General features: G+C 72.0%; 57 protein-coding genes (2 of these 57 running past the window's edge). 22 read left to right on the forward strand and 35 right to left on the reverse strand.

Annotated elements, in window-relative coordinates; all coding sequences use genetic code 11:
* The 3 genes from GE115_RS04515 to GE115_RS04525 form a co-directional block, all read right to left on the reverse strand.
* On the reverse strand, positions 1–87 hold the 5' portion of the coding sequence (locus GE115_RS04515; RefSeq protein ID WP_312854896.1) for a threonine aldolase family protein. It extends 990 nt beyond the left edge of the window; the window shows 87 of its 1,077 coding nt (coding positions 1–87); the start codon lies at positions 85–87; its stop codon lies off the left edge, out of view.
* A 71-nt stretch (positions 88–158) separates the two neighbouring features.
* Positions 159–1,313: an ABC transporter permease gene (locus GE115_RS04520; protein WP_312854897.1), complete on the reverse strand. Its 1,155-nt coding sequence runs from the start codon at positions 1,311–1,313 to the stop codon at positions 159–161.
* Positions 1,310–2,194 (reverse strand): ABC transporter ATP-binding protein, encoded by an 885-nt coding sequence (locus tag GE115_RS04525; RefSeq protein ID WP_153683596.1) that lies wholly within the window; start codon positions 2,192–2,194, stop codon positions 1,310–1,312. Before GE115_RS04525 ends, GE115_RS04520 begins: the two co-directional genes overlap by 4 nt.
* Positions 2,195–2,429: 235 nt before the next feature.
* Here GE115_RS04525 and GE115_RS04530 point away from each other — a divergent pair, with 235 nt between their 5' ends.
* Complete coding sequence (locus GE115_RS04530) at positions 2,430–3,875, forward strand: MFS transporter (protein WP_153683908.1); 1,446 nt, start codon at positions 2,430–2,432, stop codon at positions 3,873–3,875.
* An 8-nt stretch (positions 3,876–3,883) separates the two neighbouring features.
* On the opposite strand, the gene GE115_RS04535 is transcribed toward GE115_RS04530, so the two are convergent.
* The 5 genes from GE115_RS04535 to GE115_RS04555 form a co-directional block, all read right to left on the reverse strand.
* A complete protein-coding gene (locus GE115_RS04535; protein ID WP_153683597.1) occupies positions 3,884–4,663 on the reverse strand; it encodes a response regulator in 780 nt (259 codons plus the stop codon).
* On the reverse strand, positions 4,660–6,072 hold the full coding sequence (locus tag GE115_RS04540) for a sensor histidine kinase (RefSeq protein WP_153683598.1): 1,413 nt from the start codon (positions 6,070–6,072) through the stop codon (positions 4,660–4,662). The genes GE115_RS04535 and GE115_RS04540 overlap by 4 nt, the downstream gene beginning before the upstream one ends.
* 140 nt (positions 6,073–6,212) lie before the next feature.
* Positions 6,213–6,779, reverse strand: coding sequence for a dihydrofolate reductase family protein (locus GE115_RS04545; RefSeq protein ID WP_153683599.1), 567 nt, complete (start codon positions 6,777–6,779; stop codon positions 6,213–6,215).
* On the reverse strand, positions 6,779–7,273 hold the full coding sequence (locus GE115_RS04550; protein ID WP_246190540.1) for an SRPBCC family protein: 495 nt from the start codon (positions 7,271–7,273) through the stop codon (positions 6,779–6,781). Before GE115_RS04550 ends, GE115_RS04545 begins: the two co-directional genes overlap by 1 nt.
* Positions 7,270–7,656 (reverse strand): ArsR/SmtB family transcription factor, encoded by a 387-nt coding sequence (locus GE115_RS04555; protein WP_153683600.1) that lies wholly within the window; start codon positions 7,654–7,656, stop codon positions 7,270–7,272. Before GE115_RS04555 ends, GE115_RS04550 begins: the two co-directional genes overlap by 4 nt.
* Positions 7,657–7,942: 286 nt before the next feature.
* Between GE115_RS04555 and GE115_RS04560 the strand changes: the two genes are divergently transcribed.
* Both GE115_RS04560 and GE115_RS04565 read left to right on the forward strand, forming a co-directional pair.
* On the forward strand, positions 7,943–9,403 hold the full coding sequence (locus tag GE115_RS04560; RefSeq protein ID WP_153683601.1) for an FAD-binding oxidoreductase: 1,461 nt from the start codon (positions 7,943–7,945) through the stop codon (positions 9,401–9,403).
* Positions 9,404–9,528: 125 nt separating this feature from the next.
* Positions 9,529–10,116: a dihydrofolate reductase family protein gene (locus tag GE115_RS04565; RefSeq protein WP_153683602.1), complete on the forward strand. Its 588-nt coding sequence runs from the start codon at positions 9,529–9,531 to the stop codon at positions 10,114–10,116.
* Here GE115_RS04565 and GE115_RS18735 read toward each other — a convergent pair.
* The 5 genes from GE115_RS18735 to GE115_RS04585 all read right to left on the reverse strand — a co-directional run bounded on the left by GE115_RS18735 (position 10,082) and on the right by GE115_RS04585 (position 13,026).
* Entirely contained in the window at positions 10,082–10,381 is a 300-nt protein-coding gene (locus GE115_RS18735) for an alpha/beta fold hydrolase (RefSeq protein WP_246190541.1), read from the reverse strand. The two genes, GE115_RS04565 and GE115_RS18735, sit on opposite strands and share 35 nt — an antisense overlap.
* 51 nt (positions 10,382–10,432) lie before the next feature.
* Positions 10,433–10,891, reverse strand: coding sequence for an alpha/beta fold hydrolase (locus GE115_RS18740; RefSeq protein WP_246190542.1), 459 nt, complete (start codon positions 10,889–10,891; stop codon positions 10,433–10,435).
* A gap of 4 nt (positions 10,892–10,895) precedes the next feature.
* Positions 10,896–11,597: a hypothetical protein gene (locus GE115_RS04575; protein WP_246190543.1), complete on the reverse strand. Its 702-nt coding sequence runs from the start codon at positions 11,595–11,597 to the stop codon at positions 10,896–10,898.
* A gap of 74 nt (positions 11,598–11,671) precedes the next feature.
* Positions 11,672–12,517, reverse strand: a complete 846-nt coding sequence (locus GE115_RS04580) for a PIG-L deacetylase family protein (RefSeq protein ID WP_172979697.1) — start codon at positions 12,515–12,517, stop codon at positions 11,672–11,674.
* Between the two features lie 122 nt (positions 12,518–12,639).
* On the reverse strand, positions 12,640–13,026 hold the full coding sequence (locus GE115_RS04585; protein ID WP_153683604.1) for a phage holin family protein: 387 nt from the start codon (positions 13,024–13,026) through the stop codon (positions 12,640–12,642).
* Positions 13,027–13,147: 121 nt separating this feature from the next.
* On the opposite strand from GE115_RS04585, the gene GE115_RS04590 reads away from it, so the two are divergent.
* The 3 genes from GE115_RS04590 to GE115_RS04600 all read left to right on the forward strand — a co-directional run bounded on the left by GE115_RS04590 (position 13,148) and on the right by GE115_RS04600 (position 16,424).
* Positions 13,148–14,437 carry an MFS transporter gene (locus tag GE115_RS04590; protein WP_312854947.1) on the forward strand — a complete coding sequence of 430 codons (1,290 nt, stop codon included), beginning with the start codon at positions 13,148–13,150 and terminating at the stop codon, positions 14,435–14,437.
* A 110-nt stretch (positions 14,438–14,547) separates the two neighbouring features.
* Positions 14,548–15,567: a hypothetical protein gene (locus GE115_RS04595; RefSeq protein ID WP_153683606.1), complete on the forward strand. Its 1,020-nt coding sequence runs from the start codon at positions 14,548–14,550 to the stop codon at positions 15,565–15,567.
* A gap of 95 nt (positions 15,568–15,662) precedes the next feature.
* Positions 15,663–16,424: a DUF4232 domain-containing protein gene (locus GE115_RS04600; RefSeq protein WP_172979698.1), complete on the forward strand. Its 762-nt coding sequence runs from the start codon at positions 15,663–15,665 to the stop codon at positions 16,422–16,424.
* A gap of 42 nt (positions 16,425–16,466) precedes the next feature.
* On the opposite strand, the gene GE115_RS04605 is transcribed toward GE115_RS04600, so the two are convergent.
* Both GE115_RS04605 and GE115_RS04610 read right to left on the reverse strand, forming a co-directional pair.
* The gene (locus tag GE115_RS04605; RefSeq protein ID WP_153683608.1) at positions 16,467–17,132 is read right to left on the reverse strand and encodes an SDR family NAD(P)-dependent oxidoreductase; all 666 of its coding nucleotides are present in this window, start codon (positions 17,130–17,132) and stop codon (positions 16,467–16,469) included.
* 70 nt (positions 17,133–17,202) lie between these two features.
* Positions 17,203–18,627, reverse strand: coding sequence for a DUF6421 family protein (locus GE115_RS04610; protein ID WP_153683609.1), 1,425 nt, complete (start codon positions 18,625–18,627; stop codon positions 17,203–17,205).
* 300 nt (positions 18,628–18,927) lie between these two features.
* Between GE115_RS04610 and GE115_RS18490 the strand changes: the two genes are divergently transcribed.
* A complete protein-coding gene (locus GE115_RS18490) occupies positions 18,928–19,464 on the forward strand; it encodes a hypothetical protein (RefSeq protein WP_216648750.1) in 537 nt (178 codons plus the stop codon).
* Positions 19,465–19,596: 132 nt separating this feature from the next.
* Here the strand turns inward: GE115_RS18490 and acs are convergent, their stop codons facing one another.
* From acs to GE115_RS04665, 10 genes are all read right to left on the reverse strand, one after another.
* The gene (acs, locus tag GE115_RS04620) at positions 19,597–21,645 is read right to left on the reverse strand and encodes an acetate--CoA ligase (RefSeq protein WP_153683610.1); all 2,049 of its coding nucleotides are present in this window, start codon (positions 21,643–21,645) and stop codon (positions 19,597–19,599) included.
* A 204-nt stretch (positions 21,646–21,849) separates the two neighbouring features.
* Entirely contained in the window at positions 21,850–22,590 is a 741-nt protein-coding gene (locus GE115_RS04625; RefSeq protein ID WP_153683911.1) for an ABC transporter permease, read from the reverse strand.
* Between the two features lie 74 nt (positions 22,591–22,664).
* The gene (locus GE115_RS04630; RefSeq protein WP_153683611.1) at positions 22,665–23,489 is read right to left on the reverse strand and encodes an ABC transporter ATP-binding protein; all 825 of its coding nucleotides are present in this window, start codon (positions 23,487–23,489) and stop codon (positions 22,665–22,667) included.
* A 40-nt stretch (positions 23,490–23,529) separates the two neighbouring features.
* A complete protein-coding gene (locus GE115_RS04635) occupies positions 23,530–23,895 on the reverse strand; it encodes a DUF1048 domain-containing protein (protein WP_153683612.1) in 366 nt (121 codons plus the stop codon).
* Positions 23,896–23,897: 2 nt separating this feature from the next.
* Positions 23,898–24,266, reverse strand: a complete 369-nt coding sequence (locus GE115_RS04640) for a PadR family transcriptional regulator (protein ID WP_153683613.1) — start codon at positions 24,264–24,266, stop codon at positions 23,898–23,900.
* Positions 24,267–24,546: 280 nt separating this feature from the next.
* Positions 24,547–25,017, reverse strand: a complete 471-nt coding sequence (locus GE115_RS04645) for a VOC family protein (RefSeq protein ID WP_153683614.1) — start codon at positions 25,015–25,017, stop codon at positions 24,547–24,549.
* Positions 25,010–25,741, reverse strand: coding sequence for a helix-turn-helix domain-containing protein (locus GE115_RS19205; protein ID WP_216648752.1), 732 nt, complete (start codon positions 25,739–25,741; stop codon positions 25,010–25,012). The genes GE115_RS04645 and GE115_RS19205 overlap by 8 nt, the downstream gene beginning before the upstream one ends.
* Before the next feature lie 92 nt (positions 25,742–25,833).
* Positions 25,834–26,670, reverse strand: a complete 837-nt coding sequence (locus GE115_RS04655) for an ABC transporter permease (protein WP_153683913.1) — start codon at positions 26,668–26,670, stop codon at positions 25,834–25,836.
* Positions 26,671–26,760: 90 nt separating this feature from the next.
* Positions 26,761–27,798 (reverse strand): aliphatic sulfonate ABC transporter substrate-binding protein, encoded by a 1,038-nt coding sequence (locus tag GE115_RS04660; protein WP_153683615.1) that lies wholly within the window; start codon positions 27,796–27,798, stop codon positions 26,761–26,763.
* A gap of 32 nt (positions 27,799–27,830) precedes the next feature.
* A complete protein-coding gene (locus GE115_RS04665) occupies positions 27,831–28,730 on the reverse strand; it encodes an ABC transporter ATP-binding protein (RefSeq protein ID WP_153683616.1) in 900 nt (299 codons plus the stop codon).
* Between the two features lie 206 nt (positions 28,731–28,936).
* On the opposite strand from GE115_RS04665, the gene GE115_RS04670 reads away from it, so the two are divergent.
* The 6 genes from GE115_RS04670 to GE115_RS04695 all read left to right on the forward strand — a co-directional run bounded on the left by GE115_RS04670 (position 28,937) and on the right by GE115_RS04695 (position 36,419).
* A complete protein-coding gene (locus GE115_RS04670) occupies positions 28,937–30,001 on the forward strand; it encodes a LacI family DNA-binding transcriptional regulator (RefSeq protein WP_153683617.1) in 1,065 nt (354 codons plus the stop codon).
* A 38-nt stretch (positions 30,002–30,039) separates the two neighbouring features.
* On the forward strand, positions 30,040–31,317 hold the full coding sequence (locus tag GE115_RS04675) for an extracellular solute-binding protein (protein WP_153683618.1): 1,278 nt from the start codon (positions 30,040–30,042) through the stop codon (positions 31,315–31,317).
* A 10-nt stretch (positions 31,318–31,327) separates the two neighbouring features.
* On the forward strand, positions 31,328–32,281 hold the full coding sequence (locus GE115_RS04680; protein WP_153683619.1) for a carbohydrate ABC transporter permease: 954 nt from the start codon (positions 31,328–31,330) through the stop codon (positions 32,279–32,281).
* Between the two features lie 182 nt (positions 32,282–32,463).
* Entirely contained in the window at positions 32,464–33,219 is a 756-nt protein-coding gene (locus tag GE115_RS04685; protein ID WP_153683914.1) for a carbohydrate ABC transporter permease, read from the forward strand.
* A gap of 2 nt (positions 33,220–33,221) precedes the next feature.
* Entirely contained in the window at positions 33,222–34,301 is a 1,080-nt protein-coding gene (locus tag GE115_RS04690; RefSeq protein WP_153683620.1) for a glycoside hydrolase family 130 protein, read from the forward strand.
* A gap of 57 nt (positions 34,302–34,358) precedes the next feature.
* Positions 34,359–36,419 (forward strand): hypothetical protein, encoded by a 2,061-nt coding sequence (locus GE115_RS04695; RefSeq protein ID WP_153683621.1) that lies wholly within the window; start codon positions 34,359–34,361, stop codon positions 36,417–36,419.
* A gap of 7 nt (positions 36,420–36,426) precedes the next feature.
* Here the strand turns inward: GE115_RS04695 and GE115_RS04700 are convergent, their stop codons facing one another.
* Positions 36,427–36,912: a GNAT family N-acetyltransferase gene (locus tag GE115_RS04700; protein ID WP_172979700.1), complete on the reverse strand. Its 486-nt coding sequence runs from the start codon at positions 36,910–36,912 to the stop codon at positions 36,427–36,429.
* Between the two features lie 49 nt (positions 36,913–36,961).
* Between GE115_RS04700 and GE115_RS04705 the strand changes: the two genes are divergently transcribed.
* Complete coding sequence (locus GE115_RS04705) at positions 36,962–38,143, forward strand: fumarylacetoacetate hydrolase family protein (protein ID WP_312854898.1); 1,182 nt, start codon at positions 36,962–36,964, stop codon at positions 38,141–38,143.
* Positions 38,144–38,175: 32 nt separating this feature from the next.
* Positions 38,176–39,015 (forward strand): SDR family NAD(P)-dependent oxidoreductase, encoded by an 840-nt coding sequence (locus GE115_RS04710; protein ID WP_153683623.1) that lies wholly within the window; start codon positions 38,176–38,178, stop codon positions 39,013–39,015.
* A gap of 69 nt (positions 39,016–39,084) precedes the next feature.
* Here GE115_RS04710 and GE115_RS04715 read toward each other — a convergent pair whose 3' ends face one another.
* From GE115_RS04715 to GE115_RS04735, 5 genes are all read right to left on the reverse strand, one after another.
* Positions 39,085–39,591, reverse strand: a complete 507-nt coding sequence (locus GE115_RS04715) for a hypothetical protein (protein ID WP_153683624.1) — start codon at positions 39,589–39,591, stop codon at positions 39,085–39,087.
* Positions 39,588–40,841 (reverse strand): serine/threonine-protein kinase, encoded by a 1,254-nt coding sequence (locus GE115_RS04720; protein ID WP_153683625.1) that lies wholly within the window; start codon positions 40,839–40,841, stop codon positions 39,588–39,590. The genes GE115_RS04715 and GE115_RS04720 overlap by 4 nt, the downstream gene beginning before the upstream one ends.
* Positions 40,842–40,931: 90 nt before the next feature.
* Positions 40,932–41,807 (reverse strand): Vgb family protein, encoded by an 876-nt coding sequence (locus tag GE115_RS04725; protein WP_153683626.1) that lies wholly within the window; start codon positions 41,805–41,807, stop codon positions 40,932–40,934.
* 66 nt (positions 41,808–41,873) lie between these two features.
* Positions 41,874–42,719, reverse strand: a complete 846-nt coding sequence (locus tag GE115_RS04730) for an exodeoxyribonuclease III (protein WP_153683627.1) — start codon at positions 42,717–42,719, stop codon at positions 41,874–41,876.
* 38 nt (positions 42,720–42,757) lie between these two features.
* Positions 42,758–43,285, reverse strand: coding sequence for a DUF6328 family protein (locus GE115_RS04735; protein WP_153683628.1), 528 nt, complete (start codon positions 43,283–43,285; stop codon positions 42,758–42,760).
* A 112-nt stretch (positions 43,286–43,397) separates the two neighbouring features.
* Here GE115_RS04735 and cofE point away from each other — a divergent pair, with 112 nt between their 5' ends.
* The 4 genes from cofE to fgd all read left to right on the forward strand — a co-directional run bounded on the left by cofE (position 43,398) and on the right by fgd (position 47,065).
* On the forward strand, positions 43,398–44,174 hold the full coding sequence (gene cofE / locus GE115_RS04740; RefSeq protein WP_172979702.1) for a coenzyme F420-0:L-glutamate ligase: 777 nt from the start codon (positions 43,398–43,400) through the stop codon (positions 44,172–44,174).
* Between the two features lie 35 nt (positions 44,175–44,209).
* Positions 44,210–45,238, forward strand: a complete 1,029-nt coding sequence (locus GE115_RS04745) for a TIGR03557 family F420-dependent LLM class oxidoreductase (protein ID WP_153683630.1) — start codon at positions 44,210–44,212, stop codon at positions 45,236–45,238.
* A complete protein-coding gene (gene cofC / locus GE115_RS04750) occupies positions 45,235–45,870 on the forward strand; it encodes a 2-phospho-L-lactate guanylyltransferase (RefSeq protein ID WP_312854899.1) in 636 nt (211 codons plus the stop codon). The genes GE115_RS04745 and cofC overlap by 4 nt, the downstream gene beginning before the upstream one ends.
* Before the next feature lie 166 nt (positions 45,871–46,036).
* Positions 46,037–47,065 carry a glucose-6-phosphate dehydrogenase (coenzyme-F420) gene (gene fgd / locus GE115_RS04755; protein WP_153683631.1) on the forward strand — a complete coding sequence of 343 codons (1,029 nt, stop codon included), beginning with the start codon at positions 46,037–46,039 and terminating at the stop codon, positions 47,063–47,065.
* Positions 47,066–47,076: 11 nt separating this feature from the next.
* On the opposite strand, the gene ggt is transcribed toward fgd, so the two are convergent.
* Entirely contained in the window at positions 47,077–48,966 is a 1,890-nt protein-coding gene (gene ggt / locus GE115_RS04760) for a gamma-glutamyltransferase (protein WP_153683632.1), read from the reverse strand.
* 124 nt (positions 48,967–49,090) lie between these two features.
* On the reverse strand, positions 49,091–49,570 hold the full coding sequence (locus GE115_RS04765) for a hypothetical protein (protein ID WP_153683633.1): 480 nt from the start codon (positions 49,568–49,570) through the stop codon (positions 49,091–49,093).
* 103 nt (positions 49,571–49,673) lie between these two features.
* Here GE115_RS04765 and GE115_RS04770 point away from each other — a divergent pair, with 103 nt between their 5' ends.
* From GE115_RS04770 to GE115_RS04780, 3 genes are read left to right on the forward strand one after another with little or no spacing between them, the layout of a single operon-like run.
* On the forward strand, positions 49,674–50,924 hold the full coding sequence (locus tag GE115_RS04770; protein ID WP_153683634.1) for a LolA family protein: 1,251 nt from the start codon (positions 49,674–49,676) through the stop codon (positions 50,922–50,924).
* Between the two features lie 12 nt (positions 50,925–50,936).
* Positions 50,937–51,938 (forward strand): ABC transporter ATP-binding protein, encoded by a 1,002-nt coding sequence (locus GE115_RS04775; protein WP_312854900.1) that lies wholly within the window; start codon positions 50,937–50,939, stop codon positions 51,936–51,938.
* On the forward strand, positions 51,925–52,845 hold the full coding sequence (locus GE115_RS04780; RefSeq protein WP_153683635.1) for an ABC transporter permease: 921 nt from the start codon (positions 51,925–51,927) through the stop codon (positions 52,843–52,845). The genes GE115_RS04775 and GE115_RS04780 overlap by 14 nt, the downstream gene beginning before the upstream one ends.
* A gap of 22 nt (positions 52,846–52,867) precedes the next feature.
* On the opposite strand, the gene GE115_RS04785 is transcribed toward GE115_RS04780, so the two are convergent.
* Both GE115_RS04785 and GE115_RS04790 read right to left on the reverse strand, forming a co-directional pair.
* A complete protein-coding gene (locus GE115_RS04785) occupies positions 52,868–53,743 on the reverse strand; it encodes an ABC transporter ATP-binding protein (protein WP_153683636.1) in 876 nt (291 codons plus the stop codon).
* Positions 53,740–54,516: the 3' portion of a putative F420-0 ABC transporter permease subunit gene (locus tag GE115_RS04790; protein WP_153683637.1), read on the reverse strand. 303 nt of this gene lie beyond the right edge of the window; the window shows 777 of its 1,080 coding nt (coding positions 304–1,080); its start codon lies off the right edge, out of view; it ends in the stop codon at positions 53,740–53,742. Before GE115_RS04790 ends, GE115_RS04785 begins: the two co-directional genes overlap by 4 nt.

Consider the following 54,516-nt stretch of genomic DNA (forward strand, 5'->3'; position numbering starts at 1 on the left):
GATCGCCTCGAGCACCTCGGGGTGCACGCCGGAGTAGTTGTCGGAGGCGAAGCCGCGGAACGTCGTGTCGTGGAGCTGGTCGGTCACCGGACCATCCTCCCATCCGCCGACTGGGAGCTCACGCGAGTCGCGCGAGCTCCCGGCGTCCGGCGATCGGGTCACCGCCCGCGCAGCGCCTCCATGAAGGGAACGCGGGCGCCCATGCGCAGCAGCGAATTGCGGTAGATGCGGTCGCCGATCAGCAGCGCGACGGCCGTCGTGCCGATGAGGATCGCGAGCGACAGCAGCGGCTCCCACCAGGCGGCCTGCTCCAGGAAGATGCGCATCGGCATGCCGACCGGTGCTGAGAACGGCACGTAGCTCATGACCGCGAGCACCGTCGGATTGTCGTTGAAGAAGATGATCAGGAAGTAGGGGATCATCACGAGCATCATCACCGGCATCGTCACCGAGCCGACGTCCTCGACGCGGGAGACGGTGGCCGCCGTCGCCGCGAACAGCGCCGACAGCAGCAGGAAGCCGAACGCGAAGAACACGATGAACCAGGCGACCGAGATGCCGAGTCCGCCGAGCAGGATCTGCTGCCCGGTGACGGCGAGGCCGAGGATCGCGATGACCGCGATGGCGACGACCTGGCCGAGGGCGAGCGCGGCGTTGCCGAGCACCTTGCCCGTGAGCAGGGCGCGGGCCGAGACGGTCGAGAGCAGGATCTCGACGATGCGGGTCTGCTTCTCCTCGACGACCGCCTGCGCGATCGTGGAGCCGAATGTGAGCGCGGCGAAGAAGAACACGATGCCGAAGCCGAACGCGACGAGGTAGGCCAGGCCGGCGTCGACCGGAGCCGGGTCGAGCACGGCGGCCGAGGGGTACGCCGCGAGCGCGCCCATGACGCCCTGCGGCTGCTGGTCGAGCCCGATGACGGTGAGGTCGGCGAGTTCGGAGGCCTCCGCCGGTGCGGTGGTCTCGATGCCCGCCGCGGCGACGGTCTCGCTCGGTGCGACGACGGCGTCGACGTCGCCATCGCGCAGGAGCTGCTCGGCGGCATCGAGATCGTCGGCCGGCACCCCCTCGAGCGTCGGTGCGGCCGCGACGACCTCGGATGCCGCGCCGACGACGGCGACCTTCGTCGGACCCTCCTGGCCGCCGAACAGCGAGCTCAGCACGACGCTCACGAGCACACCGGCCATGAGCACGAGCGTGGAGATGACGAACGCCTTGCTGCGCAGTTTGGTCGAGATCTCGCGCCCGGCGACGAGCCCGACGGAGTGGGCGAAGCGCGGCTCGCGCCGCTCGGTCTGCGTCTGCGTGCTCACTGCACGACCTCCTTGAAGATCTGGGCGAGCGTGGTCTGCTCGCGGGTGAAGCTGACGACGTCGCCGCGCGACACCGCCTCGGCGAGCACGGCCCGGCGGGAGGCATCCGAATCGGCTTCGAAGAGCGCCCAGCCGCCGTCGAACCCGACGACGTCGATGCCCGGGATGCCTCGGATCCAGCCCGCATCGCCGGAGGTCAGCAGTTCCCAGCGCTGCGAGCCGTGCTGCTCGCGCAGCTCGTCGCGCGAACCGGTCGCGCGGATGCGCCCGGCGGCGATGATCACGAGGTCGTCGCAGAGGCGTTCGACCACGTCGAGCTGATGCGACGAGAAGATCACGGGCGCGCCGGTGGCCGCGACATCGGCGAGTACGGCCTGCACGGTCTCGACGGCCATCGGGTCGAGGCCCGAGAACGGCTCGTCGAGCACGAGCACCTCGGGCCGGTGCACGAGGGCCGCCGCGATCTGCGCGCGCTGCTGGTTGCCCAGTGAGAGCGACTCGACCGTGTCGTTGAGCCGCTCGCCGAGGCCGAGGCGCTCGAGCAGCTCGGTCGCGTTGCGGCGCGCGGCCGCGGGAGTCCAGCCGTGCAGCCGCGCGAGATAGACCGTCTGCTCGAGGAGCTTCATCTTCGGGTAGAGCCCGCGCTCCTCGGGCATGTAGCCGAAGCGGCGGCGGTCGGCCGCGTCGACGGGCCGGCCGTCGATCGCGACGGTGCCGGCATCGGATGCCAGGACGCCGAGCGCGATGCGCATGGTCGTGGTCTTGCCGGCGCCGTTGCCGCCGACGAATCCGGTGAGGCGGCCGTCGCCGACCGCGAAGGTGACGTCGTCGAGCGCGAGGCGGTCGCCGTAGCGCTTGGTGATCCCGGTGAGTTCGAGCATGCCTTCACGGTACGGATGCCTCGGGCGCGAGGCATCCGTCGCCGGGCGGGTTTCCCGTCGCAGCGCCACGCCCGGCTCCGCCGTGCGGGGGATGGGGATGGCGGAGGCAGGATGACGACGCCGTCCGTCCGCTTCCGGGGTACCGGATGTCGGAGGCGCTGATTACCCTGACCGGGTGAGTGAAACCGAGGCTTCCGCACCTTCGCCGGGGTCGGTGGTGCCGCCCCCGAACGGCATGCGCACCTTCCTGCAGGTGCTCGTCAACACCGCGCTCGCGAACGTCACGACGAGCTTCCTGTGGTTCGCGTTGACCTTCTGGGTGTACCTCGAGACCCGGTCCGTGCTCGCCACCGGCATCATCGGCGGCGCATACATGCTGCTCATCGCGTTCTTCGCGATGCTGTTCGGGTCGATCGTCGACCGGCACCGCAAGCTCCAGGTGATGATCTTCTCGAGCCTCGTCACGCTCGGGTCGTTCATCATCGCCGGGGTGCTCTACCTGCTGCAGCCCGAGTCCGCCCTCGTCGACCTCGGCGGCCCGTGGTTCTGGGCGTTCTCCGGCATCATCCTGTTCGGCTCGGTCGTCGAGCACATGCGCAACATCGCCCTGTCGACCACGGTCACGCTGCTCGTGCCCGAAGAGCGCCACGCGAACGCCAACGGCATGGTCGGCACCGTGCAGGGCATCGCCTTCATCGTGACGAGCGTGTTCTCGGGCCTCGCGATCGGGCTGCTCGGCATGGGGTGGACCCTCGTCATCGCGATCGCCCTGACGCTGGTGGCGCTCGTGCACCTCTTCTTCCTGAAGGTGCCCGAGGAGCAGCCGGTGCCCGCCGAAGGCGAGCGCGCCTCGAACCTCGACTTCCGCGGCAGCGTGCGCGCCGTGCGCGCGGCGCCCGGCCTGTTCGCGCTCATCATCTTCTCGACGTTCAACAACCTCATCGGCGGCGTCTACATGGCGCTCATGGATCCCTACGGCCTGACTCTCTTCCCGGTCGAGGCCTGGGGGGTCGTGCTGGGCGTCACCGCGACGGGCTTCATCATCGGCGGACTCGTGATCGCGAAGTTCGGGCTGGGTGCGAACCCGATCCGCACGATGCTGCTCGTGGTGATCGCCATGGGTGCGCTGGGCGCGCTGTTCACGATCCGCGAGTGGTGGTGGCTGTACGCGCTCGGCATCTGGGCGTACATGTGCCTCATCCCCGCGGTCGAGGCCTCCGAGCAGACGGTCATCCAGAAGGTCGTGCCGTTCCGCCGGCAGGGCCGCGTGTTCGGCCTGGCGGCCGCGGTCGAGTCGGCGGCGGCCCCGGTCACGGCGTTCCTGATCGCGCCGATCGCCGAGTTCTGGATCATCCCCTACCTCGACACCGATGCCGGCCGGCAGGCCTGGGGCTGGGTGCTCGGCGAGGGAGAGGCGCGCGGCATCGCGCTGGTCTTCCTGTTCTCCGGCATCGCGATGATCGTGCTCGCGCTGCTCGCCTTCACGACGCGGTCGTACCGGGTGCTCTCGGCCGAGTACGCGGGCAACGAGGAGTCGGTGCCGCCGACCGGGGAGGACGCGACGGAGCGTGGCGCGGGCAGCGGCGAGGTGGACGTCACGTCCGCGGGTGACACTCCCGGCGAGGCCGATGCGTCAGCGGACGCCGCCTCCGGCGAGCCCGCCGGGCGGCCCGGCCGCTGACTCGCGGGCTACGAGCCCGCGCGCACCACGCCGTGCTCGTACGCGTAGACGACGGCGTGCACGCGGTCGCGCAGGCCGAGCTTCTGGAGCACCTTCGACACGTGCGTCTTGACCGTCGCCTCGCCGACCCAGAGCCGCTCGGCGATCGCGGCGTTCGAGATGCCCTGGGCGAGCAGTTCGAGCACCTCGCGCTCGCGATCGGTGAGGGTCGCGAGCTCGCTCGGGGCCGGCGTCGGCGCCGGCGCCGACGCATCCGACCGGCCGCTCCCGCCCCCGGCGGATCGACGGTCCAGTTCGGGTGGCTCCGTCGCGCCCGTTCCCGCCACAACTGGACGATCGATGGGCGCGACCGCCGCCCGACCGCGGGTCGCGGCTGCCGCGATGACCGCACGGGTCACGTCGGGCGACAGCAGCGCGTCGCCGCGGGCGACGACCTGTACAGCGTCGATGAGCTGCTCGGGGCTCGAGTTCTTCAGGAGGAACCCGCTCGCGCCGGCCTCGAGCGCCTGGAACAGGTAGTCCTCGCGGTTGAACGTCGTGAGCACCAGGACGCCGGGGCGTTCGGCCCGCTCGGCGACGATGCGGCGTGTGGCCTCGAGGCCGTCCATGCCCGGCATCTGCACGTCCATGCAGACCACGTCGGGGTCGAGCTCGGCGACGGCGTCGATCGCGGCCGCGCCGTCGGCGGCCTCGCCCACGACCTCGATGCCGGGCTCCGAGTCGAGGATCGTGCGGAACCCGCCGCGCACGAGCGCCTGGTCGTCGACGACGAGCACCCGGATGCTCATGCCGCCTCGTCACCGCGGCGCAGCGGCAGGGTCGCCCGCACGAGGTAACCCCCGCGATGCCGCGGCCCCGCCTCCAATGATCCGCCGACGGCGGCGACCCGCTCGCGCATGCCCACGAGCCCCAGCCCCCCCGAGCCGCTGCGTCCGGCCGCGCCCGCGCGGCCCGAGGCACCGGCCCCAGCGGCCGCACCGGCCCCAGCGGCCGCACCGGCCGCGTCGGCCGCGCCTGCGGCGCTCGCCCCGCCGGTCGAGCCGATGCCCGTGTCGGCCACCTCGACCTCGACGGTGCCCTCGTTCCAGCGCACGCGCACCTCAGCGGTCGCGGCGGCGCCGGCGTGCTTGCGCACGTTCGTCAGGGCCTCCTGCACGATGCGATACGCCGTCACCCCGACGGTGCCGCTGGTCTCCGTCGGCTCGCCGATCACGGCGAGGGTCGTGGCGAGGCCGCTCGCGGTCGATTCGTCGACGAGCGCCGCCAGCTGGTCGAAGGAACGCGCGGCCGGTTCGATCGGAGCGCGCTCGGCCGGGGCATTCGCCGCTGCCTCGACGGAGCCGTCGCGCAGGGTGCCGAGCAGTCCGTGCAGCTCGACGACGGCCTCACGGGCGCTCGCCTCGATCGCCGTGAGCGACTCGGCAGCCTGTTCGGGGTCGCGGGCGAGCACGCGCCGCGCCGCGCCGGCCTGCACACCGATGACCGAGACGTGGTGGGCGACGACATCGTGCAGCTCGCGAGCGATGCGCAGCCGTTCGATGGCGACGGCCTGCGCGCGGTTGCGCTCGCGTTCGGCGGCGAGTTCGGCGGTGCGCTGCTCGAGCGCGGCGCGCGAACGCGCCGAGCGGTAGGCGCTGTCGCCGAAGTACCAGGCCCCGCCGAAGTAGAGCACGTTGGTGATGAGGTTGATGAGGGCGTAGGCGACGTAGGGCGAGATCAGCCCGCCCTCGCGCGAGAGGTCGGGTAGGCGGTCGGGGATGTTCGACGAGACGATGAGGTCCCAGAACAGCCAGCCGATCATGCCGACGACGATCGCGCCGCGCACCACCTGGCTGACGCGACGGTGCCTGCTCCATGCGCCGACCGCGTAGATCGCCATGAACAGGTTGATGTTGCTGAACAGCAGGTCGCCCGACATGGTGAGCGCGCCGACGACGAACGTCACGCTGAGCACCACCGCGACGATCTCGGGCGCGACGCGGCGAGCGGCCAGCGGCAGCGACATGAGCGGGGCCCAGACGAGGCTCGTCCAGAACGGCTCGTCTTCGGCCCAGCCCGTCGCCCGGTACAGCGCGCAGCTCGCGATCGTGCCGGCCAGCAGCGCGACGGCGAGGATCGCATCGCCGCGCAGGCCGCGTCGGTCCGGCCTCGGCCGGACCCATTCGACGCCGTCGACGACGGGAGGTGCGCTGGTCACCACATCACGCTAGCCGGATGCCGCGGGCGGGGCATCCGCCGTGCGACGGATGCCCTGGCGACGGAGGCGACGGATGCCCCGGCGACGGAGGCGACGGATGCCCCGGCGACGGAGGCGACGGACGTCTCGCCCGCCCCCGCTCACCGCAACCGGTAGTGCAGCCCCACGTGCCCGCCCGGATGCGTCACCGCGTGGTCGAGCTCGAGCCGGCGCTCGCCGAGGTCGGGCGGCGTGAACGATCGTCCGGCTCCGATCAGCACGGGCACGATGCGCAGCCGCAGTTCGTCGACCGCGCCCGCGCGCAGCAGGTCGTCGGCGAGCGTGAGGCTGCCCCACACGATGAGGCCGCCGTCGATGCGGTCGGCGATCGCGCGTGCGGCGGCGACCCCGTCGCCCCGATGCACCTCGGCGTGTGCGTGCTCGCCCCACGGGGCATCCGTCAGCGTGTTGCTGACCACGTGCTTGTCGAGGCGCGCGATCGGCGTCGCGACCGGCTCGACCGCCGGATCGGCGGTCGGCCAGTACGCCGCGAACATCTCGTAGGTCACGCGGCCGAGCAGCATCGCGTCGACGTGCTCGAGCAGCTCGAGCTGGTCGGCGTCGGTCGCGTCGAACTCCTCGACGGACTCGAAGAACGCGATGCCGCCGTCGGGGTCGCTCGCGTAGCCGTCGGCGGTGACGATCTGCTCGACGATGATGCGCGCCATCAGGATGCGCCCTCGGGTGCGGTGCCCGACAGGTGCTCGCCGAGCAGGTCGAACGCCGAGCTCCAGCCGTCGTAGGCGTCGTCATCACCCGGCTGCGCGTCGACGCCGAGCACGTGGAAGAGCATCTCGGTGCGCTCGCCGTCGAGCTCGCGCAGCGTCACGGTGATGAGCGGGGCTGCGTCGGCGGGCTCGCCGGGCGATCCCCAGGTGAACACGAGCCGCTCGGGAGGCGTCACCTCGCGGTACTCGCCGGCCGTCGGGTACTCGCGCCCCTCGGGATCGACCATCGTGTAGGCGTAGCTGCCGCCCGGCCGCGCGTCGAGCGCGACGCTGCCCGGCTTGATCGTGATGTCGCGCGGATGCCACCACTCGGCGGCATCGGCCTGCTCGGTCCAGGCGCGCCAGACGAGCTCGCGCGGGGCGTCGAAGACGCGGGTGATGGTGAACTGGGCGGTCGCGGTGCGCTCGCTCATGGTGGTACCCCCTTCGGTCATGGTGTTTCCTTCGGTCGGCCGGGTGCGCCGCCCTGCGGTGCGGCCCGCTCGGCCGAGCGCTTCACTCGACGCAGGTGCTCGTCGAGCAGGTCGAACCGCTCGTTCCACTCGCCGCGGTGGCGGTCGACCCATTCGGATGCCTCGTCGAGCGGTTCGGTGCGCAGGGTGCAGGTGCGCCACTGCGCGTGGGCGGTGCGTTCGATGAGCCCGGCGCGCTCGAGCACCTTGAGGTGCTGCGAGATCGCGGGGCGGCTCATCGCGAACGGCTCGGCCAGTTCTCCGACGGTCGCCGGCCCGGCCGCGAGGCGGGAGAGCATCGCGCGCCGGGTCGGGTCGGCGAGCGCCTGGAAGACCAGGCTGAGGTCGTCGACGGCACCGCCCATGTAAGCAACTCCTTATGTAACGATTCGCTTACGCTACGCCGACGCGCGGGCGAAGTCAACGGCTGCGCCGAGAAAACGGGGAGGCGCCGAGAAAACGGGGTGTCGCCGAGAAAACAGGGGCGCGCCGAGAAAACAGGGGCGCGCCGAGAAAACGGGGTGTCGCCGAGAAAACGGGGTGTCGCCGAGAAAACAGGATGAGACGCATCGCAGGGCCGAATACGGACCTCCGGCACGTCTCATCCTGCGAATTCGAGCGCTCCGCGCGCAGGACTACGCTCGATGCATCATGGATGCGCGATCTTCGGATGCCCCGCCTGCGCCGGATGCCCCCATCCGCCTCGAGCCGACCGAGCCCGAATCGATCGATCTCGGCGCCGCGCGGTCGGCACTCGCCGTGCTGCTGCCCGCCGACCGGGTGAGCCTCGACCCCGCGGTGCTGGCCGAGTACGCGCACGACGACGCCGAGTGGGCCGATTTCGCCGAGTCCGTGGCCGTGGTGTTCGCCGAGTCGGTCGACGACGTGGTCGCCGTCGTGCGTTTCGCCGCGGCATCCGGTCTCTCGGTGGTACCGCGCGGCGCGGGCACCGGCCTCTCGGGCGGTGCGAACGCGTCGGCCGGCGCGATCGTGCTCTCCCTCGAGCGGATGACCCGCATCGTCGAGGTGAACCCGGCCGAGCGGTACGCGGTCGCCGAGGCCGGCGTGATCAACGACGACCTGCGACAGGCGGTCGCCGCCGTGGGGCTCTGGTATCCGCCCGACCCGGCGAGCTACCGCATCTCGACGATCGGCGGCAACGCCGCGACGAACGCGGGCGGCATCTGCTGCGTGAAGTACGGCGTGACGCGCGACTACGTGCTCGGCATGCGCGTCGTGCTCGCCGACGGCTCGGTCGTCGACCTCGGCCGGCGCACGGCGAAGGGCGTGACGGGCTACGACCTCACCGCGCTCATGATCGGCAGCGAGGGCACGCTCGGCATCATCGTCGAACTGATCCTGAAGCTGCTGCCGCTCGCGGGTCGCGAGGAGCGCGCCGTGGTCGGATCGTTCGGCTCGCTCGAGGACGCGGGCCGCGCCGTCGCGGCGATCACCTCGGCCGGCGTCGTTCCCTCGGCACTCGAGCTCATCGACCGGACGTGCATCGAGGCGGTCGACGCGTGGCAGCACCTCGGCCTGCCGCACGGCGCTGACACGATGCTGCTCGCGACCGTCGACGAGCCCGGTGCCGTCGGCGCCGAGCGGGCCGACGCGGTCGCCGCGCTCATGCGCGACGCGGGAGCCCTCGGCGTCGAGCGCGGCGCGTCGCCCGAGGAGGTCGACCGACTCTTCCTCGCCCGGCGGCTCGCGTACCCATCGCTCGAGCGCCTGGGCCCGGTGCTCACCGAGGACATCTGCGTGCCGCGTTCGGCGGTGCCCGAGATGCTCGCCCGCATCCAGCGGGCCGCCGCCGATCACGACGTCGTGATCGCGAACATCGCCCACGCGGGCGATGGCAACCTGCATCCGCTGATCATCGCGCCCGAGGGCGACGACGCGGCGAAGGCCCGGGCGAAGCTCGCCTTCGACCGCATCGTCGACGACTGCCGTGCGCTCGGCGGCACGGTCACGGGCGAGCACGGGGTCGGGCTGTTGAAGCTGCCGGGAGCGCGCGAGGAACTCGGCGAGCGGGTGCTCGGGATGCACCGTGCGATCAAGGACGCCCTCGATCCGCGAGGCGTGCTGAACCCGGGCAAGGCGTTCCCGGAATAGGGCGCCCGCTTGCGCGTCGGTCCCGCGCGTTACAGTGTGTGCGACCGGGCGCCGATGGCGGCGCCGGCCGTCGTCAGGGCGCGTTCGCGGCGCTCGCGGCGGCCCGCATCGAAGGGGGCACCGCGATGAGAACACTCCGATACTCGATCAACGTCACGCTCGACGGCTGCTGCCATCACGAGGCGGGGCTGCCGCCCGACGAGGAGTCGATGCGCTACTGGACCGCCGAGATGGAGCGGGCCGACGCCCTGCTCTTCGGCCGGGTGACCTACGAGATGATGGAGGCCGCCTGGCGCAGACCGGCCACGGGAACCTGGCCGGACTGGATGGAGGAGTGGGAGATCCCGTTCGCCGAGGCCATCGACCGGGCCGAGAAGCACGTCGTCTCGGGCACGCTCGACCGCGTCGATTGGAATGCCGAGCTGGTCCGGGGCGACCTGGCGGAGGCCGTCCGGCGGCTCAAGGAGCAGCCGGGCGAGACCCTGTGGGTCGGTGGCGTGACGCTGCCCGTCGCGTTGGCCGACCTGGGGCTGATCGACGAGTACGAGTTCCTCGTGCAGCCGGTCCTCGCCGGGCACGGGCCGACGCTGCTCGGCGGCATGCACGAGCGCATCAAGCTCGAACTCGTGGACCGCAGGGAGTTCCGGTCGGGCGTCGTCGCCCAGCGATACCGGCCCGTCAGCGCGCCAGCCACTCCAGCAGCCCGCGGTTGAACGCGGCGGGCTGCTCCATGTTGGTCGCGTGACCCGCGCGCTCGATCACGGCCGAGTGCGCGAGCGGATTGAGCGCGGCCGAGGCCGCCGCGTGCGTGGCCGGCCACAGCTCGCTCTCGGCGCCGGCGACGAAGAGGGCGGGCACGTCGGCCGCGGCGACGACCTCGCGCCAGTCGCGCTTCGCATGGTCGTTCAACAGCTCGAGCTCGGCCGCGGTGAACTCGCGGTCGGCCGCCGACGGCCGCATCGCGAGCAGCAGCCGCACGATGCGCGCGACCCCCTTCGACCGCAGCGTGTACCGGCCGGGGTCGGGGATCTAGGTCGCGAAGAAGGTGTCGGCGTTCGAGTCGTCGTAGTCGTAGAACCCGTGCGGCCAGTCGGGCGCGTTACGCATCCTCGGCGTCTGGTCGACGATCACGACGTCGCGCACGCGCGCCGAGCCCGTCGCGGCGAGCATCGCCCAGATCGCGTTGCCGCCCATCGACCCGCCGACGAGTGTGGCGTCGTGCAGGTCGAGGGTCTCGAGCAGGTCGCGGAGGTCCTTTCCGTGCCGGGTCATCGTGTGGCTTCCTGCGGGGCCGACGTCGGATGCCCCGTGCCCGCGCCGGTCGAAGGCGATCACCCGGTACCCGGCCTTCGCGAGCGGCTTCACCTGCGATCGCCAGGTCGTTGCCGCGGCCTTGAACCCGGCGATGAGCACGACCGGCCGACCGGCGGGATCGCCGAAGGCTTCGAAGTGCAGGCGAGTGCCGTCGGAGGCGGTGAGGTCGGGCATGGGCTCAGATCTTCACGGGGTAGGTGAGCAGGATGACGACTCCCGCGATCGCGACGACGATCGCGAGCCCGAGCAGGGTCCGGGTGACCCACGGCTGCAGGTCGCGTTGCGACATGGCGGTGAGGAACAGCACGAGCGCGAACAGCACGGTCAGGATCGAATAGTTGTCGCCGCGCTGGTTGTTCTCGAGCGCGGTCTGGAACCGCTCGTCGGCGCGTGCGTTGAGGTCGGCCGCCTCCTCAGTGCCGGGCGGCACGTACTCCTCGAGCACGAACGGTCCCCGGGCTTCCCGGCCACCCGCGTCCCACGCGTCGAACGCGACGCGGAACTCGGGCGTGAACCGCTCCTCGATGTACTCGATCAACGCGGTGTCGCCGCGCTGGTTCGCGAGCACCCACTCGACCCAGATCGCCTGGTCGTTCGCTCGCGCGTCGCGCGCCTGACTCGAATAGTCGGCCGCTTGCACGCGGGCACTCGAGGCCTGGCTGAAGGCGATCGACATCTCGCCGCCCCACTTCGACGACTGGAATCCGCACCACGCCGTCAGCACGGCGACCGTCGAGAGCAGGAACACCGCGACCGCGTCGATGATCCGCTGGCGGATCACGTCGCCGCGATCGGGTGCGCCGGCAGGCGCCGCACCGTTCGTGGATGCCTCGTCGTGAGCGGATGCCTCGGCGGCGGCGCTGGCGGATTCCCCGGTCATGCTCCGATCATGGCCGATCCCGGGCGCGTCGGCGCGAGGCATCCATCGCATGTCGCGCATGACCCGTCGCGCGATCAGCGGATCGGGTCCTCGGAGAGGTCGCGCACGGAGTAGAACTCCTGGTCCCAGAGCAGGTACGTCAGCCAGTTCGGCAGCAGGTACGACTCCTGCATGAAGTTCGCCTGCGAGGCGTGGATGCTCCAGCCCTCGTGCTTCTTCTGCGGCTCGGCGCTCATCGCGAGGTCGGGCTTCGGCTGGTGCTCGACCACGAAGGCGCCCGTCTCGCCGCCGAACATCGAGAGCGCGGTCGAGGGGCTGATCGTGTAGACGAGGTGCGTCGGGCCGGAGTAGGCGCCGTCGGATGCCGCGAGCTCGGCGATCGCCCGTTCGGTGATCTCGCCCATGCGCATGTGGTCGGCGTGGCCGGTCGCGCCGGACTCCGGCCAGAAGCCGACGACGACGTCGGGCTTCACGCGCTCCATCTCGGCGACGACGCGGTCGACGAGCTCCTGCTCGTCGACGTCGGGCACGCCGCCGTCGGGGTAGTCCCAGACGACATGGCGGTCGACGCCGAGGTTCCAGCTGTTCTTCAGCGCCTCAGCCGTCCGGATTTCGGCGAGGTCGGACTGGCGGCCGACCTGCGGCGACTGCTCGCCGGCCTCGCCGGGGGTCGCCGTGATCATCGCGGTGTACGCGCCGTCGTCGCGCTTGGCGCGCCAGAACAGGCCGTTGACGGTCTGCTCGTCGTCGGGGTGCGCGAAGACGCCGAGGACGCGGGTGCCGCCGAGCTCGCCGATGACGGAGTCGACGCCGCGGGCGGTCGGTTCGTGGAAGAGGTGGCGGCCTGCCCAGTAGACCCCGCCGACGAGGGCGGCGAGCAGGGCTGCGGCGACGATGAGCGCGACGGTGCGCTTGCGCATGGGGGGATGCTCCGGTTCGGGTTCGGCGGCCTCGGGGCTGGCCGCGCAGAGCATGCTAACCCGTCCTGGAACCGATGCCGAATCCTGCTCGGTTTCGCGCGGCCGCCGAGGGCCGCGGCGACTCAGCGCGCGCGATTGGCCTCGGGCCTGGGCACGAGGTACTTCGCGGCGAGCCAGCCGATGATGGCGGTCACCACCCACACGACCACCGCGGCCAGGATCCACGCGCCGACGCCGTCGAAGCTGAGCCCGTCGGAGAGGAGCGTCGCCAGCCACAGTGCGAGGAACGTCGACAGCAGCCCGGCGATGCCGGCGATGGTCGGCGCCGAGCGCTGGAACAGGCGGTCGACCAGCCAGGCGATGAGCGCCTGCGCGACGGCGAACACGATGATCGCGAACAGGAATCCGGCCAGGTGCACGTGGAAGCCGGGGATCAGGAGCGAGGCGATGAACAGGCCGAGCGCCGCGGAACCCAGGAACACCGCGAGCCGGATCAGGAGGCGCATCATGCCCGGAGACTACTGCGGAAGCGGGGCATCCGTTGCCGTGGCATGCCGGAGGGAGGAACATGGCCCCGGGGGTGGCAGGGTGCCCGAGAACGCAGACGCAGCAACCGGCGCCGGCGCCGGCGTGAACCGCGGGGCGCGCCGCGTGCAGGCGGTGTACTTCACGCTGCTGACCGGCAACACGCTCGCGGCATCCTTCATCTGGGGCGTGAACACGCTGTTCCTGCTCGACGCGGGGCTCTCGAATCTCGAGGCGTTCGCGGCGAACGCGTTCTTCTCGCTCGGCATGCTCATCTTCGAGGTGCCGACCGGCGTCGTCGCCGACACGCTCGGCCGCCGGGTGTCGTACCTGCTCGGCACGGTCACCCTCGCGGCGACCACCGTGCTCTACTACCTCCTCTGGGTGGTCGAGGGGCCGTTCTGGGCGTGGGCGGTCGTGTCGGTGCTGCTCGGGCTCGGCTTCACGTTCTTCTCGGGTGCGGTCGAGGCGTGGCTCGTCGATGCCCTGACCGCGACGGGGTACCGCGGCGACCTCGAGCGCGTGTTCGGGCGCGGACTCGCGGTGTCGGGCGCCGCGATGTTCGTGGGCTCGCTCGCCGGCGGCGCGCTGGCGCAGCTCACGAACCTGGGCGTGCCGTTCCTCGTGCGCGCCGGCATCCTGGTCGTGATGTTCGTCGTGGCGGCGCTCGTCATGCGAGACCTCGGCTTCACGCCCGAGGGACGCGCGCATCCGATCCGCGCAACGAAGGAGGTCGTCCGTGCGTCGCTGAAGTACGGCCTCGGCGTGAGGTCGGTACGGTACGTGATGTTCGCGTCCTTCTTCACGAGCGGTGTCGGCTTCTACGTCTTCTACGCGCTGCAGCCCTACCTCGTCGAGCTCTGGGGCGACGCGGGCGCGTACTCGATCGCGGGCCTCGCGGCGGCCATCCTGTCGGGGTCGCAGGTCATCGGCGGCTGGATGGCGCCCTGGGTCCGCAACCGCTTCCGCAAGCGCACGACGACCATCATCCTGAGCCTCGTCGTCAGCACGGGGGTGCTCGTCGCACTGGGACTCACCCGCAGCTTCTGGGTCGCGCTCGTGCTGCTCGTCGTCTGGGGTCTCGTCGATGCGGCGGCCGGCCCCGTGCAGCAGGCGTACCTCAACGACATGATCCCGTCGCGCCAGCGCGCGACGGTGCTCTCCTTCGACTCGCTGCTCGGGTCGTCGGGCGGTGCGGTGATCCAGCCGGTGCTCGGCCGCTCTGCCGACCTCTGGGGATACCCCGGCTCGCTCGTGCTGAGCGGGGCGTTCCAGGTGCTCGCCGTGCCGTTCCTCTGGCTGAGCCGGCGGCAGCAGGCGCCGGCGGACGTCTCGGCCGGCGGTGCACTCGACGCGCCGACGGATGCCGCCGTGCCCGACGGGCCGTTGCCGTAGGCGGGCATCCGTCGACCCTCGCCGGTGGCCCGCGAACCTCGCATAGACCGGGCGTCACCGTTCCGGCTACCCCCCTTGCGGGGGACAACGAGTCCGCCTAGGGTTGCCGGATGTCCGAGCCCATGCACCGGCGTCGCCCCGTCCCCGGGCGGCACCGGCAGTGGACCCGGGTTCTCCGCGAACGGGCCGCCCTCATCGGCGGCGGGTTCGCGGTCGTCGCCCTCTGCGCCGCGGGCGTCGGGCTCGGAGCGTACGCCGCGATCGGCGAGGGTGCCAGGCCAACCACGGTCGACGGCACGACCGGCATCGCCGCGCCGCCGAGCCCGACGTCGGGCGAGGGCGAGGGGGCCGGCGCCGAAGACGGCTCGCTCGAGACGACGCCGCTGCCCGAGGCATCCGGGCCGCCCGCATCGGCGCAGCCGTCGCCGAAGCCGTCGCCCGGGCCCACCCCACCGCCGACGCAGGGCAAGCCGCAGCAGCCGTCGCCGAACCCCGACCCGACCGACCCCAGGTCGGCGAAGTACAACCCGTACGTCACGCCGGGGGATCCGGCCTTTGTCACCGATGACGCGAAGCGCGCATGGCTCGGCCGCCAGGCGGTCATCCGCGAGTGCATGGCCGCCGCCGGGTTCTCCTACCTCGAATGGCAGTGGTGGTTCGGCGGAAGCCCCATGCCACCCAACCTCGATACCGACGCCCAGAACTCGTGGATGAGCGCCCTCCGCGGCGAGGCCCTCGCCGACCCCGAGGTCGGCTGGGACCGGGCCGGGTGCGAGGGGCAGGCCCAGCACGCCGCCGACGAGGCCGAGGCGGCCGGAACGCCGTTGACCGCCGAACTGCTGCCGATGCCCGACGGGCCGACGCCGCGCGAACGCTGGCTCGAGTTCCAGGACGCCGTGCGCACGTGCATGGCCGACGCGGGCCACGAGTACCGGTACTGGGAATTCTGGAACCCCGAGTACGCCGGCGACGGCGGCCCGGCTGCGATGCCTCCGGGGCTCGACGACGCGGCGCGCGCGGCCTGGAACACGGCCGCCTTCGGATCCCCCGACGGGGGCGACGGGTCCCTCGACACCGGCGGATGCTGGACGATCGGCGCCGACCGGACCGCCTACAGCGAGTGGAGCTGACCGGGCCGCATCAGGGCTGCCCCTCTTCCCCCGGTGCTGTGGGCATCACTACCATGGGGCCACCGTGCCGCCGCTGGCCGGGGGAAGAGGCACGGATGCCACGCACGAACGGTCTCGTCATCGGCCTGCTCGCCGCCGTACTCCTGGCGGGATGCGCTGCGGCGCCCGGCGGGGACGCACACGACGCCGACGGCGCCGGCCACGCGCCGGTCGCCTCGGCCGTCGCCGTCGGCTCGATCGACTCATCGGTGACGTTCCGCGATCGGTGGGTTCGCCCGCTCCCGCCCGTCCTGCCGGCAGCCGCGGAGGCGCCGGCCGGCCCAGCGGTCGGCGCGACGTCGGCGGACGCCGACGCCCCCGCCGGCGCGGCCGTCTCCGACGATGCGGCGTCGCGGTCCGACGCGCCGGATGCGGTGTCCGGGGCATCCGGCGGGGAGGTGCCGCACTGCCTCGACGAGAACCTGCGCGGCGAGTACGTCGCCCGGCCGCACGACTCGGGCGCCGGTCAGTTCTTCGGCGACCTCGTGTTCTCCAACCTCTCGCCTGAGACCTGCTGGCTCCGCGGCTGGCCGGGTCTCGTCGCGGAAGACGCGGACGGCAACCGGCTCGGCTGGCCGGCAGGGGCCGAGGGCACCGACTGGGAGTACCTCGAGCTGGCGCCGCACGGCGGCCGCGCGGTCGCGCTGCTGCACGGCTCGCAGCCGGGCGCGTACGGGTGCCCCGAGACGACGTCCACGCGTCTGCGCGCGTTCATCACGTCTGATGGTGCCGGTGCAGGGATCCCGATCGACGTCGCGCTCCCGGTCTGCGCTGACAGCACCTCCACGCTCGGCGTCGGCCCGCTGCTCGCGGGCTGACCGGCTGACCGGCGCGTCGGCCGCCGACCGCGCGCCGCCGCCTCAGCCGCCGAGCACCGCGACGGTGCCGTTGAGCTCGGCGGCAGGGGCATCCCACATGGCGACGACGGATGCCGCGAGCCGGTCTTCGAGGCCGCCGAGCGAGCCGACGCGGAAGACGACCGACGCCGCCCGCCCGTCGGACTGCGCGAACGCGTGCGCGAGCGAGCGCATCCACGACTCGCTCGCCGCCTTCACCGCCGTGTAGTTCGCGCTCGCGGCGCTCGGGTGCTCGACGGTCGTCGATGACACGATCGTGATGCGCCCGGCCTCCGAGCGCACGAGGTCGTCGAAGAAGGCCCGGCTCACGTGCCGCAGCGCCGTGAACGAGCGCTCGAGGAAGCGGTAGTCCTCGTCGGTCTGGCCGAGGATGCCGCCGCCGCCGCGCCACCCGCCGACGAGGTGCACGACCCCGTCGAGGTCGCCGACCCGCGCGTGCACGCGCATCGCGAGCTCGAGCACCTGGTCGCCGTCGGCGAGGTCGGCGACCTCGCCGACGACGCCGGGCACCTCGCGCTCGAGCGCCTCGATGCGACCCGCATCGCTCCCGACGACGACGACGCGCGCACCCGCATCGACGAGGGCGCGCGCGACCGCGTGGCCCGCGACGCTCGTCGCGCCGGCGATGAGCACGGTGCGGCCGTCGAGGTCGGTGGGGTGGTCGGTCATGTCGGCTCCTCCGGAGTGGTTCGTGGTCGAAGACCGAAGCGTATCGAGCCCCGGCGCGCGGCGCGCGCCGCTACTCGGCCGGCGTGCGCCCCGTGATGCCGACCGTCGACTCGATGACCGGCTTCATCTTCCTGTCGAGCGCCTCGTAGAACATCGACAGCGGGAACTCGTCGTCCATCACGAGGTCGGTGTAGCCCTTCGGCGGCCCCGCGAGCACCTCGCGCGGCAGGCCCTCGGCCCACACCGACGCCGGGTTCGGCGTCACGACGCCCGACACGAGCTCGTAGGCGGCGAGCCAGTGCGCCGTCTTCGGGCGGTCGATCGACTTCCAGTACAGCTCGTCGATCGCGTCGCCGAGTTCGACGACCGCATCGGGCACGGCGGCCCAGTCGAACGTGAGCTTCACGTCGGTCCACTCGAGCACGTGCTTGCGGTGCAGCCACGCGAACAGCAACTGGCCGCCGAGCCCGTCGTAGTTGCGCACGCGCGAGCCGGTGATCGCGAACCGGAAGATCCGGTCGAAGATCACGGCGTACTGCACGAGCTTCGCGTGCTCGCGCACGACCGGGTCGGTCGTCGGGTCGCGCTCGAGCCGCACCGACTCGCGGAACGCCGTGAGGTCGCACCGCAGCTCCTCGAGCGAGTACAGGAAGAACGGCATGCGCTGCTTGATCATGAACGGGTCGAACGGAAGATCGCCGCGCATGTGCGTGCGATCGTGGATGAGGTCCCACATCACGAAGGTGCGCTCGGCGAGCTCCTGGTCGTCGAGCAGGCGCGCCGCGTCGTCGGGCAGGTCGAGCTTCGTGATCTCGGATGCCGCGCGAACGACCCTGCGGTACCTCGCAGCCTCGCGGTCCTGGAAGATCGCACCCCACGTGAACGCCGGGATCTCGCGCATCGCCACGGTTTCGGGGAACAGCACTGCCGAGTTCGTGTCGTACCCGGGCGTGAAGTCGACCAGCCGCAGGCTCACGAAGAGCTTGTTCGAGTAGTCGCCGGCCTCGAGCTCCGCGATGAAGTCGGGCCAGATCGTCTCGACGACGAGCGCCTCGACGTGCCGGTCGGGCGAGCCGTTCTGGGTGACCATCGGGAACACGACGAGGTGGCGGATGCCGTCGATGCGGTGCCGCTGCGGCTCGAACTCGACGAGCGAGTCGAGGAAGTCGGGCACGCCGAACCCCTCGTCGCGCCAGCGCCGGAAGTCGGCCACGGACGCCTCGAGGTACGCGTGCTCGTGCGGGAAGCGCGGCGCGAGCGCCTCGATCGCGGCGATGATCGCGTCGACGTGATCGGATGCCTCGGCACGGTCGGCCTCGTCGGCGATCGAGCCGTCCTTCGCCTGCAACGGCTGCAGCGCGGTCGCCGCGTGCTTGAGGGCGAGCCACGCGGGGTCCCGCTCGACGTCCTCCGCCAGCGCGAGGATCTCGGCGGCCTGGACGTCCTCGAGGACCTCGGGTTCGCCAACGATCGTCGCCGTGGTGTGCTGTGACATCGGAACCTCCGTTCCCCGGGATCGGGCCGCGTGCCGCGGCAGTGGACGGCGCGATTCGCCGCTGCATCCAAGGCTAGGAGCGATTCGGCTGCGATTGGTTGTCGCCGGGCGCGGGATTCTTGCGCCGCCGACGGTTTCGGCGCTGGACTGCGGCCGGACCGCGCACGCTTCCGCCATGGTGCGGCGCGGCGCCCGCGGCACCTGCTGCAGGCGGGTCGGGCCGGCTCGGCATAGCCAACCCATAGGCCCAGGCCCTAACGTTGCGGAGAACCCCGACCGGAAACCGAAAGAGGCTTCGCCATGTCCGCACCCCGTCCCTCCGCCGCCGTCGCCCTGATCGTGCCCACCCTCGCGCTCGTCGCCTCGGTCGTGGTCACCGTGCTCGGCGCGCTGTGGACCGTCTCGGCGAACGCCCTGCTCACCACGGCGCTCTCGAGCGAGACCGGCACCGCCGCCGAGGTCTACGGCAGCCAGTCGGCCATCGTCATCTCGTCGGGCCTGCTCACCGCCGGCGTCATCGGCATCATCCTGTCGCTGGTGCTCTTCGGGGCGCTCATCGGCTTCGGCGCGCTCTCGAAGCCGGTCGAGCAGAACGTCTCCGACCTGTACGCGGCCGACTTCGACGACGAGGTCGACCTCGTCGAGGCCGAGCCCGTCGCCCAGATCGTGCCCGAGCAGCCCGCCGCCGCGCCGGCCGCCCCTGCGGCTGCCCCGGCTACGCCTGCCGCGCCCGCGGCGCCGGCTGCTGCCCCGGCCGCACCCGCACCCGCCGACGCTCCCGCTGCGCCCGTCGCCGACGCGCCCGAAGCCCCCGAGGCACCCGCCCCGCGCGCCTGACGCACGCGCACACTGCAGGAAATTGGGCCCTATGCCCGCCTCACAGGCGGGATGGGGCCCATTTTCCTGCGCTCCGGCCTGCGGGAGAACGGGCCCGGGCGGCGGGCGAATGACAGCGTGCGGCCGCCCCGGTCAGCTCCGGCCGAGCAGCGCCGCGATGCGGCCGGGCACGGCCTCGTCCTGCAGCGACGTCGTGTCGCCGAGCGGCCGGCCCTCGGCGAGGTCGACGAGCAGGCGCCGCATGATCTTGCCGGACCGGGTCTTCGGCAGGTCGGCCACGAAGACGACGTCGCGCGGCTTCGCGATCGGCCCGATCGCCGTCGCGACGTGGGCGCGCAGCGCAGCCGCCCGGTCGGATGCCCCGGACGAGGCATCCGATCGCCCCTCGAGGCCGTCGGGTGCGACCACGAACGCGGCGATCGCCTCGCCGGTCGTGGCATCCGTCACGCCGACGACGCCCGCCTCGGCGACCGCCGGGTGGGCGACGAGCGCCGACTCGATCTCGATCGTCGAGAGCCGGTGCCCCGAGACGTTGATGACATCGTCGACGCGGCCGAGCAGCCACACGTCGCCGTCGGCGTCGTACCGGGCGCCGTCGCCCGAGAAGAAGTACCCCCGTCCGGCGAACCGGGCCCAGTACGAGTCGCGGTAGCGGTCGGGATTCCCCCAGACGGTGCGAGCCATGCCCGGCCACGTGCCGTCGAGCACGAGGTAGCCGCCCTCGCCGCGCGCGACCTCGTCGCCGGCGTCGTCGACGACGAGCGTGCGCAGGCCGGGCAGTGCCCGCAGCGACGAGCCCGGCTTCAGGGCGTCGACGCCTGGCAGCGGCGCCATCACCGCCGCGCCCGTCTCGGACTGCCACCACGTGTCGACGATCGGCGCCCGGTCGGCGCCGATCTCGCGCCGGAACCAGATCCACGCCTCGGGGTTGATCGCCTCGCCGACCGAGCCGAGCAGCCGGATGCTCGAGAGGTCGTGGCCGCCACGGTCGACGGCGGGCACGCCCTCGGGGAACCAGGTCATGAGCGAGCGGATCAGGGTCGGCGCGGTGTAGTAGATCGTGACGCCGTACCGCTCGATGACCTCGAAGTGCCGGCCGGGATGCGGCGTGTTCGGCGTGCCCTCGTAGATCACGCTCGTGGTGCCGTTCAGCAGCGGCCCGTACAGCTCGTATGTGTGCGCCGTGACCCAGGCGAGGTCGGCCGTGCACCAGTAGACGTCGTCGGGCTGCACGTCGAACACGGCCCACTGCGAGTACGCGGCGTGGGTGAGGTAGCCTCCGGTCGTGTGCACGAGGCCCTTCGGCTTGCCGGTCGTGCCCGACGTGTAGATGATGAACAGCGGCGTCTCGGCGTCGAACGCCTCGGCCTCGTGCACGTCGGGCTGGCGGCCCACGATCTCGTGCCACCACACGTCGCGGCCGGGCGTCCACGGCAGGCCCGGGGTCTCGTCGCCCGTACGGCGGATCACGAGCACGTGCTCGATCGACGCGACGCCCTCGACGGCCGCATCGGCCGCGGCCTTGACCGCCACCGCCGCGCCCCGACGGAACTGCCCGTCGGTCGTCACGAGCAGCTTCGCCCCGGTGTCCTCCACTCGGAAGCGCAACGCCTCGGCCGAGAACCCGCCGAACACGAGCGAGTGGATCGCGCCGAGCCGTGCGATCGCGAGCGTCACGATGACGGTCTCGAGCAGCACCGGCAGGTAGACGACGACGCGATCGCCCTTCGTCACGCCGAGTTCCGTGAGCGCGTTCGCCGCCTTCGCGACCTCGCGCTGCAACTGCGCGTACGTGAGCGAGCGGCGGTCGCCGCGCTCGCCCTCGAAGAAGAACGCGACCTTGTCACCCAGACCGGATGCCACGTGCCGGTCGACGCAGTTCACGGAGGCGTTGAGCCGGCCCCCGGCGAACCAGGTCGCCCCGATAGGCGCATCCGCCGAGCCGGCCGGTCGCTCCGCGCCGGAGGCCGCACCCGTCACCGGATGCCGCCACGTGTGCGCGGTGTGCCACCGTTCGGCCCAGTCGAGCCGTTCGGCCTGCGTCTCCCAGAACGCCACGGGGTCGGCGGCGGCCGCTTCGCGCAGGGCCGTGGCATCCGCTGCGGTGACATTCGCACGGGTGGCGAAGTCGGCGGGCGGCGCGAAGCGGCGCTCCTCGTGGAGCAGGGTGTCGATGGTCATGTCGGGTCCTCCGCGTTCCGGCCTGCGGCAACGCCGGCGCGAGGCATCCGTGACCCTTCGACGGTAGGCGAGCCGCGCGCGCGACGCCCCCGCGCGCGTCACGCCGGGTAACGGCGTCGTGCGCACCGCGCAGGAAAATGGGCCCCATCCCGGCCGTGAGGCGGGGTTGGGGCCCAATTTCCTGCGGATGGTGCGGCGACGGCGTCAGCTGAACTTGCGCCGGTAGCTCGCGATCGCGAAGCCGTACGCCACCACGAGGATGCCGACGAGCCAGGCGAGGGCGATCCAGATCTCGCCGCCGACGGGCTGCTCGGCGAACAGCGCGCGGATCGTGTTCACGATCGAGGTGACCGGCTGGTTCTCGGCGAACCAGGCGACCGGGGCGGGCATCGTGTCGGTGGGCACGAACGCCGAGCTGATGAACGGCAGGAAGATCAGCGGGTAGCTGAACGCGCTCGCGCCGTCGACCGTCTTCGCCGACAGGCCGGCGACCACGGCCAGCCAGGTCAGGGCGAGGGTGAACAGGATGAGGATGCCGGCGACCGCGAGCCAGGCGCCGAAGGATGCCCCGGTGCGGAAGCCCATGATGAACCCGACGCCGATCACGATCGCGACCGAGACGAGGTTCGAGACGAGCGACGTGAGCACGTGCGCCCAGAGCACGCTCGACCGCGCGATCGGCATCGACTGGAAGCGTTCGAAGATGCCGCCCTGCATGTCGAGGAACAGCCGGTACGCCGTGTAGGCGATGCCCGACGCGATCGTGATCAGCAGGATGCCCGGGAGCATGTAGTTGATGTACGACTCGTCGGTGCCGGTGTTGATCGCCCCGCCGAGCACGTACACGAACAGCAGCATCAGGGCGATCGGGGTGACCGCGGTGGTGATGATCGTGTCGGGGCTGCGGAGGATGTGGGTGAGCGAGCGACCGGTGAGGACCGCCATGTCGCCGAGGACGTGCGGCCGGCTCGTCGAGCGCCTGGTGCGGGCGTCGGCGTCGGTGAGGACGTTGGTGCTCATCAGAATTCCTTTCGTGCGGGCTGGGCGTCTGCCGCGGCGCCGGTCTCGCCGGTCTCGCCGGTCTCGCCGACGAGGGTGAGGAAGACCTCCTCGAGGGTGGGCTGCTTCTCGACGTACTCGACCGTGGCGGCCGGCAGGAGCTGCTTGAGCTCGGCGAGGGTGCCGTTCTGGATGATGGTGCCCTTGTGCAGGATCGCGATGCGGTCGGCCAGCTGCTCGGCCTCGTCGAGGTACTGCGTGGTGAGCAGCACGGTCGTGCCGCCCTGGGCGAGCTGCTTCACCGTCTGCCACACCTCGATGCGCGCCTGCGGGTCGAGGCCGGTGGTCGGCTCGTCGAGGAAGATGACCGGCGGGTTGCCGATCAGGCTCATCGCGATGTCGAGCCGGCGGCGCATTCCGCCCGAGTAGGTGGCCGACCGGCGCCCGCCCGCGTCGGTGAGCGAGAATCGGGCGAGCAGCTCGTCGGCGATCGCACCCGGGTTCTTCAGGTGCCGGAGCTTCGCGACGAGCACGAGGTTCTCGCGGCCCGTGAGCACCTCGTCGACCGCCGCGAACTGGCCGGTCAGGCTGATCGACTCGCGGACGTCGCCGGCCTTCGCGGCCACGTCGAAGCCGTGGACCGTCGCGGTGCCCGCGTCGGCCTTCAGCAGCGTCGACAGGATGCGCACGAGGGTGGTCTTGCCGGCTCCGTTCGAGCCGAGCAGGGCGAAGATGCTGCCCCGGGCGACGTCGAAGTCGACGCCGCGCAGGACCTGCAGCTCCTTGAAGGACTTCTCGATGCCCTGGACCCGGATCGCGGGTTCGGGGGCGTGGGTGGTGGTCATGTCGGTTCTCCGTCTCTGCGTTCGTTCACGGCGCCGGGGCTCAGGCCTGGCTGTCGGCGGCGTCGTCGATCGCCTTCGTGAAGCGCTTGCGCTCCTTGTCGATCCACTGCTTGCCCGAGTACGCCGCCGCGAAGGACTCCGCGAACTCGACGGGGTCGTCGCCGACGATGTCGCGCACGGGGGTGCCGTCGACCGCGGCGCGCTCCCACAGGTCGGCCGAGTCGCCGAGCATGGTCATCATGGTCTCGCCGTCGGTGAGGCCGCCCGTGTACATGAGGTACCGGTCGAGCGCCTTTGCAGCTTCGGCGTAGGGCGCGGGAAGGGCCGCGATGCGGGCCTTGTACTGCTTGTACTGCTTCTTCTGCTCGAGCGATCCGATGAGGGATTCGATCCAGTTGTTGGCCATGATTACTCTCCTGCTTCGGTCGTTGCGGTGTCTTGGGGTGCTGCGTCGGTGCGGTGGAGCTGTTCGATGCGTTCGGCGAGGAAGCTCCAGGTCTTCCAGAACTCCTCGAGTTCGGTGCGGCCCTGCGCGTTGAGGGAGTACACCTTGCGGGGCGGGCCCTTCTCGGACGGCACCTTCGCGACGTCGACGAGGCCGCGCTGCTCGATGCGCACGAGCAGGGCGTACACGGTGCCCTCGGCGATCTCGGCGAAGCCCTGGTCGCGCAGTCGCGCGGTGATCTCGTACCCGTAGGCCGGCTGCCCGGCCAGGATCGCGAGGACGATGCCTTCGAGCGTGCCCTTCAGCATCTCGGTCATCTGCTTGCTGCCCATGGAGTCCTCCTTCCAATGATCGGCATTCGGTATTCGGTGATGTTGAGTACTAGTACTCGGTGTTGCTGACTACTGGTACATAGTAAGCATGAGTACCGGTACATAGCAACACTGAATACCAAAAAGATCCGAGCCGATTCCGAACAGGACGCGGCAGATGCTCCGGGCGAGAGGTGCGTGGCCCGCGGGCGCGCGGCGGCGGGCGGACTCACGGACGCCGCACCCGTCGCGGGAGGCGACGGGTGCGGCGAAGGGGTGTCAGGTCAAGCGGAGCGAATCGCTATGCTCCGCCGGACGTGTAGATACCGAGCACATTGCCTTCGGTGTCTGCGAACAGGGCCATGGAAAGGCCGAACTCCTCGACCTCGGAGCGTGGTTGGATGATTCGGCCTCCGGCCGCGACGATCCGCTCGAGCGTGGCGTCGATGTCGTCGACCGAGATGTTGACCACCGGTCCCGCGTCGGCTTCGTTCGCGCGGCGATGGATGCCGCCGTTGATGGCGCCGACTTCGGTCGGATTGCCGGAGTCGTCTGCGGCCGTCGTCAGCGCATAGGCACCCTCGGTGCCCATGGGCGGCGTCCTCCAGCCGAACACGTTGCTGTAGAAACTGCTCGCGCGACCGAGGTCGTCTGCGGGCATCTCGAACCACGAGACCTTGTTCGTCTGACGCATGTCGGGTTGCTCCCTTCCGAGGTTGTCATCAGGAGCGTAGGTGCGGTCACGGTGGCGGGGATTGAAGAAATCAGACATCGAACGCCCTGCTGAACTGCCCGGGTGTGTAGCCGGTGGCAGCTCGGAACGAACGGATGAAATGCGACTGGTCGGCATAGGACGAGTGGTCCGCGCTGCGCAGCGTCTGCTGGAGGCGGATGACCTTGAGGAAGTCGTGCGGAGCAAAGCCGGTCGATTGCTGCATCGTCCGCTGCAATTGTCGCGGGGAGAGGCACGCGGCTCGCGCCATGTCGGCCACGGTGTGAATCTCGTCGATCTGTTCGAAGATGCGCCGGGTCGTCGGGTTCGGGCTCACGAGGCCGTGGTCCGCGAACCATTCGATCAGCTCGACGAGGATCGCCTGCTGGTCAACGAAGCCCCGTTCGTGGAGACGAGCGCCGAACTCGATGAGCGGAAGATCTCCGGTGTAGGGCGCGTCGATCATCCCGAGTGCGGAGTCGCCCGCCCACGTCCCCGGCAGCAGCCGGACGTTCGTGAAGTGGAACTCGCGCCCGAGATCGAGCTCGTGCGATGCCGCTCGCAGCCGGGTGATGCCGCAGATTCGCGGGTCGCGCTGGTCGAAGATGACGTACGTGCACGCGTCGGGCAGCGCATGGAACCGATAGTCGCTCGCCAAGCGCGAGCCGGTGCGGAGCGAGACGAACCGATGAACGACCTCGAGAACGCTCGGCGGGGGCAGGGCCTCCTCGAAGACGACATCACCGCCGGCCTTGTCAGTGGCGTTGCCCGCTGGGTCGTACACGGTCCCACGCTAGCCGCGCACGGCCGCTTGTCGATGCAGGCGTCGCGCTGCCGACGTCGGGGCTCAGCCGGCTCGGAAACGGCGCGGCGGGCTCAGGCCCAGCGCTTCACCGCCCAGCGCTCGAAGAGGCCGACGAGGGCGTCGGTCAGCTTGCCGAGCACGGCGAGGAGGATGATGGCGAGGAAGATGCGGTCGATGCGGCCGTTGTTGCCCGAGTCGACCAGCAGGAAGCCGAGGCCCATCGAGCTCGCGATGAGCTCGGCCGCCACGAGGAACAGCCACGCCTGCGCGAGCGCGAGCCGCAGCGCGGAGATGACCGAGGGGATCACAGCCGGCAGTTGCACGGCACCGAGCAGGCGGAGGCCGCGCAGGCCGAACGCGCGCCCGGCCTCGAGCAGGTGCCGGTCGACGTGCCGCAGCGCCGCCGCGACGATCGTGTACACGGGGAAGAACGCGCCGATCGCGATGAGGATCACCTTGGAGTCCTCGGCGATGCCGAACCAGAGGATCAGCAGCGGCACCCAGGCGAGCGACGGCACCGCGCGGATCGCGCCGAGCGTCGGGGAGAGCAGGATGTCGCCGAGCTTCGAGAGGCCGACGATCGCGGCGACGGCGAGCCCGAAGAACGCGCCGAACGCGAAGCCGATGAACACGCGCTGCGTCGAGATCGCGACGTAGAGCCCGAGCAGGTCCCGCTGCGCGAGGTCGACCGCGGCGAGCCACACCATCTCGGGGCTCGGCAGCAGCGACACGGGCACCGCGCCGCTCGTCGAGACGAGCTGCCAGGTCGCGAGCAGCGCCACGGGGATGATCGCGCCGCCCGCGATGCGGAACCAGCGGCGGTCGACGAGCCGGCGACGCGCCGGCTCGGTCGGGGTGACGGATGCCTCGCGCCCGGCACCGCGGCCGCGGGCGACCACGGTGTTCATGCCGTTCACCGCGACGCGGACGTCGTCGCCGTCGTGGATCGCCGGCCCGGTCGAGAGGACCGGGTGCGAGGCATCCGTCATATCGGTCTCCTACTCGAAGCGGGCCGCGTCGGCCTGCGACGCGAACTCGTCGTTGATGAGCGTCTCGAGGGCGTCGTCGACCTGGTCCTGCGTCGCGACGTCGCCGAGCTCGACGAAGATCGGGCCGATCTTCTCGAGCACCTCGACCTGCGCGTCGCCGGGCACGTGGTCGACATCGAGGTTGGTGCGCTCGTCGATGACCTTCGTGGCGACCGCCTCGTCGAGGCCGGCGACCTCGGCGAGGATCGCGGCGGTCTCCTCGGGGTTCTCCTCGGCCCAGGCGCGAGCCCGCTCGTAGGCGTCGACGACGGCCTGCGCGACCTCGGGCTTGTTCTGGATGAAGTCCTCGGTGGCGTTCAGGAACCCGTACGAGTTGAAGTCGACGTTGCGGTAGAAGAGGCTCGCGCCGGCCTCTTCAGCGCCGGCCATGATGGGGTCGAGGCCCGCCCACGCGTCGACGGAGCCGTTCTGCAGCGCGGCCCAGCCGTCGGCGTGCTGCAGGTTCTGCACGGTGATCTCCTCGGGGCCGACGCCCTCGGCCTCGAGCGATTGCAGCAGGAAGAAGTACGGGTCGGTGCCCTTGGTCGCGGCGACCTGCTTGCCCTTCAGGTCTTCGACCGACTCGACGCCGGTGCCGTCGACCGTCACGAGGGCCGACCACTCGGGCTGCGAGTAGATGTCGATGACCTGGATCGGCGAGCCGTTCGACCGGGCGAGCAGGGCGGCCGAACCGGCGGTCGAGCCGACCTCGACGGCGCCGGCGCGCAGCGCCTCGTTGGCCTTGTTCGAGCCGGCCGACTGCACCCAGGTGACCTCGAGCCCGGCGTCTTCGAGCCAGCCCTGGTCCTTGATGACGAGGCTCAGCGGGTTGTAGGTGGCGAAGTCGATCGAGAGGGTCTGGCCCTCGAGCGAGACGGCTTCGCCATCGGATGCCTCGGGCTCGGGGACGGCCGCGCTGCCCTCGCCGGCGACGCAGCCGGTGAGCAGCAGTGCGCTCGCGGCCGCGCCCGCGACGAGCGCGGTGCGGAAGATCGTGGGTCGTGACATGGGGACTCCTCGTGGTGCGTGCTGTGGGCGGGTCAGTACGGGAAGGCGGGAATGGTGGTCGTCGACGGGATGCCCCGCGCGCTGCCGTGCCGGTCGATGCCGAGGCCGTCGAGCAGGCGCCCGCGGAGTTCGGCGAGCTCGGCGGAGCCGCGGTCGCGCGGGCGGGTGCCGGGGACGACGACGGTCTGCCGGATGTCGGCGCCCGGGCGCACCGGGCCCCGTTCGTCGTCGTCGGGCTCGGTGCCGAGCACGATGATGCGGTCGGCGAGCTGCAGCGCCTCGTCGACGTCGTGCGTGACGAGCAGCACGGTCGTGGGTTCGGCGGCGTGCACGTCGAGCAGGAGGTCCTGCATCTTCAGCCGGGTGAGCGCGTCGAGTGCGCCGAACGGCTCGTCGAGCAGGAGCACCGAGGGGTTGCGGGCGAGCGCGCGCGCGAGTGAGGCGCGCTGGGCCATGCCGCCCGAGATCTCGCGCGGGCGGTGGCCGGCGAAGTCGGCGAGTCCGACGAGTTCGAGCAGGCGCTCGACGTGCTGCCTGCCCGCGCCGCGGGCGGTACCCCGGGGGAGGCCGAGGGCGACGTTCTGGGCGACCGAGCGCCACGGCAGCAGCCGCGGCTCCTGGAAGCCGACCGCGCAGCGCACGTCGTACGAGGCCACCGCGCGGTCGCCGATCGTCACGCGCCCGGCGGTCGGGCGGTCGAGGCCGCCCGCGATACGCAGCAGCGTCGACTTGCCGCAACCGCTCGGGCCGAGGATCGCGAGGATCTCGCCCGCGTCGACCACCAGGTCGACGTCGCGGAGCACCGGGCGGGTGCCGTCGGCCGTCGGGAAGGAGCGGCCGAGGCCGGCGAACTCGACCGGCAATGCGGCGGTGCCGCTGATCACCGAAGATGCTGCGGTGTTCGCGGCCTTCGGCGCAATCTTCGCCGACATGCTGGCTCCCGGCTGGGTCGATACGGGGGAATGCTTCGACGCTACCCACGCATCGCTCTGCCGTCAGCCCGCGCCGACCCGCGGCGTAACACGTCGGCGCCCCGAAATGATCGATCCTCGATTTGTCAACCCCTGTTCAGGGCCGCAGACGCGAGGCAAGCTCGACTAAACCGGTTTAGTCCCGCCGGACGCTCGAAGGGGTGCGAATGCCGATCGCCGATGCCCGTGCCGACGACGATGCCGTCGCGCCCTCGCGCGTCACCATCGCCGATGTCGCCGCGCGCGCAGGCGTGAGCAAGGGCCTGGTCTCGTTCGCGCTCAACGGCCGCGCGGGAGTCAGCACCGAGACCCGCGACCGGATCCTCGCGTGTGCCGACGAGCTCGGCTGGACGCCCAGCCTCAGGGCCCGCTCGCTGAGCATCGACCGCTCGTTCGCACTCGGGCTGGTGATCGGCCGAAGCCCCGACGTGATCGCGGCCGACCCCTTCTTCCACGCCTTCATCGCCGGCGTCGAGAGCGAGTTCTCCACCGCCGGGCAGGTGCTCGTGCTCGCGGCCGTGACGCCCGGGCGCCAGGAGGCGGTCACCTACCGGGGCCTCGCCTCCGACCGCCGCGTCGACGGCGTGATCCTCAGCGACCTCCGCGCAGGCGACGAGCGCCCCGCCCTCGTCGCCGAACTCGGGCTCGCCGCGGTGACCCTCGGCCGACCCGACACCGACACGCCCTTCCCGGCGGTCACGATCGACGACGGCGCCGGCATCCGCACGGCCGTCGAGCATCTGGTGGAGCTCGGCCACCGGCGCATCGCGCACGTCGCCGGCCCGGCGACGATGCTGCACGGACACCGCCGTGCCGAGGCGTTCCGTGCGGCGATGGCCGATGCCGGCCTCGACGGCGCATCCGTCATCGAGACCGATTTCAGCGCGAACGCGGGCGCCGAGGCCACGCGACGGCTGCTCGACGTCTCCACCGGCCGTCGGCCCACCGCGATCGTCTACTCGAACGACCACATGGCGCTCGCCGGGCTCGCAGTCGCCGGTCGGGCGGGCATCCCGGTGCCCGCCGACCTCTCGATCACGGGCTTCGACAACACCGAGCTCGCCGAGTACGTCTTCCCGTCGCTGACCTCCGTGGCGACGGATGCCGCCGCGTGGGGTGCCGTCGCGGCGCGCACGCTGCTCGCCTCGATCGCGGGCGAGGAGCCCGACGACGTCGAGCTCGACCCGCCCCGGCTCGTCGTACGCGAGTCGACCGCAGTCAGCCCGAACTGACCACGCGGCACCGATGCCGCATCCGGAAAGGACACATCATGCGACGACGCATCATCACCTCCGCGGCCCTCGGGGCGGCAGGACTCCTTGCCCTGGCGGCGTGCACCGCCGGCGAGGAGGGGGGCACCGAAAGCCGCGGCGACATCAAGATCTGGTACTCCAACAATGAGGTCGAGATCGCCTGGGCCGAGCAGATGGTGGAGGCGTGGAACGCCGACAACCCCGACGAGCAGATCGAGGCGCAGGAGATCCCGGCCGGCAGCTCGAGCGAGGAGGTCATCGGCGCCGCCATCGCCGCGGGCAACGCGCCGTGCCTGGTCTACAACACGTCGCCCGCCGCGGTGCCGCAGTTCGAGCGGCAGGGCGGACTCGTGAACCTCTCGGAGTTCGACGACGGCGACGGCTACATCACCGAGCGTTCCGGCGACGTCGCCGAGCAGTACCGCTCGGCCGACGGCGACTTCTACCAGATGCCGTGGAAGTCCAACCCGGTCGTGATCTTCTACAACAAGGACCTGTTCGCGCAGGCCGGACTCGACCCCGAGAACCCGCCGCTCGCGACGCATGACGAGTTCCTCGAGACCTCCCGCACGCTCGTCGCCTCGGGCGCCGTGCAGCACGCCATCTGGCCCGCGCCGACGAGCGAGTTCTTCCAGAGCTGGTTCGACTTCTACCCCCTGTACGCCGCGCAATCGGGCGGCCGGCAGCTCATCGAGGACGGCGAGGCGACCTTCGACGACGAGAACGGCCAGGCCGTCGCCGACTTCTGGGCGACCATGTACGCCGAGGGTCTCGCGGGCCAGGAGGCCTACAACGGCGACGCGTTCGCCGACGCGCAGTCGGCGATGTCGATCGTCGGCCCCTGGGCCATCTCGGTCTACGGCGAGGACGTCAACTGGGGCGCCGTTCCGGTGCCGACGGCGGACGGCATCGACGCGAGCGAGACCTACACATTCAGCGACGCGAAGAACGTCGGCATGTTCACGGCCTGCGAGAACCAGGCGACCGCGTGGGATGTGCTGAAGTTCTCGACGAGCGAGGAGCAGGACGGCATCTGGCTCGAGGAGACCGGACAGATGCCGTTGCGCCAGGACCTCACCGAGACGTACGCCGACTACTTCGCGGCCAACCCCGCGTACGAGGCCTTCGGCGACCAGGCCAACCGGGTCGTCGAGGTGCCGAACGTCGCGAACTCGGTGGAGATCTGGCAGGAGTTCCGCGACCGCTACTCCGAGGCCGTGATCTTCGGCGAGGGCGACACGGCGTCGTTCCTCTCGGATGCCGCTGAGCAGGCGAACGAGCTCGCGGCGGAATGACGGTGACGTCATGACCACCCTCTCCAGCTCCCCGGTCGGCACGGCCCCCGCGCCGGCCGGGAAGCCCTCCGGCTCGAGGCCCAAGCGGCGTCTCCTGGGGGAGCATCCGCTCGGCACGCTGTTCGCCGCCCCGTACGTCGTCTTCATCGCGGTCGTCTTCGCGTACCCGATCGGCTTCGCGGTCTGGATGTCCTTCCAGGACTACTTCTTCGCCGCGCCCGGCGCGGTCGTCGATCGCCCGTTCGCGGGCTTCGACAACTACGTCGCGGTGCTCTCCGATCCCGACGTCTGGCAGGCGTTCGGCAACGTGGGCGTCTTCCTCGTCATCAACGTGCCGTTGACGGTCGTGCTCTCGCTGCTGCTGGCCTACGCGTTGAACACTGTGATCCACGCGCGCACGTTCTTCCGCGTCAGCTACTTCGTGCCGTACGTGACCGCATCGGTCGCCGTGGTCGCGGTGTGGCTCTTCCTGTTCTCGGGGAACGGTCTCGTGAACCAGGTGCTCGGGCCGCTCGCGCCCGACCCGTCGTGGCTCGTGAACTCGGCCCTCGCGATGCCGACGATCGCGCTGTTCGTGACTTGGAAGGGGATGGCGTTCTACATCCTGCTCTACCTCTCCGCGCTGCAGAACGTGCCGAAGGAGCTGTACGAGGCGGCATCCGTCGACGGAGCCGGCCGCGTACGCAGGTTCATCTCGGTGACGGTGCCCAGCGTGCGCTCGGCGACCTTCCTCGTACTGCTGCTGGCGACCATCACGGGCGCCAACCTCTTCACCGAGCCGTACCTGCTCACCGGTGGCGGCGGTCCGAACGGGGCATCCACTTCGCCCGTGCTGCTGATGTACCAGCGCGGCATCGAACAGGGCAACCCCGATGTCGCGGCCGCGATCGGCGTCATCCTCGTCGTCCTCGTGCTCTTCGTCGCGTGGCTGCAGCGCCGTTTCGTCGGGCGGGAGGAATCATGACCGTCGCGAAGGAACCGAAGCGCACGAAGCCGACGGATGCCGCGACCGGACCCGCGCCGACCACCCGCGCGGTGACGACCGGGCGCCACCACGACCCGTCGAGCGGCGGACGACTCCAGGCGGTCCTGCTCTACCTCGTGCTGTCGTTCGGCGCGGTCGCGTTCCTGTTCCCCTTCTACTACATGGTGGTCGGGTCGCTGCAGGCCGAGGTCGATCCGTCGGTCGCGGGGGCGTTCCCCGCGCCGGGCAACCTCTCGTTCGAGAACTACGTCGCGATCGACGAGCGCATCGACCTGTTCACCGGGCTCATGAATTCGGGCATCTTCACGGGCGGCGCCCTCATCGGCACGGTCGTCTTCGGGGTGCTCGCGGGCTACGCCCTCGCCATCCTGAAGTGGCGCGGTCGCGGGTTCGTCTTCGCGATGGCCCTGCTCGTACAGGTCGTGCCGTTCCAGCTGCTGATGATCCCGCTGTACGTGATGATCGCGCGCGACTTCGGCCTCGCCGACTCGTACCTCGGCATGATCCTGCCGTTCCTGATCAACTCGACCGCGGTGATCATCTTCCGGCAGTTCTTCCTGCAGTTGCCGAAGGACCTGTTCGATTCGGCGCGCATCGACGGCGCGAGCGAGGTGCGGGTGCTCTGGAGCATCGCACTGCCGCTCGTGCGCCCGGCTATCGCGACCGCCGTCATCCTCACGTTCATCGGCCCGTGGAACGAGTTCCTCTGGCCGTTCCTCGTGACCAAGGAGGCCGAGTTGCAGCCGCTCGCGGTGTCGCTCGCGAACTTCATCTCGAACATCGCCGCGTCGACGGCGAACCCGTACGGAGCGATGATGGCGGGCGCGGTCGTGCTCTCCATCCCCGCGATCGTGCTGTTCCTGGTGTTCCAGCGCTCGTTCGTCTCGACGGACCTCGGCTCCGGAGTGAAAGGCTGATCATGACCGACCCACCTGCCACGCCGACGCGCGTGCCGTACTCCCTCACGCGCATCGGCGTCGTGATGGAGCCGGAGCCGGGCAACCCGAACGAGGCCGAGGGGGTGCTGAACCCGGCATCCGGTCGCGGCCCCGACGGCGAGCTCTACCTGCTGCCGCGGCTCGTCGCCGAGGGGAACGTCTCGCGCGTCGGGCTCGCGCGGGTCGTGGTCGAAGCCGGCGTGCCGATCGGCGTCGAGCGTCAGGGCGTGGTGCTCGCGCCCGATCGCGGGTGGGAGCGCGGCGTCGGCAACGCCGGCGTCGAGGACCCCCGCACGACGTGGATCGACGAGCTCGGCCTGCACGTCATGACCTACGTGGCCTACGGCCCGCTCGGCCCGCGCACGGCCGTCGCGGTGTCCGACGATCTGAGGAGCTGGCGGCGTCTGGGGCCCGCGCTGTTCGCCTACGACGACGCGCTCGACATGGACCTGAACCTCTTCCACAACAAGGACACGACGTTCTTCCCCGAGTCGGTCATCGGGCCCGACGGCACCCGCAGCCTCGCGGTGCTGCATCGCCCGATGTGGGACCTCGGCGAGACGAGGCCCGGGCAGGGGGTCCGGGTGCCGGCCGGAACGAGTGACGAGCGGCAGTCGATCTGGATCAGCTACGTGCCGCTCGACGCGGTGCGGGCGGATGTCTCGGCGATCACCCTGTGGAGGCGGCATCGGTTCCTGGCGGGGCCGGAGTTCCCGTTCGAGGAGCTGAAGATCGGCGGCGGCCCGCCGCCGCTGCGCGTGCCCGAGGGGTGGCTCGTCATCCACCACGGCGTGACCGGCGCGATCGACAGCGCGTTCTCGCAGCAGCAGAACGTGAACTACGCCGCGGGGGCCATGCTGCTCGACGCGCATGACCCGGGCATCGTGCTCGCGCGCACACCTGAGCCGATTCTCGCGCCCGAGACCGACGACGAGCGCAGCGGCATCGTGCCGAACGTGGTGTTCCCGACGGCCGTCGAGGAGATCGAGGGAGTCCGATACGTGTTCTACGGCATGGCGGATTCGAAGATCGGCGTGGCGCGGCTCGACCGCGTCGAGTGAGCCGCGCGAAAGGACAGCGGCGACGGCAGTGACCGCAGGGCAACGAGGGGGATTCCGATGGGTGCATCGACGAAGACGACGCGGAGGCCGGCGCAGCGCGTCGCGGCGTGGGGGCTGGCCGCCGCGCTGGCGGCGGGAGCGCTCGCCGCGACGGCGCCGCCTCCAGCGGCAGCGGAGGTGCCCGAGGCATCCGCGCTGGCCAACCTCGACCACCTCGACTTCCTGCTCGACACTGCGACACCGACGCCCGAGCCTGGTCACACGACGTACCGGCTCGCCGAGGAGCCCGAGCTGGTGCAGCCGTGGACCTACGCGGATGCGCGCCCCGGCGGCACCTTCGAACGGGTCGGCGGCGGTCCGCTCGACCCGGTGACGGGCGACTGGGGCCAGGGCGCCTACAACGCCGATGACACCTCGCGTGCCGCCGTCGTCTACCTGCGGCACTGGCGGCAGACCGGCGAGGAGACGAGCCGCGACACGGCCTACGAACTGCTGCGCTCCCTCGCGTACCTGCAGACGAGCGAGGGGCAGAACGCGGGCAACGTCGTGCTCTGGATGCAGCCCGACGGCGATCTCAACCCGAGCGCCGAGCCGGTCGAACTGCCCGACCCCTCGGACTCCGGACCGAGCTACTGGCTCGCGCGGACGCTCTGGGCCTTCGGCGAGGGGTACGCCGCGTTCGCCGCCGACGGCGGCGATCCCGGCTTCACGGCATTCCTCGCCGATCGCCTGGCCCTCGCACGCGACGCGGTCGACCGCCAGGTGCTCACTCGCTACGGCGAGTACGCGATCTCCGACGGGTGGCGCGTGCCGGCCTGGCTGATCGTCGATGGCGCGGATGCCACCGCCGAGGCCGTGCTGGGCCTCGCGGCGTACGTCGAGGCGGCGCCCGACGATGCCGCGGCCCGCGACACGCTGGCGAAGCTCGCCGAGGGCGTGGCCGCGATGTCGGCGGGCGATGTGGACTCGTGGCCGTACGGCGCGATCCTGCCGTGGGCGAAGTCGAGCACCCTTTGGCACGCGTGGGGGTCGCAGATGCCCGCGGCGCTGGCCGAGGCATCCGCGGTACTCGACGACCCGACGCTGCTCGAACCCGCCGTGCGCGACTCGTCGACGTTCACGCCGACCCTGCTGACCGCGGGCGGGCCCGACAACGGGTGGTTCCCGACGCCCACCGACCGCGTGCAGATCGCCTACGGCGCCGATTCGCGGCTGCAATCGCTGCTGGCGGTCGCCGACGCCTCGGGCTCGCCCGGCTTCGAACAGCTGGCCGCGATGCAGGCCGCGTGGTACTTCGGGGCGAACCGCTCCGGGCAGGTGATGTACGACCCGACGACGGGCGTGACGTTCGACGGCCTGCAGGCCGATGGCTCGATCAACCGCAACGGCGGAGCCGAGAGCACCATCCACGGGCAATTGTCGATGCTCGCGCTCGACGAGCGTCCGGAGGTCGCGGCGCGCGCCGTCGCGGTGTCCGAGGTCGGCGAGCGCATCGGTCTCACCAGCCTCGAGGCCGAGGATGCCACCTCGACGACCGGTGACCTCGTGACGCCCGCTTCGGCCTGGACCGGGGAATCGTCGTACTCGGGCGACACGCTCGTGCTCGAGCGCGGCGAGACCGCGGCGTGGGCGCTGCCGAACCCTGCGGAGCGCTGGTCGGTGGAGCCCGTCGCCTGGCTGCCCGCGGACTCGTCAGGGCTCTCGATCTGGCGCCGGGGCGGTTCACTCCCCGGCCTCGTGGCGGCGACCGGCCGCGAGCAGGGCATCAGCGCGAGCGACGAGCCGGGCGCGCTGGCGCCGCAGGCGGTGCTACCGGATCTCCGCCCGGTCTCCGCCGAGCTGTCGACGCGGGTCCTGCACGGCGAATTGCGGCTCGACGCGCTCATCGTGCGGCCGCTGATTTCCCGTCTCCTGCTCACCGGCGCGGATGCCGCGACCGAGCTCGTGCACTCGTCGTCGGTGCTGCCGCGGCGTGCGACCGTCGGGTTCGCGACCCTCCCTTCGGTCGTCCGGGTCTCTTCGTCGACGGGGCAACTCGTCGCCGAGCGGTCGCTCGGGCCAGGGTCGTCGACGATCGTGCTCCCACCCGGAGGGTTCGCCGTGACCACGGCGGGTTGAACGGGCGCTACAGCTCCTTGCGCATGTGGAGGGCGGCGGTGAGGTAGCCGAGGCTCTCGTAGAGCGCGATCGCCGGCACGTTGGTCGCGAACGCGTTCAGGCCGATGCTCTTCGCACCGTGCTCGCGCGCGATCTCGTCGGCGCGTCGCATGACCTCGCGCGCGATGCCGCGCCGCTGGAACTCGTCGAGCACGCGCAGGTCGTAGACCCACCAGTCCTCGGTGCCACGCGAGTCCCAGGGGCCGATCCACAGCCACCCGGCCTCCTCGCCGTCGACCTCGACGGTGTAGAGCAGGTGCCCCTCGATCAGCCGCCCATCGGGGAAGAACCGGGCCTCCGACTGCGCGCGCGCCGCATCCGCCGATTCGGGGCTGTCGCCGGCCTCGAGCCTGGCCTCCTCGTACTCGCGCATGGCCACGGGAAGCCAGCGCGCGACGGCCTCGTCGTCCTTCGGGACGAGCACGATGTCCGACGGATCCACGTGGGCGACCATGCGCTCCATGCTGCCATGGGAGTGGCATCCGCATGCGAGGATTCGTGTCGTGACCCCGCTTCGCATCGGCGACGCCGCCGACCTGCTGCCCGCAGACGGAACGGTCGGCGCCCTCGCCGGCCGCGTGTTCGATCCGGCCGTCGGCGGCCCGAGCGTCATCGCGATCCGCGCCGAGGGCGTGGTCGACCTGAGCGCCCGGTTCGCGACCATGCGCGCGCTGACCGAGCAGGCCGACCCGGCCGCCGCCCTGGCCGCCGCCGACGGGCCGGTGCTCGCGAGCCTCGACGAGGTGGTCGCGAACACGCCCGACGACGTGCGCGACCCCTCGTGTCCGTGGCTGCTCTCGCCGATCGACCTGCACGTCGTGAAGGCCGCAGGCGTCACGTTCCCGGTCTCGATGATCGAGCGCATGATCGAGGAGCGCGCCGGCGGCGCCGCCGACGCGGCGGCCGACGTGCGCGCGGAGGTGCTGGGGCTTCTCGGCGGCTCGCTCGACGACCTCGTTCCGGGCTCGCCCGAGGCGGCGGCCCTCAAGGAGCTGCTCATCGAGCGCGGCATGTGGAGCCAGTACCTCGAGGTCGGCATCGGCCCCGATGCCGAGGTGTTCACGAAGGCGCCCGTGCTGGCGACCGTGGGCCCGGGTGCCGACGTGGGCGTGCTCTCGACGTCGGCCTGGAACAACCCCGAGCCCGAGCTCGTGCTCGTCGTGGCCTCCGACGGCCGCATCGTGGGCGCCACGCTCGGCAACGACGTGAACCTGCGCGACATCGAGGGCCGCTCGGCGCTCCTGCTGGGCAAGGCGAAGGACAACAACGCCTCGGCGGCCGTCGGCCCGTTCATCCGCTTCTTCGACGACGGCTACGCGCTCGACGACGTGCGACGGGCCGAGGTCTCCCTCAGCGTCGAGGGCGCCGACGGCTTCCGGCTCGAGGCATCCAGCCCCCTGGCGAAGATCAGTCGCGACCCGGCCGCCCTCGTCGCGCAGACGATCGGCCCGCACCACCGGTACCCCGACGGCTTCGTGCTCTACCTCGGCACGCTGTTCGCGCCGATCCAGGACCGCGACGAGCCCGGCCACGGCTTCACGCACCAGGAGGACGACGTCGTGACGATCCGCGAGCCGAGACTCGGTGCGCTCGTCAACCGCGTGCGCCCGAGCGAGACGGTCGCACCGTGGAGCTTCGGCATCGACGACCTGTACCGCAACCTCGCGCAGCGCGGCCTCATCTGAGGTCGCGTCCGCCGCGTGGTGGAATTGACCCCATGGCGAGGACGGTGCGCGGCGCGAAGCTGCTGATCACGGGTGCGGCGAGCGGCATGGGCCGCAGCTATGCCGAGCGGGCGGTGGCCGAAGGCGCGGGATCCGTCACGCTCTGGGATCGCGACGGCGACGCGCTCGCCCGCACCACCGACGAGCTCGGCCGCGCGGCGCGCGGTCGCACGATCGTGCGCGGCGACGTCGTCGACCTCGGCGAGATGGGCGCGATCGCCAAGCACGCCCAGAAGGTGCGCAAGGAGATCGGCACCCCCGACGTGCTCATCAACAACGCCGGCATCGTGCGCGGCAACCGCTACTTCTGGGAGACCGACAACGGCGACGACACCCGCACGACGATGCGCGTGAACGCGCTCGCGCCGATGTACGTCGCCCGGGAGTTCCTGCCCGGCATGATCGCCGACGCCTACCGCGAGAAGCGCGTCGTCAACATCGCGAGCGCGGCGGGGACGCTCGGCAATCCGCGCATGGCGGCCTATGCGGCATCGAAGGCCGCCCTCATCGGGTGGAGCGACTCGCTGCGCGTCGAACTCGACCAGGCCGGTCACACGAACGTGAAGGTGACGACCGTCACGCCGAGTTACATCTCGACCGGCATGTTCGCGGGGGCGACCGGGCCGTTGCTCGCGCCCGTGCTCGAGCCCGAGTACGTCGTCGACCGGGTGTGGCGGTCGATGCTGCGTGGCGATCCGCTGGTCGAGCTCCCGCGCAGCGTACGGCTCTCGCGCGCGCTCCGCGCGTTGCTGCCGACGCGCGTGTTCGATGTCGTCGTCGGCGAGGGGTTCGGCGTCTACCGCTCGATGCAGGGGTTCACCGGGCGACGCTGAGCGCCGGCGGCTCGGCGACCGCCGGTGGTACGTCGTTTCGGCGCGGATGCCTCGGCGGGGGCTACGAGGTCACTTGTCCTTGCCGTTGCCCTTGCCCTTGTCCGGCTTCCCGCCGCCGTTGCCCTCGTTCCCGTTGCCGCCGCCCTCGTTGCCGTTGCCCTCGCCTTCGTTGCCCGCGCCCTCGTCGCCCTCGTCGCCGCCTTCGTCGGTCACCGGCGCCGGCGGCGTCTGCGCGGCGATGAGCGCCTCGAGATCGGTGCGCACCAGCGCGATCGCCTCGTCGATCTCGGCGGCCTGGTCGTCGGGCATCGTGCCGGTCGCGGATGCCTCGTCGACCTCGGCCGCGAGCAGGTCGAGCTCGGCGATCGCCCACGTGAGGTCGCCGCCCGCCGAGCGTTCGGCGATGTCGACGACCCGCGAGTGCAGCGCCTCGGTCGCCTCGGCAGAGAGCTCGGGCTCGCCGGAGCACGCGGTGAGGCCGGTCGCGAGGGCGCCCGCGATCACGAGGCCGGCGAGCGAGCCGCCGATGCGCGAGCGGATGCCGCGCCGGATGCCGGTCACGGACGACGACGTCATGGGATCACCGCCTCCTCGAGTTGCTCCAGGTGCACGCCGAGTTCACCCGGCACTGCGGGGAGCGGGCTCGGCGTGGGCTCACCGCCCCCGCCTGCCTGAATCACGATGGGCAGCACCGTGAGCGCCGCCACGGCGAGCACCGCAGCGATGAGCGCCGGAACCAGCCATCGGCCGAGTCGGCCGGAGCGGTCGCTTCGGCCGCTTCGGCTGCCTCTGCCGTCGGCTGCCCGCCTGTCGGACCCGGCGTCACGGTTCCCCTCGCCGGCGGGCATGAGCTTCGTGGGCGCGGTCGCGTCCGGCGACGTCGCCTCCTCCTCCGACGGCGTCGTCGACGACGAACCCGTGGCTGGCGTCGCGACGGTCGCCGGGCCGGCGTCGCGCGCCGCCCCCGCCGCCGCCGCCGGCAGCGCGCCCGCCCGGCTCGCGACCTCGAGCGCGGTCGGGCGGTCGGCGGGGTCGCGGGCGGTCATCGCGCTGATGAGCTCGCGCCACTCGCGGCCGAGCTCCGCGGGCACGTGGGGGTCATGCACCAAGCGTGCACTCGCGGCCTCGATGCCCGGCCCCGGGAACGCCTGCTCGCCCGTCCGCGCCTCGAGCGCGAGCAGCCCGAGCGCGTAGACGTCGGAGGCGGCGCCGGCTCCCTCGCCGCGCACCTGCTCGGGGCTGACGTACCCGGGCGTGCCGATGAGCACGCCGGCCGCCGTAAGCCGGCTGTCGTCGATGAGCCTCGCGATGCCGAAGTCGGCGAGCTTCGCGTGCCAGGGGCGGCTCGGCAGCACCGACGGAGCGAGCAGCACGTTCGCGGGCTTCAGGTCGCGGTGCACGATCCCGCGGGCGTGGATCGCGTGCAGCGCCTCGGCGAGGTCGACGAGCATGCCGGCAGCCTCGGCCGTGCCGAGCGGCCCCTGCACCCGCAGGTGTTCGCGCAGGTTCGGTCCGTCGACGAGCTCCATGACGAGGAACTCGTGGCCCGTGCTCGCATCGCGCGCGGCGTCGTGCAGCGTGACGAGGGCGGGGTGGGCGAGGCTCGCGAGGAGCGCGGTCTCGGAGCGGCGCCGCTCGGGGTCGTCGATGCCCTCGCCGACGACGAAGACCTTCACGGCCACCTCGCGGCCGAGCGCGGTGTCGAGCGCGCGATAGACCGACGCCATTCCGCCACGCCCGATCAGCGCGGTGATGTCGTAGCGGTCGCCCAGCCGAGTGCCGACGAGGGCGTCGTCGACGGCAGGACGCTCGGGTGCCGTGGTCATCGGGCCGAGGCTATCGCCGCTGACTGCGAACCCGCTGCGGGTTGCGGAACGGTAGGCCACCGGCTAACGCGGCGGTATTCCGCGCCAGGATCAGGCGCGGAATCCGGCCACCGATCCGCTCTCGAACGCCACCCAGACCACGCCGTCGGCGTCGACCGTCAGGCCGTGCGGCTCCTCGCCGAATCCCGAGAGGTCGAACTCGGAGAGCCGCCCCGTCGCATCGATCCGGCCGAGCCGGTCCGCGCCCCACTCGGTGAACCAGCAGCCCGTCGAATCGGCGACCACCGCGTGCGGACGCGAGTCGGAGCCGAGGGCGAACTCGCGGACCCGCCGCCCCGCGTCGACCTGCAACATGCGGCCGCCGGCGATGTCGGCCGCCCACACATCGTCGCCGGCGACGGCGATCCCCACCGGTGCCGCGCCGTCGGGCAGGTCCACCAGCTCGAGGTCGCCGGCCGGGTCGCGGCGCACGAGCGAGCCGGCCTGGTTCAGCGCCGCCCAGACCGAGCCGTCGGCCTGGAGGGCGACCATGGCCGGGAACGCGCCCTCGACGGGCAGCGCCACCTCGCCCGTAGTCCCGTCCGGCGCAACCGACGAGAGGGCGTTCGCCTCCATGAGGCTCACCCAGACGCCGTCGCGGCCCACGGCGATCCCGTAGGGGCCGCCCGGTGCTGCAAGGACGGTCGCCTCGTCGCCCGCCACGCGCACGAGGCGGTCTTCGCCCGTGACCGTGCACCAGGCACCGGTCGGTCCCACAGCGACCACGCCCGGACGCTCGCCGACCTCGAACCGCCGCTCGGAGCCGTCGGCAGCGCGCCGCAGCAGCTCGCCGGTCGCGACGAGGGTGACCCACAGCGTGCCGTCGGGCGCGACGGCGATCGAGTACGGCCCGGCGGCGCCGAGGTCGAACGCGCGCACGACCGTCGGAGCCGGCAGGCCGCCAGCGCGGCTGATCGGTTTCGTCATGGATGCGTCACTCCTACGGTCGAGGGCACGAGGTGCCCGGGGATGCCGACATCAGGACGGCCCTGGTCAGCCGAAGATCATCGGCAGGTCGCCCTCGTCGTCGGCGTCGCCGAACGCGAGGTCGACCAGCACGGGCACGTGGTCGCTCGGGGCCTCGCCCTTGCGCTCGTTGCGGTGGATCGAGGCATCCGTCACCGCCTGCGCGAACGCCGCCGAACCGAGGATGAAGTCGATGCGCATGCCCTCGTTGCGCGGGAATCGCAGCTGCTGGTAGTCCCAGTACGTGAACAGGCCCTCGGGCACGCGCGCGCGCACGACGTCGGAGACGCCGGCGGCCTCGAGCGCGAAGAACGCCTCGCGCTCGGCGGGCGACACGTGCGTCGACAGGCCCTCGACGACGAGCGGGTTGCCGTTGTCGACGTCGGTCGGCGCGATGTTGAAGTCGCCCATGAGCGCGAACGGCCGCTCGGGATGCGCCCCGGTCTCGGCGCGGGTGTACGCGGCGAGCGCGGCGAGCCAGTCGAGCTTGTACGTGTAGTGCGGGTCGTCGAGCGAGCGGCCGTTGGGCACGTACAGGCTCCAGAGCCGCACGCCCTCGACGGTCGCGCCGAGCGCGCGCGCCTCGACCGGCAGGTCGACACCTTCGACGCCCTTCAGGAACCCGGGCTGGCCGAACTCGGTCTCGACGTCGGCGATGGGATGCCGCGACGCGATCGCGACCCCGTTCCATTGGTTCAGCCCGTGCGCGACGACCTCGTACCCGGCCTCCTCGAAGGCCTCGTAGGGGAACTGCTCGGGCTTGCACTTGATCTCCTGCATCGCGAGCACGTCCACGTCTTCGCGCACCATCCAGTCGACCGTGCGACGGAACCGGGTGCGGATGGAGTTGACGTTCCAGGTGGCGATGCGCATGGCAACCAGCGTACGAGGCGCTGCTGACGCACGAGGCCTCAGCCGCGGCGCCGCCCGACCCGCGGCACGACGGTCCAGAACACGATCACCACGACGAGGGCGACGCCGAGTGCGACGAAGCCCGCGGTGCGGTTGACCGCGACGTCGAAGATGAGGCTCGTGACGCCCGCCGCGAGCAGGGACACGACCACGAGCAGCGCGATCAGCAGCCGGTTCGCCTGCCGCACGAGCGTCGGCTTCTGCCGTTGTCCGAACAGGCGACGGTGCATGATGACCGGCGCGAGGCCGAGCACGGTCGCGAAGCCCGCGAGCACGACGAGTACGAGGTAGAGGCCCACCTCGTACGGTTCGAGATCCGCGAACTTCGGCTGGAACGCGACGGCGAGGAGGAAGCCCGTGATGATCTGGGTGCCCGTCTGCACCGCGCGGAGCTCCTGCAGGATGTCGCCCCAGTTGCGGTCGGCCTTCTCGACGGGGGTCTCGTCGCGGCCGTCGGCGGGGTCGGCGTCGAGGTCGGCGTCTGCGTCGTCGGGCTCGGCATGGCGGGGGCCGGGTGCGGCGGTCATGGCGGCATGCTACCGGCGCGCCGTCCGTCGGCGGAGGGGGCTTGCGGCCGGCCGCTCGCATCGACCTCCACCCGGCTGCCATGATGAGGGGCGAGCGTTTCGGGGGTTGCACATGGGCTTCAGCGTCGACGGCGTCGAGGGCATCGGGGAGATCGAGCCGGGCGCCGATCTCGCCGCGATCATCGCGGAGGCGGCCGAACTCGACGACGGCGACATCCTCGTCGTCACGAGCAAGATCGTCTCGAAGGCCGAGGGTCGCATCGTGCAGGCAGCCGACCGCGAGCAGGCGATCTCCGACGAGACCGTGCGCGTCGTCGCGACGCGCACGTTCGAGGGCGGCGTCACGCGCATCGTCGAGAACCGGCAGGGCATCATCGGCGCGGCCGCCGGGGTGGATGCCTCGAACGCGCCCGACGGCACGGTGCTGCTGCTCCCCGTCGATCCGGATGCCTCGGCCCGCGCCCTCGCGACCGGCCTCCGCGCGCTCACCGGGCGCACGGTCGGCGTCATCCTCTCGGACACCCTCGGACGCCCCTGGCGCGACGGGCAGACCGACATCGCGATCGGCGCCGCGGGCGTGCACGTCTTCGACGACCTGCGGGGCGGCACGGATGCCTCCGGCAAGCCGCTCTCGGTCACGATGCCGTGCGTGGCCGACGAGATCGCCGGCGCCGCCGAACTCGTGAAGGGCAAGTCGAGCGGGGTGCCGGTGGCGGTGGTGCGCGGGCTCGGCCGGTACGTCGGCGAACTCGACCTGCCCGGGGCCCGCTCGATCCAGCGTCCGGCCGACCGCGACCTGTTCCGCCAGGGCGCCGACGAGGCGTACGACGAGGGCTACCGCGCGGGCTTCGAGGAATCCGTCGCCGAGGGGCGCCCACTGGTCGAGTAGGCCCGCCGACCGGCGCGGCACGGCAGGATGGGACCATGCCAGTGCACGAGGACCCAGGGCGATCGGGCCGACCGCATATCGGCTACGCCGCGATGCTCGAGCGGTTCCCTCCCGCCGAGGCGGTCGATCTCGCCGCGCTCGCCGAGGCGAACGGCTTCACGGGCGTCATGGCGAGCGACCACTTCCAGCCGTGGCTTCCCGCGCACGGCGAGTCGTCGTTCGTGTGGAGCGTGCTCTCGGCCATCGGCGCGCGCACCACGGGCGACCTCGGACCGGGGGTCACGACCCCCGGCTTCCGGATGCATCCCGCCGTCGTCGCCCAGGCGAGCGCGACGATCGCCTCGATGTTCCCCGGCCGGCACTGGCTCGGCATCGGGTCGGGCGAGGCGATCAGCGAGCACGTCGTGGGGACGTACTGGCCCGAGCCGCCCGAGCGCATCGAGCGGATGTTCGAGGCGGTCGACCTGGTCAAGCGGCTCTTCGCGGCGTCCATCGCCGGCCGTGACGTCCGCTTCGCCGGGCAGTTCTTCAAGCTCGAGTCGACGCGCCTGTGGACCATGCCGCCGGTTGCGCCCGACATCCTGGTCGCTGCCGGAGGCCCCGTCACGGCCCGCCGCGCGGGTCGCGTCGCCGACGGCCTGATCACGATGGGCGCGCCGGTCGACCGGCTCGCGGCGCTCCTGCAGCGCTTCGGCGAGGGCGCGCGCGAGTCGGGTCGCGACCCCGGGCGGATGCCCCGCGTGCTGCAACTGCACCTGTCGTGGGCACCGACCGACGAGGAGGCGATGGACAACGCCCTGCGCGAGTGGCCGATCGCGGGGCTCCGGGCGCCCCGCGGAGACATCCGCTCGCCGTACGATCTCGAGCACTTCGCGCGCACCGTGCGGCCCGCGGACTTCGCCGGCCGCCTCGCCGTCGGCGCGGACCCCGATCGGCATCGCGCGAGCATCCAGCGTTACCTCGACCTCGGCTTCGACCGCATCTACCTGCACAACGTCGGCCGCGACCAGGCCGCGTTCCTCGAGGTCTTCGGCCGCGAGGTGCTGCCGGGGCTGCGCCGGTGAGCGGGTCGGATGCCTCGCGCTGGACGGTGATCGTGCCGGTCAAGGCGCCGGGGCGCGCGAAGACGCGGCTGGCGCCGCACGTGTCGCCGGCCGCTCGGGCCGCGCTCGCCCGCGCGTTCGCCGCAGACACGGTCGCGGCCGCGCTCGCCGCGGACTCCGTCGCGCGGGTGCTGGTGGTCGGCGACGACCCGTCGCTCGCGGGCGACGCCGAGTTCCTCGACGAGGGGCGTCCGGCCGGGCTCACGGCGTCGATCGCGCTGGGCATTGCGCATGCGCGGGCGACCGGGGCCGGCGCCGTCGCGGTGCTGCTCGGCGACGTGCCGTGCCTGCCGTCCGCCGACCTCGACGCCGCGCTGGCCGCGGCGGCGGGGCATCCGCTCGCCTTCGTTCCCGACGCCGACGGCGACGGCACGACCCTCGCGACCGCGCGGCCCGGCGTCGCGTTCGAGCCGCGGTTCGGGGTCGACTCGGCGGCCGAGCACGAGCGGGCGGGCTTCGCCCGGCTCGAGGCATCCGCCCGCCTGCGTCGCGATGTCGACACGCTCGCCGCCCTCGAGGAGGCGATCGCGCTCGGCACCGGGCCGCACACCGCCCGCGTCGTCGCCGCCCTCGCCGACGGCGCCTTCGGCTGACCCGCCGGGCCGCCCGCCGCGGGGCGCCGCCGCCCGCTCCCGGCGTGACCGCCGCGTGATGTCGCGCGAACTGCGCTTCAGCAGGTCGCATTCCCGCAGTTCGCGCGACATCGCGGGCGCAGGACCCCCGGGCCGCGCGATGCCCGTTCCGTGGAAGGATCGAGGCATGAGCCTCACCCTCGGATACAAGGCCTCCGCCGAGCAGTTCGACCCCCGCGAGCTCGTCGAGCTCGCCGTCGCGGCCGAGTCGCACGGCTTCGAATCGGTGTGGACGAGCGACCACTTCCAGCCGTGGCGCCACCAGGGCGGGCACGCGCCGTTCTCGCTGACCTGGATGGCCGCGGTGGGCGAGCGCACGTCGACGGTGCGCATCGGCACGAGCGTGATGACGCCGACGTTCCGGTACAACCCGGCCGTGCTCGCGCAGGCGTTCGCCTCACTCGGCGTGCTGTACCCGGGCCGCGTCATCGCGGGCTTCGGCACGGGCGAGGCGCTCAACGAGATCGCGACCGGCTTCCGCGGCGCGGGCGAGCAGGACTGGCCCGAGTTCAAGGAGCGCTTCGCACGCCTGCGCGAGGCCGTGCGCCTCATGCGCGCGCTCTGGACCGACGGCGAGCAGGTCAGCTTCGAGGGCGAGTACTACTCGACGCACGACGCGTCGATCTACGACCGGCCGGATGCCCCGGTGCCGGTGTACATCGCCGCCGGCGGGCCGACCGTGGCCAAGTACGCGGGCCGCGCAGGTGACGGCTTCATCTGCACGTCCGGCAAGGGCGCCGAGCTGTACGTGGACCAGCTGATCCCGGCGGTGAAGGAGGGCGCCGAGGCCGGTGGCCGCTCCTTCGACGCGCTCGACCGCATGATCGAGATCAAGCTCTCGTACGAGGAGACGCAGGAGGCCGCCCTCGAGAACACCCGGTTCTGGTCGCCGCTGTCGCTCTCGAAGGAGCAGAAGCACGACATCACCGACCCGGTCGAGATGGAGCGGGCCGCCGATGCGCTGCCGATCGAGCAGATCGCGAAGCGTTGGATCGTCGGCACCGACCCCGATGCGGTCGTCGAGGAGATCGGGCAGTACCTCGACTGGGGCTTCGATCACCTGGTGTTCCACGCGCCGGGGCACGACCAGCGGCGCTTCATGCAGCTCTTCGAGCGCGACCTCGCGCCGCGGCTGCGGGCGCGCGCGGGCGCGTAGGCCTCAGCACCCTACCGCTGCGGCCGCACCACGAGCCCGGTGCCGCCGCCGCGTCGCACGGGCTCGGCGGCCGCGGTCATCGTGCCGTCGGGGGCGACCTCGATCGTCGCGGCGGCGCCGATCTGCGCGGCCGACGTGAACCGGTCGCCCGACGGCGTGAACGCGTGGCCGTACGCACCCAGGGCGGCACCGTACGCGTCGATGAACTCGGGCTCGGCCGGCGTCACCGCCGCGTTGCGCTGCGACGCTCGCGGCGCGGCCACGGCCTCGGGCAGCGTCATCCCGAGGTCGATGCGATTCAACAGGATCTGCGTCACGGTCGTGATGATCGTCGCGCCGCCGGGCGAGCCGAGCACGTAGCGCACCTCGCCGCCCTCGGTCACGATCGTGGGCGACATCGACGAGCGCGGCCGCTTACCCGGCTCGATGCGGTTCGGGTCGCTCTCGTTGTAGACGGTGCTGAAGTCGGTCAGCTCGTTGTTGAGCAGGAATCCGCGGCCCGGAACGGTCATGCCCGAGCCGCCGGTCTGCTCGATGGTGAGCGTGTACGCGACGGCATCGCCCCACTTGTCGACGACCGAGAGGTGCGTCGTCGAGACGTTCTCGGTGTCGGCGTGCTCCTCGAACGCGACGGCTGCGCAGCCGACCGCGTCGAGCGCACCCGCGGGCACGGGTCGCACCGACGCGGCATCCGGATCGATGGTGCAGTCGCGCGCGTCGGCGAAGTCCTGGCTCAGCAGTGTCGCGGTCGGCACGTCGACGTATGCCGGGTCGCCGACGTAGGCGTTGCGGTCGGCGAACGCGCGGGCGGTCGCCTCGAGGAACAGGTGCAGGCTCTGCGTGGTCGCCTCGGGCGACTCGGCCGACAGGTCGTGGTTCTCGAGGATGTTGAGCGACTCGCCCACGGTGGTCCCGCCCGACGAGGAGGGCGCCATGCCGTAGACGTCGAGTCCGCGGTACTCGACGTGCGTCGGCTCCTGCTCGACGACCTCGTAGGCGGCCAGGTCGTCGGTCGTGAGCGTGCCGGGCGGCGCCGGGAGCGGCGACGCCGGGTCCTTGCGCGGATGCTGCACCACGTCGGCGATCTCGGCGGCGAGCGGGCCCTCGTAGAAGGCGTCGGTGCCGCGCTTGGCGATGAGCGAGAGCGTGTCGGCCAGGTCGGGATTGCGGAACGTCGTGCCGACCTGCGGGGCGTCGCCGCCCGGGAGGAAGAGCTCGGCCGTGTCGGGGAACGCGGCGAAGCGCGCCTGGTTGTCGAGGGTCTGGCCGCGGAAGGTCTCGTCGACGGGGAACCCGTGCTTCGCCAGCTGGATGGCCGGATGCAGCGCCTGCTTCAGGCCCTTCGTACCGAACCGCTCGAGCGCGCGCTCCCAGGTCGCGAGGGTGCCCGGCACGCCGACGGAGACCCCCGACGAGACGAGCTCGGGCGAGAACCGGTACGGCGCACCGGTCGCCGGGTCGATGAAGGCGTCGGTCGGCATGCCCGCCGGCGCGGTCTCGCGGCCGTCGATGGTGCTGACCGTGCCGGTCTCCGCGTCGAAGTGCACGAAGTACCCGCCGCCGCCGATGCCGGCGCTGTACGGCTCGGTCACGCCGAGCGCCGCGGCCGTCGCGACCGCCGCATCGGCGGCGTTCCCGCCGGAGCGCAGCATCTCGATGCCCACCCGGCTGGCCGACGCGTCGACGGATGACACGGCCCCGCCGCTGCCGACCGACGTGGCGACCGGGGTCGCGTCGGGTCGGCCGTGACCACCGTGGCCGCCGTGCCCGCCGCGGCCCCCGGGATCGGCCCACGCGGGCGCCGCCGAGGCGATCAGGCCGGCCGTGAGCGGCGCGGCGAGCAGCACCGCCGCACGCCGGAGCGTGCGGCGGCGGTGGCGAGGACGGACGACGTCGACCATGAGAACCCCCCGAACTGGGCACAACGTGCGATGGGCCACACCGTAGCGCCGCGCGGCGGGCGCGGCAACGGGTCGAGGCGGCCGGGCCGCAGCAGGGGCCCGCAGCCGGGGTCCGCAGCCCGCGTCAGTGCAGGCCGGGCCGGTTCAGGCTCGGCGGCAGCTTGCAGTAGTCGTAGAAGTACCGGGTCGGGGCATCCTCTTCGGTGGCGTCGACGATGACGTTCGCTCCCGAATCGGGCAGTTCGTCGCCCGCGAGCACCCACACCGAGAAGTGCCAGATGCCGCGCGTGGCGTCGTGCAGGAGCGCGGTGCCGTCGACCACGAGCACGGTGTCGGCGTCGCTCGCATCGTCGAGTGCGCCGGCGCGGAACGGCTCGATCGTGTCGCGCCGGAGGGTCGCCTCGTCGGCGTCGCCGACCGAGCGGCGGGCGACCCGCTGCCCCTGTGCGGCGAGCACTGCGGCGAGGTCGTCGGCGAAGCGCGTGGATCGCGCGGCATCCGTCGCGCCGACCGCGACCAGCCGCCTCGCTCGAGGGGAGTTGTGCAGGAACTCCGCCGCGACGCCGTCGATGAGCTCGCGTCGGGCCTCGGTCACCGTGGTCATTCCGCCACCGTAGCGCCGCCCGGGCGGCTCCGCACCGGTCGCGCATCCTGAGCGTTCGCCGCGATTCCGCACCGGATGCCACGTCGCGACGTACCCTGAGCGCATGAGCCCACGCACCGACGGGCGACTCCGCAGCCGCGCCCTCCTCTGGATTCCCGCGGTCGCCGTTCCGGCCGCGATCGCCGCCGCGGTGATCGTGCCGATGCAGGCCAGCGCCGCCGTCGACCTGCCCGACAAGACCGTCGCGGAGCTGCTCGAGTTCGCGTCGACGAGCGATGTCGAAGCGTTCAGCGGCACGATCGAGCAGACCTCGGAACTCGGCATCCCCGACCTCGCCGGACTCACCGGCGCGATGGGCGGTGCGGGCAGCGGTTCCGCTGATGCGGGGGCCCGCGGCGACGACGCGGCGCAGCCCGCCGATCTCGACGACCTCATCTCGCTCGCGACCGGATCGCACACCGCGAACGTCTACGTCGACGGCTCGCTCGCTCGACTCCAGGTGCTCGACCAGCTCGCCGAGCGCAATGTCTACGTCGACGGCGAGGCCGCGGAAGGGTGGTTCGTCGACTCCGAGACCAAGACCGCGACGCACGTCGTGCTGCCCGAGGGCACCGACCCCGAGCAGCTGGGTGCCGAAGCCGAGGCGCACGCGGACGTTTCAGCCGAGGAGGCCCGCGCGCGCATCGAGGCCGAGACCGGCGCGCCGCTGCCGACGCCCGAGGAGCTGCTCGACCGCGCGCTCGCCTCGCTCGACGAGACGACCGAGGTCACCGTCGGCACCGACGCCCGGGTCGCCGGGCGCGAGGTATATGAGCTCGTGCTCGAGCCTCGCACCGACGACACGCTCGTCGGCTCGCTCCGCTTCGCCGTCGACGGCGAGAACGGAATGCCGCTCGCCGCATCGATCTCCGCGCGCGGGGCCGACGAGCCCGCGTTCCGTGTCGCCTTCTCCGAGGTGTCGTTCGAGGCTCCGGATACCTCGGTCTTCGAGTTCGCTCCGTCGGCCGACTTCACCGTCACCGAGCGCGAGATCCCGATTCCGACCGAGCAGGAGCTCGCCGAGTGGCGCGCCGGTCTCGAGGCGAAGGCAGGCGGGGCGCATTCGGGCGAGCAGGGTGTCCCGTCGCCGATCGTGCACGGCGACGGCTGGGCCACCGTGGTCGAGCTGCCGCTGCCGTCGGTCGACGCCGAGATGCTCGACTCGCTCACCCGAGCGGTCGACGGCGCACGAGTGCTCGAGACCTCGCTCCTGACCGTGCTGATCACCGACGACGGGCGCGTGCTCGCGGGCGCGGTGCCCGTCGAGCGGCTGGTTGAGGTCGCGGCCGCCGGGGCCGCGGACACCGGGCGCTGACGGGCGACCCGGGTGAGCGGGCGGGCCGGCACCGTCGTCGACGATGCAGTCGCGGACGACGCCGCCGACCTCGCGATCCGCACGCGCGGGCTCACGAAGCGCTTCCGCTCGCAGGTCGCGGTCGACGGGCTCGATCTCGCCGTGCCGCGCGGGGCGGTGTACGGGTTCCTCGGCCCGAACGGCTCGGGCAAGACCACGACCATCCGGATGCTGCTGGGCCTCGTCCGCGCGACCGCCGGCGAAGCCGAGGTGCTCGGATCGCCCATGCCGCGGGCCATCGACGCCGTGCTGCCGAGGGTGGGCGCGCTCGTCGAGGGCCCCGCGTTCTCGCCGTACCTGACGGGCGCGCAGAACCTTCGCCGGTTCGACGCCGCCGACCGCCACTCGATCGGCTCGACCCGTGATACCCGGGTCGCTGAGGCCCTCGAGCGGGTCGGCCTCTCGCACGCCGCGGCGAAGAAGGCGCATGCGTACTCGCTCGGCATGAAGCAGCGCCTCGGACTCGCGAACGCGCTGCTGATGCCGCGCGACCTGCTCGTGCTGGACGAACCGACGAACGGGCTCGACCCGCAGGGCACGCGCGAGGTGCGCGCGCTGATCCGCTCGTTCGCGGCCGACGGCACCACGGTGTTCGTGTCGAGCCACCTGCTCGCCGAGGTCGAACAACTCTGCACGCACGTCGGCGTGATGAGCGCCGGCCGGCTCGTCGCGCAGGGCACGCTCGAGGAGCTCCGCCGGTCGGGCGGTCGGGCGCGGGTCCGGGTGAGGACTCCGGATGCCCCGGCGGCACGCCGCGTGCTCGCGGGCCTCGGCATCGAGGTCGAGTCCGGGTCCGCGGCATCCGACCTCGAGGTCGTCGTCGGTACGTTGCCCGACGATGAGGAGGCTCCCGAGGCGATCGTCGCCGCACTGGTCGCCGAGCGGGTGCGCGTTCGCGGCTTCGCCGTCGAACGCGCGAGCCTCGAGCAGCGATTCGTGGAGCTCACCGGGGAGGGCTTCGATGTCGTCGCGTGAGGCGGATGCCACGACCGGCGCCGCACGGGACGCCGACCTGGCCGACGCGGGTGGCACGACCGACACGGTGCGCCGGCCGCGCGCTGCGGCATCCGGCACGCTGCGCCTGCTCGGCAACGAACTGGCGACGCTCTTCACCCGCTGGCGCACCTGGGCGATGCTCGGTGCCCTCGCGTTGATCCCGATCCTCATCGGCATCGCGATCCGGATCGCCGGCGGGTCGAGCGCCGGCCGTGGACCCGCGTTCCTCGACCAGATCACGGGGAACGGGCTCTTCGTCGGCATCGCGGCGATGACCGTCGCGATCCCGCTGTTCCTGCCGCTCACGATCGGCGTCACGGCGGGCGACGCGATCGCGGGCGAAGCGAGCCACGGTACCCTGCGGTACCTGCTCATCGCTCCGGCCGGCCGCATCCGGCTGCTCGTCGTGAAGTACCTCGCGGCCGCCGCCTTCTGCCTCGCCGGAACCCTTACCGTGGTGGTCCTCGGCACGCTCGTCGGCTGGCTGCTCTTCCCGATCGGACCGGTGACGCTGCTCTCCGGCGACGAGATCCCGGTGGGCGAGGGGCTGCTGCGGTTCCTGGCGGTGGCGGCGTACGTCGCGGTGTCGCTGCTGGGCCTCTCCGCGATCGGGCTGTTCCTGTCGACCCTGACCACCGTGCCGATCGGCGCGATGGCGGCGACGTCGATCCTCGCGGTCGTGTCGCAGATCGTCGGCGCGATCCCGCAGCTCGAGGCGCTGCATCCGTGGCTGTTCACCGATCGCTGGCTCGACTTCGCCGACCTGCTGCGCTCGCCGCCCGTGTGGGACTCGTTCGCTGCGAACGCGCTGCTGCAGGGCGCCTACGTGCTCGTCTTCGGCACGCTCGCGATCACGCGGTTCGTCACGCGCGACGTACTGAGCTGACGTCCGGAGCCCGCCGGTCGGCTCAGCCCGGCGCGATGCCGAGGTAGTGCACCACGGGGCGGCCGGTGCGCGGATGCCGCTCCACCTCGGCCTCGACGCCCCAGACGTCGCGCAGCAGGGTTGCGGTGATCACCTCGTCGGGTGCGCCTGCGGCGACCACTGCGCCCTCGGCCAGCACGACCACGTGATCGGCGTACGAGGCGGCGAGTCCGAGGTCGTGCAGCGCCGCCAGCACCGTGAGGCCGTCGGCGGCCAGCCGACGGAGCAGCTCGAGCGTCACGAGCTGCGCGCGCACGTCGAGGTGGTTGGTCGGCTCGTCGAGCAGCAGCAGCTCGGGTTCCTGGGCGAGTGCTCGGGCGAGGTTGACCCGCTGCCGCTCGCCGCCCGAGAGCTCGTCGTACGGACGATCGGTGAACGCCTCGGCGCCGACCGCCTCGAGGCTGCGGGCGACGACCTCGCGGTCGGCGTCGCGCTCGCCACCCCACGCACCCTGGTGCGGGATGCGCCCGAGCGCGACGACGTCGCGCACCCGCAGCCCCTGCGTGCGCGCGTCCCTCGCCTCCTGCTCGGCGAGCGCGATGCGCCGGGCCCGTTCTCGTCGGCGCAGCGTGGCGAGGTCCTCGCCGAGCAGGTGCGCGGTGCCCGAGTCGGGCGATTCGATGCCCGCCACGAGGTGCAGCAGGGTGCTCTTGCCGGCGCCGTTCGGCCCGACGAGCGCGCCGACGGCGCCGCGTGGCAGCTCGAGACCCACCTCCTCGAGCACGAGCCGGTCGCGGCGCGCGAATCGAACGTGCGCGAGGTCGAGGGCGGATGCCTCGGGCCGGGCATCCGGCGACGACACATCCAGCGGCGTGGCATCCGCCGACGTGGCATCCGCGATTCGGATCTCGCCGCTCATCGCACGACCCGCGATCGGATGAGCAGCACGGCGAACACCGGCCCGCCGACGAGCGCGGTGAGGATGCCGACCGGCAGCTCGCGCGGGTCGAACAGGGTGCGCGCGCCCGTGTCGACCCAGACGAGGAAGACCGCGCCCGCGAGCGCTGACAGCGGGAGCAGCGCGCGATGCCCGGCGCCGACCACGAGGCGCACGGCGTGCGGGAGGATCAGGCCGACGAAGCCGATCGCGCCGCTGACGGCGACGAGCGCTCCGGTGAGGAGCGCCGTCGCGACGAGCAGCAGGCCGCGGGTTCGGGCGACGTGCACGCCGAGCGCGGCGGCTGCCGAATCGCCGAACGTGAACGCGTCGAGCGTCCGGCCCGCGAGCAGCAGGGGAGCGCCGACGACCAGCAGCGCGCCGCCCGCCAACGCCACCGAACCCCAGTCGGTGCCGGCCAGCGAGCCGAGCAGCCAGTTCAGGATCTCGCGGTAGCTGTCGTTGGTGGCGCTCCAGAAGATGACGAGGCTCGTGACCGCGCCGAAGACCGCCGATACGGCGAGCCCCGCGAGCACCGTGGTCGTGGGATTCAGGCCTCCTGCAGCCCGCGCGAGCCCGAGCGTCGCGGCGAGGGCCGCGAGCGCGCCGGCGAACGCGGCCAGCGGCAGGGCCAGCGACATCCCGAGCACGAGCACGACGACCGCGCCGACCGACGCCCCCGACGAGAGTCCGAGCAGGTACGGATCGGCGAGCGGGTTGCGGGTGAGTGCCTGCATGACGGCCCCGCAGAGCGC

Origin of the sequence: Agromyces agglutinans, from assembly GCF_009647605.1 — a bacterium.
In the GTDB taxonomy this organism is placed as follows: Bacteria; Actinomycetota; Actinomycetes; order Actinomycetales; family Microbacteriaceae; genus Agromyces; species Agromyces agglutinans.

What these genes read in the sequence shown, in the direction of transcription:
- GE115_RS04525 (WP_153683596.1), bottom strand. Translation starts at nt 2,194, where the DNA reads ATGCTCGAACTCACCGGGATCACCAAGCGCTACGGCGACCGCCTCGCG.
- GE115_RS04530 (WP_153683908.1), top strand. Translation starts at nt 2,430, where the DNA reads ATGCGCACCTTCCTGCAGGTGCTCGTCAACACCGCGCTCGCGAACGTC.
- GE115_RS04535 (WP_153683597.1), bottom strand. Translation starts at nt 4,663, where the DNA reads ATGAGCATCCGGGTGCTCGTCGTCGACGACCAGGCGCTCGTGCGCGGC.
- GE115_RS04545 (WP_153683599.1), bottom strand. Translation starts at nt 6,779, where the DNA reads ATGGCGCGCATCATCGTCGAGCAGATCGTCACCGCCGACGGCTACGCG.
- GE115_RS04550 (WP_246190540.1), bottom strand. Translation starts at nt 7,273, where the DNA reads ATGACCGAAGGGGGTACCACCATGAGCGAGCGCACCGCGACCGCCCAG.
- GE115_RS04555 (WP_153683600.1), bottom strand. Translation starts at nt 7,656, where the DNA reads ATGGGCGGTGCCGTCGACGACCTCAGCCTGGTCTTCCAGGCGCTCGCC.
- GE115_RS04560 (WP_153683601.1), top strand. Translation starts at nt 7,943, where the DNA reads ATGGATGCGCGATCTTCGGATGCCCCGCCTGCGCCGGATGCCCCCATC.
- GE115_RS04565 (WP_153683602.1), top strand. Translation starts at nt 9,529, where the DNA reads ATGAGAACACTCCGATACTCGATCAACGTCACGCTCGACGGCTGCTGC.
- GE115_RS18740 (WP_246190542.1), bottom strand. Translation starts at nt 10,891, where the DNA reads ATGCCCGACCTCACCGCCTCCGACGGCACTCGCCTGCACTTCGAAGCC.
- GE115_RS04575 (WP_246190543.1), bottom strand. Translation starts at nt 11,597, where the DNA reads ATGACCGGGGAATCCGCCAGCGCCGCCGCCGAGGCATCCGCTCACGAC.
- GE115_RS04580 (WP_172979697.1), bottom strand. Translation starts at nt 12,517, where the DNA reads ATGCGCAAGCGCACCGTCGCGCTCATCGTCGCCGCAGCCCTGCTCGCC.
- GE115_RS04585 (WP_153683604.1), bottom strand. Translation starts at nt 13,026, where the DNA reads ATGATGCGCCTCCTGATCCGGCTCGCGGTGTTCCTGGGTTCCGCGGCG.
- GE115_RS04595 (WP_153683606.1), top strand. Translation starts at nt 14,548, where the DNA reads ATGTCCGAGCCCATGCACCGGCGTCGCCCCGTCCCCGGGCGGCACCGG.
- GE115_RS04600 (WP_172979698.1), top strand. Translation starts at nt 15,663, where the DNA reads ATGCCACGCACGAACGGTCTCGTCATCGGCCTGCTCGCCGCCGTACTC.
- GE115_RS04605 (WP_153683608.1), bottom strand. Translation starts at nt 17,132, where the DNA reads ATGACCGACCACCCCACCGACCTCGACGGCCGCACCGTGCTCATCGCC.
- GE115_RS04610 (WP_153683609.1), bottom strand. Translation starts at nt 18,627, where the DNA reads ATGTCACAGCACACCACGGCGACGATCGTTGGCGAACCCGAGGTCCTC.
- GE115_RS18490 (WP_216648750.1), top strand. Translation starts at nt 18,928, where the DNA reads ATGTCCGCACCCCGTCCCTCCGCCGCCGTCGCCCTGATCGTGCCCACC.
- acs (WP_153683610.1), bottom strand. Translation starts at nt 21,645, where the DNA reads ATGACCATCGACACCCTGCTCCACGAGGAGCGCCGCTTCGCGCCGCCC.
- GE115_RS04625 (WP_153683911.1), bottom strand. Translation starts at nt 22,590, where the DNA reads ATGGCGGTCCTCACCGGTCGCTCGCTCACCCACATCCTCCGCAGCCCC.
- GE115_RS04630 (WP_153683611.1), bottom strand. Translation starts at nt 23,489, where the DNA reads ATGACCACCACCCACGCCCCCGAACCCGCGATCCGGGTCCAGGGCATC.
- GE115_RS04635 (WP_153683612.1), bottom strand. Translation starts at nt 23,895, where the DNA reads ATGGCCAACAACTGGATCGAATCCCTCATCGGATCGCTCGAGCAGAAG.
- GE115_RS04640 (WP_153683613.1), bottom strand. Translation starts at nt 24,266, where the DNA reads ATGGGCAGCAAGCAGATGACCGAGATGCTGAAGGGCACGCTCGAAGGC.
- GE115_RS04645 (WP_153683614.1), bottom strand. Translation starts at nt 25,017, where the DNA reads ATGTCTGATTTCTTCAATCCCCGCCACCGTGACCGCACCTACGCTCCT.
- GE115_RS04655 (WP_153683913.1), bottom strand. Translation starts at nt 26,670, where the DNA reads ATGAACACCGTGGTCGCCCGCGGCCGCGGTGCCGGGCGCGAGGCATCC.
- GE115_RS04660 (WP_153683615.1), bottom strand. Translation starts at nt 27,798, where the DNA reads ATGTCACGACCCACGATCTTCCGCACCGCGCTCGTCGCGGGCGCGGCC.
- GE115_RS04665 (WP_153683616.1), bottom strand. Translation starts at nt 28,730, where the DNA reads ATGTCGGCGAAGATTGCGCCGAAGGCCGCGAACACCGCAGCATCTTCG.
- GE115_RS04670 (WP_153683617.1), top strand. Translation starts at nt 28,937, where the DNA reads ATGCCGATCGCCGATGCCCGTGCCGACGACGATGCCGTCGCGCCCTCG.
- GE115_RS04675 (WP_153683618.1), top strand. Translation starts at nt 30,040, where the DNA reads ATGCGACGACGCATCATCACCTCCGCGGCCCTCGGGGCGGCAGGACTC.
- GE115_RS04680 (WP_153683619.1), top strand. Translation starts at nt 31,328, where the DNA reads ATGACCACCCTCTCCAGCTCCCCGGTCGGCACGGCCCCCGCGCCGGCC.
- GE115_RS04685 (WP_153683914.1), top strand. Translation starts at nt 32,464, where the DNA reads ATGGTGGTCGGGTCGCTGCAGGCCGAGGTCGATCCGTCGGTCGCGGGG.
- GE115_RS04690 (WP_153683620.1), top strand. Translation starts at nt 33,222, where the DNA reads ATGACCGACCCACCTGCCACGCCGACGCGCGTGCCGTACTCCCTCACG.
- GE115_RS04695 (WP_153683621.1), top strand. Translation starts at nt 34,359, where the DNA reads ATGGGTGCATCGACGAAGACGACGCGGAGGCCGGCGCAGCGCGTCGCG.
- GE115_RS04700 (WP_172979700.1), bottom strand. Translation starts at nt 36,912, where the DNA reads ATGGTCGCCCACGTGGATCCGTCGGACATCGTGCTCGTCCCGAAGGAC.
- GE115_RS04710 (WP_153683623.1), top strand. Translation starts at nt 38,176, where the DNA reads ATGGCGAGGACGGTGCGCGGCGCGAAGCTGCTGATCACGGGTGCGGCG.
- GE115_RS04715 (WP_153683624.1), bottom strand. Translation starts at nt 39,591, where the DNA reads ATGACGTCGTCGTCCGTGACCGGCATCCGGCGCGGCATCCGCTCGCGC.
- GE115_RS04720 (WP_153683625.1), bottom strand. Translation starts at nt 40,841, where the DNA reads ATGACCACGGCACCCGAGCGTCCTGCCGTCGACGACGCCCTCGTCGGC.
- GE115_RS04725 (WP_153683626.1), bottom strand. Translation starts at nt 41,807, where the DNA reads ATGACGAAACCGATCAGCCGCGCTGGCGGCCTGCCGGCTCCGACGGTC.
- GE115_RS04730 (WP_153683627.1), bottom strand. Translation starts at nt 42,719, where the DNA reads ATGCGCATCGCCACCTGGAACGTCAACTCCATCCGCACCCGGTTCCGT.
- GE115_RS04735 (WP_153683628.1), bottom strand. Translation starts at nt 43,285, where the DNA reads ATGACCGCCGCACCCGGCCCCCGCCATGCCGAGCCCGACGACGCAGAC.
- cofE (WP_172979702.1), top strand. Translation starts at nt 43,398, where the DNA reads ATGGGCTTCAGCGTCGACGGCGTCGAGGGCATCGGGGAGATCGAGCCG.
- GE115_RS04745 (WP_153683630.1), top strand. Translation starts at nt 44,210, where the DNA reads ATGCCAGTGCACGAGGACCCAGGGCGATCGGGCCGACCGCATATCGGC.
- fgd (WP_153683631.1), top strand. Translation starts at nt 46,037, where the DNA reads ATGAGCCTCACCCTCGGATACAAGGCCTCCGCCGAGCAGTTCGACCCC.
- ggt (WP_153683632.1), bottom strand. Translation starts at nt 48,966, where the DNA reads ATGGTCGACGTCGTCCGTCCTCGCCACCGCCGCCGCACGCTCCGGCGT.
- GE115_RS04765 (WP_153683633.1), bottom strand. Translation starts at nt 49,570, where the DNA reads ATGACCACGGTGACCGAGGCCCGACGCGAGCTCATCGACGGCGTCGCG.
- GE115_RS04770 (WP_153683634.1), top strand. Translation starts at nt 49,674, where the DNA reads ATGAGCCCACGCACCGACGGGCGACTCCGCAGCCGCGCCCTCCTCTGG.
- GE115_RS04780 (WP_153683635.1), top strand. Translation starts at nt 51,925, where the DNA reads ATGTCGTCGCGTGAGGCGGATGCCACGACCGGCGCCGCACGGGACGCC.
- GE115_RS04785 (WP_153683636.1), bottom strand. Translation starts at nt 53,743, where the DNA reads ATGAGCGGCGAGATCCGAATCGCGGATGCCACGTCGGCGGATGCCACG.